The sequence below is a fragment of the Vibrio minamisatsumaniensis genome (genome assembly GCF_050337445.1).
GTDB classification, from domain to species: domain Bacteria; phylum Pseudomonadota; class Gammaproteobacteria; order Enterobacterales; family Vibrionaceae; genus Vibrio; species Vibrio artabrorum.
In genome coordinates this window covers 1-55,296 of sequence record NZ_JAKJSY010000001.1, presented here as the reverse complement: position 1 = coordinate 55,296, position 55,296 = coordinate 1, and the positions used below count along the sequence as shown (strand labels likewise).

The window sequence follows — 55,296 nt, the reverse complement described above, 5'->3', positions numbered from 1 at the left end:
ATGTATCTCATCGAGCATTTTTATACTTTTAGTGCTTCTTAGCTCGATGCATCACTCATCACTGTTTCCAATATGCATTTTGAACCAAACAACTTTTATACCCTAAATTAAATCTCAAATTGCTTTTTATTCATCCGCTTATAACCCCGCCGTATTAATCCAAAAACTCAAAGTTCACCGTCAATTAACTAGCTTGTATTGTTTCGTAATAATGAGCAGTAAGACAACCTCGCTTCCTCACCGATGAAACAGCATTTGATTGTTTTCCTTATCCATCACTGCCGATACCTTCAACAGCCTAGAATAAGATCCAAATTCATCATTCACTCTCCCCCTCACTTCATTCTTTTTAAGAACGACTCAGTAAAAAACACAATAGATTAAAAATAATGTAGATCCGCATCACTTTTAAAAAACATGATTACAATAATTATTGAAACATAGTTTCAATATTGATAATGTTACCGGCCTAAAGGGGGCACCCTATCTAAATTGATTGCCACACTCGGCATTAAAGGAAATAACTATGATTCTGAATGCATTTAATCTTGAAGGTAAAGTCGCAATTGTTACCGGTTGTAATACAGGTCTTGGTCAAGGTATGGCTTTAGGGTTAGCACAAGCGGGTTGTAAAGTAGTTGGAGTTAACTACACGGCACCAGAGGAAACCATTGAATTAATGAACGCGGGTGGCCATACATTCCTTAATATTCATGCTAACTTGCTCGAACAAGACGATATCCCAACGATCATTGAAAAAGCAGTCGCTGAATTTGGCAAAATTGACATTTTAGTCAATAACTCCGGTATCATTCGCCGTGAAGATGCTATCGAATTTTCAGAGCAGAATTGGGATGATGTCATGAACATCAACTCTAAAACGGTGTTCTTCATGTCTCAAGCCGTTGCGAAGCAGTTCATAGCTCAAGGCAATGGAGGCAAAATCATCAATATCGCTTCTATGCTTTCTTTCCAAGGCGGGATCCGTGTCCCTTCTTACACCGCTTCTAAAAGTGCAGTTATGGGTATCACCCGCGCAATGGCCAATGAGTGGGCGAAACACAACATCAATGTGAATGCGATTGCCCCAGGTTACATGGCAACCAATAATACCGCCGCACTGCGTGCCGATGAAGACCGAAATGCCGCGATCCTCGAACGTATTCCCGCTGATCGATGGGGCAAACCAGAAGATATAGCTGGCCCTTGTGTATTCTTAGCCTCTGATGCAGCAAGCTACATTAATGGTTACACAGTTGCTGTCGACGGTGGTTGGTTAGCACGCTAATTAAAGTAAGGATTAATAATGTTTCTATACAACAATGATATTCAACTAGAAGACCTAGGTGATGGTGTTTCACGTAAAATTATGGCTTATAGCGATAACATCATGTCAGTAGAAGTCTACTTTGAAAAAGGCGCAATCGGTGCGCTTCATAGTCATCCGCATGAGCAAGTGACTTATGTTTTATCCGGTGAGTTTGAGTTCACTATTGGTGATGAAACCAAAATAGTAAAAACCGGTGACGCATTGTATAAAAAGCCAAATATTGTTCACGGGTGTCGCTGTCTAGAAAAAGGCGTATTGCTCGATAACTTTACCCCAATGCGTAAAGACTTTATCGAATAATCACTCATTCGGCTGTCCAATTTGAATATAATTTAGACAGTCAACATTAAAGATTTACCCAATTTCTATCGTAAATTATCGATAAAAACGATCAGCCCCAAACGTATGCCTAACGCGAGATTCAAGTGAGTATTTTACGAAGCTTAAAACCTTTGGTTGTATTATTGTGGGTTATGGTGCTGGCCAAGAAACAAATGATGTCACTAAGACCATGCCGATCATCTGATCGGCTTTTTTGTCTATTCCTTTACGAAAGAAATAAAAAAGAAACAGCGTTCCATTTTTACAAACCTTAATGGTACGATTAAAGATAATGGATTCATTACGTTTTTAGGAGAAATATATGCTAGTCAGTCGTGTTGCCGTTATCGGTGAGTGTATGGTGGAGCTACAAAAAGCCGGTGAACAATTATATAAACAAAGCTTTGGTGGTGACACACTAAACACCGCACTTTATCTCTCTCGCCTTACCCATACAAATATTGTCACCTCTTATGTGACAGGTTTAGGTAAAGACCCATTTAGCCAGGCTATGTTGGAGGCGTGGAACAAAGAAGCGATCAACACTTCTCATGTACATATCTCCGATAAAAAATTGCCTGGACTTTACTCCATTTCCACCAGCGACGATGGTGAGCGTAGCTTCCAATATTGGCGTAGTGATGCCGCTGCTCGTTACTGGTTACTTGAGCAGTCAGAAGCCGCAGTGATCGATACTCTTAGCCAATACGACCTGATTTATTTAAGTGGCGTAAGCTTGGCAATTTTACCTGAAGAAGCACTCACAAAACTGGTGACCGTTCTAACGACCTGCAAAGCGCAAGGTTGTCAAATTGCCTTTGATAATAACTACCGCCCTGCTCTATGGAAGACTCCACAACAAGCTCAACAGGCCTACCAAGCGATGTTGAAACTGACAGACATTGCCTTCTTAACTTACGATGACGAAGAAATGTTATACGGTGATAAGAATGAAGAGCAAGCGATTGCTCGCACCCAAGCTTTCGGCGTAAATGAAATTATTATTAAGCGCGGTGGGGAAGCGTGCTTTGTGATCACACAAGATGAGCGAATAGAAGTTGCTCCACAAAAAGTCGACAACATTGTAGATACGACCGCAGCAGGTGATTCATTCAGTGCCGGTTACTTAGCCAAACGACTTTCTGGTGGCAGCTTACTTGAGTCAGCTCAAATGGGGCATAAACTAGCGGGTACCGTCATTTGTTTCCGTGGAGCAATTATACCAGCACAAGAAATGCCCGAATTAAACTAACCCAAAATAAATCCGCGAGAAATGCACTTTTTTGCCCCAAATTAAGCAAAAAAGTGACAAGCAGACAAAGCTACAGTCGCAAGACCAAGACATAATTGATGATATTAAGGACAAACTATGACAACCGTTAAACAACGTTTAAGTGAAATAAAAGTCGTTCCAGTGATTGCCATTAAAGATGCGAATAAAGCAACAAAACTTGCGCAAGTTCTGGTTGAAAACGGCCTTCCGTGTGCTGAAGTGACTTTCCGAACTCCAGCCGCAGCGCAAGCGATCAAAAATATGCGTGAAGCTTACCCAGACATGCTGATCGGCTCAGGGACGGTTCTAACCACGAAACAAGTCGATGAATCGATTGAAGCGGGTGTTGATTTTGTTGTCAGCCCAGGTCTTAACCCAACAACCGTGAAATATTGCCAACAACGCGGTGTACAAATCGTCCCTGGGGTAAACAACCCAAGCCTAGTTGAGCAAGCCATGGAACTTGGCCTAGAGACCTTAAAATTCTTTCCCGCTGAACCTTCAGGTGGGGTGAACATGCTCAAAGCATTAACTGCGGTTTATCCAGTAAGCTTTATGCCGACTGGCGGTGTTAACCCTAACAATGTCAATGATTACCTAGCGATTCCATCGGTATTTGCTTGTGGTGGTACGTGGATGATCCCAACCGATCTCATTGATGATGAAAAATGGGATGAGCTTGCTACGTTAATCGCGGATGTTGCGGGTATAATTAAATAGCTTTCACTGAGTGACATCAGACACAAGTTAAAGAAGTCACCTTAATCAAAATGAGGTGACCTCTTTAATACCTTCATTCCGCAACTCAACAATCTAACGCCTCATCGTACTTGACACAAGTCTCGCACCTGAACGATAAAAATGATTTCAAACTGAAGTTATTCACCGCCTAACAACTGAACACTCACCATACCGATCAAATCCTGATTCAGGCTCCTCCAACGTCATGGATCGCAAAACGAAAACTCTCACGAACGATTGCCCCAACAGACCAATCCAAAGTACTTCCCCCCATCGAGAGGGCAGAAAGCTTGACGAACAACATTGCTCTATTTACTTCATGAAAACCTTATTTCAGCGGCTCAATAAAGACGATTTACATCACACTTCTAACTCAAACTACAAAATTGAACTGCCGTTTTGATTTTAATCACATTAAAAAGCACTAATAATTTCTAGTATGTAATCAAAATTAAAACAACGTTTCAGGATGAGTTCTATGAATTATGATTACCTCGTAATAGCGGGTTACTTTGCCTTAATGGTAGTAATCAGTTTACTATTTAAAAAGATGGCCAGTAACAGTACCAGTGACTACTTCCGTGGGGGCGGTAAAATGCTTTGGTGGATGGTTGGTGCCACCGCATTTATGACTCAGTTCTCCGCGTGGACCTTTACAGGGGCTGCCGGTAAAGCCTTTAGTGATGGCTTCGCCGTCGCGGGCGTTTTCATTGGTAATATTTTAGCCTACATAGTGGCTTACCTATATTTCTCTCGTCGCTTCCGTCAAATGCGAGTAGACACCCCGACAGAAGCTGTTCGCCGCCGCTTTGACCCTACGAATGAGCAATTTTTTACTTGGATCATCATTCCTCTAAGCATCATCAATGGTGGGGTATGGCTAAATGGTCTTAGTGTGTTCGCTTCTGCGGTATTCAATGCCGACATCATGACAACGATTTGGATTACAGGTTTAGCCGTATTACTTATTTCACTCTTGAGTGGAGCATGGGGCGTGGTTGCGTCAGACTTTATCCAAACTTTAGTTATTGCCGTGATTTCTGTGGCTTGTGCCGTTGTCGCATTAGTGATGGTGGGAGGACCCGGTAAGATTGTTTCGGAGTTTCCATCAGGATTCTTTATTGGTCCCGACATGAACTACCCATTATTAATTGTATGTTCTTTCTTGTTTTTTATTGTAAAACAATTTCAAAGCATCAATAACATGCAAGATTCTTATCGTTTCCTTAATGCTAAAGATTCAAAAAATGCCAGCAAAGCGGCACTTCTTGCCGGATTCATGATGTTAGTCGGTACAATCATTTGGTTTATCCCACCTTGGGCATCAGCCATTATGTATCCAGATGCGGCAACACAATACCCAGACCTAGGGAATAAGGCCCGTGATGCGGTTTACTTGGTTTTTGCTCGCGAAGCTATGCCACTTGGTACGGTTGGGTTATTGATGGCGGGGCTTTTTGCTGCCACTATGTCTTCAATGGACTCGGCGTTAAACCGTAACTCAGGCATTTTTGTACGTAGTTTTTATTCAAATATTATCCGCAGAGGTAAAGCAAGCGACCGTGAACAGCTACGTGCAGGTCAAATTACTTGTGTTGTAAATGGCCTATTAGTCATCTTCACTGCTCAATTCTTTACCTCTCTGAAAGAACTGAGCTTGTTTGATCTTATGATGCAAGTGTCAACGCTACTACAAGGTCCTATATTGGTTCCTTTATGCTTTGGTATCTTCATTCGTAAAACGCCTAAATGGGCTCCTTGGGCAACGGTTGTATTTGGTGCGTTCATTTCATACTTAATTATTAATGTATTCACCCCTCAGGTCGTTGGTGCATGGTTTGGGCTAGAGAACCTAACAGGGCGTGAAGTTTCCGAATTCCGTACAACAATCACCATTGCTGCACACTTAATCTTCACGACAGGCTTCTTCTGTCTAACAACGTTGTTCTACAAAGAAGATCAATATAAAGAAACTCAAGATAAATTCTTTGAAGATATGGAAACAGAATGTATTGAGGAAGAAGGTCAAGATATTATAGACCGCTTACAGCGTAACAAGCTCGGTACACTCGTTATGGTTATGTCGGCGGGCTTACTGGCGATGGTTCTCATCCCTAACCCAATGTGGGGACGTGTCTTATTCTTCTGTTGTGCACTGGCAATCTTCCTAATTGGTTTCGCTCTGAAGAAGAGTGCCGGCTTAGATAATGACATTAAAACCGTCGTTTCCGCCTCTCGATAAACAATAACCTATTATTCAATGGCTACTAATCACTTGCTGAGTAGCCATCATTCCCATCGATCTAAAGCAAATCAATGGGTATGGCCATTATGAATAAAAAGTAATGCCACTATTGAGACTTGATATTTCGTTCAATATGTTGGCCGATGATACCCCTCTCTATACTTGCAATCGAATGACGGTGAGTCGCAACACAGCAAGCACAGATAAACCGGCATGACGTTTATATATGCCAAGGAGAATATGATGTCCAAAGGTCAAGTTATTGATCTGCAATTTGAAACATTTGTAGACACCGACACTAAAAATAAAGTTACACGTTTAACCCCAACTAATGTTATTTGTCACCGTAATTACTTCTATCAAAAATGCTTTACCAGCGATGGCAATAAGCTGCTTTTCGCGGGGGATTTTGATGTTGTTGAAGGTGAAGCAAACCGTAACTACTACTTACTTGATTTGACAACACAAAAAGCGACACAATTGACTGAAGGCAAAGGCGACAATACCTTTGGCGGCTTTCTCTCAACCGATGATAACTCTTTGATCTACGTAAAAAACGAGCTTAACTTAATGAAGGTTGACCTTGATACTCTGGAAGAAAAAGTAATCTATACCGTTGATGAAGAATGGAAAGGCTATGGCACTTGGGTGGCGAATTCTGACTGCACCAAACTCGTTGGTATCGAAATCAAGAAAAGCTGCTGGAAACCTCTCACGTCTTGGGAGAAATTCGCTGAGTTCTACCATACAAACCCTACGTGCCGCTTAATTAAAGTGAATATAGAAACAGGGGCGCTTGATGTGGTTCACCAAGACAATACATGGCTTGGTCACCCTATTTATCGTCCATTTGACGACAAAACCATAGGCTTCTGTCATGAAGGTCCACATGATTTAGTCGACGCTCGTATGTGGCTCGTTAATGAAGATGGTTCTAACGTTCGTAAAATCAAAGAGCATAGCGAAGGCGAGTCTTGTACGCATGAGTTCTGGCTCCCAGATGGCAGCGCAATGGCTTATGTGTCCTACTTCAAGGGCCAAACTGAACGAGTGATCTACAAAGCGAATCCTGAAACTTTAGAAAATGAAGAAATCATGGTGATGCCACAATGCTCTCACTTGATGAGTAACCACGACGGTTCGCTGATGGTTGGTGACGGCAGTGATGCTCCTGTCGATGTCGCAGACAGTCAAGGTTATGACATTGAAAATGATCCATTCCTATACATTTTAAATACCCAGAAAAAGTGCTACACGCGTCTTGCTAAACACAGCACTTCATGGGCAGTATTAGACGGTGACCGCCAAATTACGCACCCTCACCCATCATTTACCCCTGATGATACTGGTGTATTATTTACGAGCGACTTTGAAGGTGCTCCTGCTATATACATTGCCGAAATCCCGAAAAAGTTACAGTCTTAATCCTGTCAAACACAAACTCATCGTTCAAAATCCCGGTTAACACATAGTTAAACGGGATTTTCACTTATCCGACTCTGAAATCTGCCAGTGTCATCTCTTTTCACCCTGCCGCAGCCATATTTCAGACAAAAAAGCCACTTTAAAGTCTCTCCATGTCATTGTAAGGTATAGTGCGTTTAGCCACCTAAGTAGACAAAGTGATCGACTTACTTCAAAGTAATAAGATGGAATAAAATGAATAACTCAAGACTCATAGATTGTAGCGAGGACATTGATATTACGTACCTATCTAACTATTTTGTGCGACCGCTTTTAACCTTACTTCTTTTAAGTAGTTTTGTTTTTTCCATTGCGGCGTCTGCCGAAGATATATCCAGCAATGTAACTCAAGGTGGGAGTCGCCTAGATAGCGGTGGTTACTTTGAGCTTGGAGCTAGTGTTATTGCCCTCAATCAAGTAGATATTCGTGATATCGAACACAGTGATATTCAGCCACTGTTTATGCTCAATGGCATTTATCAATATAAAGGGCTGTTCGTCGAGTTGGTTCATCTATCTCAAGATGGGACCAATCTAGGATATAACTTTTGGAACTCAGAACACTGGTCCCTTGATTTCTTGGCCGCAAATGTCGAGATGACATGGCAACGACCTGATGGCCTAGACGTTAGCTCATTGAACGAAGCGCAAAGAAATGAGTATCTGATGTCTAATGAGTCTCTCTATATCGGTGCTGGTATGCGAGCTACCCGCTATTGGGATGAAAACTACGTATTTCAGTTTCGTGCCGTGAGTGATTATTACAATAACCAAGGCTTTCAAAGCACAATAAGGTTAGGTAAGTCTTGGCAGTTGAGAAACCTGAACCTATATACGCTAGGTGGAGTGACCTACCTGTCTAAACAATTAACTCGTAATGTCTATGGTGTCAGCAACGAAGAAGCAACTGGGCAATTTTACCAATACACACCTGAAAGTGCGTTTAACTACAGTCTAGAGGTGGGTGCAGCCTACCCTATCAGCGAAAACTTCGTATTCCGCTCTATCTACCGCATCACAGCGCTATCAGATGAGATTACGGAGAGCCCCTTTAGTTTGGGGAATTATAGCTCGCTATTTAACGTCTCTGTAAGCTATGTATTTTAGGGGGAGGCATGAATAAACTCTTTTTGTGTTGTCTCTTTCTCTTGTTGATGAATGCCCAGCCAGCGTCAGCGGCTGAACAAACCGTCAATTTCACAGCAACTCCGGAGCAATGCGTTGCCCTTCACAAAGGGCAGACCTGCTATCAAAACATTCAGTTTAAATGGCAAACCCCCAATAAGGGAAAATACTGCTTATTACAGGCAACCGATAGTCAAAGGGTTATTTGTTGGGAAGGCAATTTTTTGCAACACTATGAATACAGCTTTGAACGCACAAACACCACGGCTTATCGATTAATTGAGCAATCGACAGATAGGATATTGGCCGAGGTTAAAGTGGTGGTGATTTGGGTGTATAAAGCACCTAAGCAATCTCAATCAGGATGGAGATTATTTTGAGCGACAAAAAACACATATTGGTTGTTGAAGATGACACATCGCTGGCCGAGTGGATCGGAGATTATCTACTCGATCACGACTACAGCGTGACGGTGGCAAGTCAGGGGGATTTTGCGCTACAGATGATCGCTGAAGAAAGCCCAGATCTTGTCTTGCTGGACGTCATGCTCCCCGTAAAAGATGGGTTTGATGTCTGCAAAGAGGCGCGAGTGTTCTATTCCGGTCCCATATTGTTTATGACAGCTTGCGTGGAAGATGGGGATGAAATCAAAGGCCTCGAAGTGGGTGCGGATGACTACCTCACTAAGCCAGTACGCCCCAAAGTCATGCTCGCTCGCATTAAAGCACTACTGCGCCGCTCTACTGATGAAAAGCAGAGCCAATTACTGCAGTTTGATTCTTTAACACTAAATGCCACAGCAAAATCAGTCTCGGTTGGCAGCTACAATCTCGATCTCAACGCCAATGAATTTGATGCTTTTTGGTTGTTAGCCTCTAAAGTGGGAACGGTAATTCCCCGTACAGACCTGACTACTGAGTTGCGAGGTATAGAATATGATGGCTTTGATCGTTCGATTGATAACCGTATCTCACGCCTAAGGAAAAAGCTCCACGATGCCCCTCAGCAAGCCTACAAGATCAAAACTATTCGTGGTCAAGGCTATCTATTTTGCCGTGATGATAACTCGTAGATTATTATCTTAATATGAGAAAACTCATTGCTTCGCTAGTTGTAGTAGTCCTTGCTTCCATCGTCATCTTAGGCTGGTCAATTACTGAGTATGCGTCCCAACACGAAGTTCCGTCGGCATCAACAGTCGCGAGAGAGCGAATAGTGGCGCTGAAGATAGCTGGGACAAGCTTGTCTCGCACCCTTGATGATCCTAAGTTAGATAGCCAACCGCTTATCAAAGGCTGGAATCGGAGCAATGATGAGCAATTATCACTGATTAATGAGGCGAGTTTTCCTTTACCACCTTCATTAAAATTGCAGTTTGAATCGCAAGGATTCTTAGTCCTTGAATCAGATGAAGGTGTCTCACTTCACTATCGCTTACCTAATATCGGCAAGGTACTTAATATTAAGACTCACTTATTGCCCTTAGAAGATCAGTCACTGGCACTTAATCGAATCTATACCACACTTTTTTATGTTGGGATCGTGATTATTTTGTTGCTCTGGGTGTCTCCATTGATTCGGCAGTTACTGAATCTAAGTAAGGTGACCAAATCCTTCGGCATGGGTGATCTTCAACAACGCATACAGGTGAATCGGTCATCATATATTGCTGAGATAGAAACCGAATTTAATCGAATGGCCGACCGTATATCACAACTTGTTGATGACAATAAGTTACTAAGTCGCGCAGTTTCTCATGATCTAAAAACCCCTATAGCTCGACTCAGATTTGGCATTGAGGCTCTCGAAGAAACCGATAGCGAAACGCTAAAGCTCAAGTACTTTACCCGCATCAATCGTGATTTAGATGCTATGGAAGAGTTGGTATCTACTCTATTAAGCTATGCAAGACTTGATCAAGCTAATATTGAGCCTAACCTTGAGGTTATCGAACTAAATAGCTGGTTAGAAGATAAATTGTCTACCTATTCCTCGGCCACCCACCAGCTCGAATTCAAACCCAACTCTCAGCCTATAATCGTGCAGAGTGACCCCAAGTACCTGTCAATGCAATTAGGGAATTTACTCAGTAATGCTGAACGTTTTGGGGTCTCGCAAATAGCCGTACAGCTAGAGCTAAAGGATGGGATTGCTGAGCTTAGTGTATCTGATGATGGCAAGGGCATTGATGAGGAAGAAGCAAAGCAAGTGATCAAGCCCTTTGTGAGAGGGCTTCAAAGCCGAGATAACGCAGGACATGGTATGGGGCTTGCTATCGTGATGCGAATCGGTGCTTGGATGGGGTCGAAGCTCTCAATCCATCGTTCAAAAAATCTTGGTGGCGCCTGCATGAGATTAAGCTTGCCTACCCTAGATAAAGAAAAGCACCCGACCGTTAACAAGTAGGGTGCTTCAAATCAATCAATACTCTTGAGATTATTTATCAACGTCTAAGTGCGCTAGAATGTATTCCGTATCGTAGATACGACCCTGAGGATTGCTAGGTTTAACTTTTAAGCCCGTCACTTCAACAACGCTAGAGCCTTCTTTAGTCATACTAGACGTACCTAACACGAATCCATCATTAACATCCGCTACACCAATTTGACCGACAGAATCGCGATTGGTGAGCTCAGTAGTGTAAGTAAAGTAAGGAAGTCCTGCGTCATGGCACAGCTGCGCTGCTTTAAACATCACATATTCACGAACCTTAGCTCTATCTGTATAGTTGTTGCCGACAAAGCTGATCTGCCAACTTTCAGGAGCAATCTGCGTAGTCGTAAAGCCTTTACCAAACGTCCAAAAGCTCTTTTGCGTGTTATAAGGCGTAGCACAAGCGCTCAATAGTATTGCAACAGCCGCCACGATTGATAACTTTTTAAATAATTTCATTATATTGTTCCTTAATTTAGAAGGTGTAGTTCACGCCGAAAGTGGTTGCCCATTGGTTCTTGTTATCAATGAGTGGTGATTCTGCAAGAGCAGAGTCTAGGTACGAGTAGCCCGTCGCTTGAGTAATATCGAGATGCTCCGTGATAGGGAAAATCATGGTGTAACCTACTCTGTATGCAAAGGCACCGTTAGCCTTGTATTCTGAACGTCCCACTGTCGCCTCAGAAGAAGACACACCCGCATAGTAATTCACGTAATCTTCACTGTAGTAATGGACTCCTGCGTATGGAACAAAATCCATGAAGTCAAATGCCATTGGATGATAGTAAGTCAGGTCGGTTTGGAAGCTTTTATAAACACCGGTAACGTCGTGTTGGAACTTACCAGAAAGGGTGCCTTGTCCTAGGTGGAAATCAGCATTCAAACCAATATCACCACTGATGTCACGATCGTCCATGCCTTTTAAGATTTTCGCATCGTCAGCTTCAAAGCCTGGGTTAGCAACCATGAATACACTCATATTGAGCACATCATCATTGCTGCCTACAAAACGGTAGTTGATACCACTCCCCAAATCGGCATTCAAATCTTCACCATGATAACCACCATTGAGATAAACAGCAGTCTGGTGCTTTTGGCCTTTATAGAATTGGCTTGCCGTAACGATACCGCCTCCAACAAACGCCTTACCTTCATGGGTGTAGATGTTGCCGCTACGGATATAAGTGTTTCCTGCGTCAGCCAAAGCTGCATGTGAAAATAAAATGGTAGAGATAATTAAAGTGATTTTTTTCATGATCAAAGCCCTTTTCGCTCGATTAACCAGACAGTGATGACACTATATGGCAAAGCAATCAGAAACTTTGTAACCAAATGTATCCCGACTGAGTTACAAAAACTCAGGTAGGCAGAAAGGGAGTCGGGAGGGAACACGACACAACAAAAAGGAATCATATCGACTCAATTTACCAAGACTAAAAACAAACAAATCGAGCAGTGTCTACCTCAAAAGAACTGTATTTTTCTCGGCTATCGCTACTTTCTCGCCACTTGCCAAATTTCAGGTAAAAAAAGAGCCACTCTAAAGTGGCTCAATTCTTAAAATTTCAAAAAATCGTTTTAAACGTTACTCTTTGCCGAATACGTTGTTCTCTTGCTCTTGTACACGGATGAAAGTCGTACGTTTCGTTAGCTCTTTAAGCTTTGCTGCGCCTACGTAGGTACACGTTGAACGTACACCACCAAGGATGTCAGAAATTGTATTATGAACTGAACCACGGAACGGAAGTAAAACCGTTTTACCTTCCGCTGCACGGTACTTAGCAACACCACCTGAGTGTTTCTCCATAGCTGACTGCGAAGACATGCCATAGAACTTCATGTATTGCTTACCCTCTTTCTCTACAACTTCACCGCCTGACTCTTCGTGACCGGCTAACATACCACCCAGCATGACGAAGTCAGCACCGCCACCGAAGGCTTTAGATACATCACCCGCACATGAACAACCACCGTCACCGATGATCATGCCACCCAGGCCGTGTGCCGCATCGCCACATTCGATGATGGCTGAAAGTTGAGGGTAACCTACGCCGGTTTTAACACGAGTCGTACACACAGAACCAGGGCCGATACCGACTTTCACAATGTCTGCACCAGCAAGAATCAGCTCCTCACACATGTCACCCGTTACAACATTACCAGCAGAGATAACCTTGTCTGGGAATTCAGCACGTACACGTTGTACGTATTCGACCAAATGCTCTGAGTAACCGTTCGCGATGTCGATACAGATGAATACAAACTCTTCGCTAAGCGCCATGATCTTCTTAACTTTCTCGAATTCAGCGTCTGACGTACCTGTTGATACAAATACATTGTTCAGTGTTTTCTTGTCTGCCGTTTTCGCGAACTCAGCCCACTGCTCTACTGTGTAGTGCTTGTGTACTGCCGTCATAACACCGTGATCTGCTAGAGCTGATGCCATTTCAAAGCTTGCTACCGAATCCATGTTCGCTGCAATGACTGGCGTACCAGACCATTGACGACCGCTATGCTTGAATGTAAAATCGCGGGTTAATTCAACTTGAGAACGGCTTTTCAGGGTAGAACGCTTCGGACGGAAGAGTACATCTTTGAAACCTAACTTAAGTTCTTGTTCGATACGCATGGTGTTTTCCTTGATTCATAAAATTATGTGTCTCTCGCGAAATGCGTAGCAAAACCGTTGGCAGACGATTTTACTTTTCTTCGGACACAAAAAAACCGGAGCGTTGGCAGACGCTCCGGTTTTCAGCATTATAGGTCGTGATTTAGTAACAGCAAGTCTGATATTTCACTTTTTTTTGTGCTATCCTCTCAAAGATTCCATACCCACTAAAAAATGTACCGCCTTTCTATCCACTAAAACCCCACCAATCAAATACTTAGACAAAAAATCACACAAACACGACCCGCTTATCACGCAAACGTTTTCTTTTATTTTTGACAAAACTTACTTCTTATCTAGCAAATATGTGAAGAAAGCCCACCAAATTTACATAAAAATCACCCTTCTATTTTTGCAAAAAGATCGCTTTTTCCTTAAATAAATTCCATTTTTCTCGGTCACCGACCCAAAATGGGCAAATTCATGGCATTCTTATCGAGTCAATGATGATTTGAGGTAAGTGACTGACTTGCGTCAGAAGTTGGGAAATAAAAGATTTTAAAGATAACCGAGGGGAAACAACGAAACTTTGAACAAGCCATCCGAAGGCCAAAACACAAAAAGTGACTAAGGTGGTTAGCCTTAGCCATTACGTTACGATCATCTAACAATGATTGAAATAACCCTTTAAATTCGATTCCCGCTCTTTTGAGACATCAAGGCTTCCTCTGTCGCATCTTGAATAGATAAGAACAATGACGTCACTTGACCCGTTGGTGAACGCATTGGATTGAGCGTCACATTTTGATACATAAAATCCGCTTGCTGGGTTACTGGTCTAACATTACGACACTTAAAGAGATAAGGCCTCTGTTGCCATGTAATAAAGCTTCGACAACCTAAATCGTAAACGGGCTTAGTTTTCAATCTAAACCACTCTTTGGGAATCTCAGGAAATAACTCAAAAATGGATTGACCAATCGCATCATGTGACTGCTTACCGCTATGGTGAGTCATGAAACCATTCCACACTTGAACTTGAAAGTCACGATTGATGACGACCAACCCCATATCGACGTTTTGAACCATATCCACCATCCAGTGAAATTGCTCAAACTCGGCAGGAAGATGCAGCATATTAAAACTCCTCCATTAAATAGGCCAATTTGTTGTCTAAAAGAGGTAGAGATTCATCAACAAACATAAACAGAAGATCACAACGGATTGAAGTGCTATCAATGTTATAGCTGACTTCGAAAGTCATCGTCTTTTTAAACGAACCACTGGTATTTTCAATCACTGAGTCAATCGAGAGATGTTGCCCTAACAGCACAGGAGAGCTCTGGAAAAAACGGACTTCTGATTGCTCCCCTAACCCATTCAAGAATGAACCAACCAGGATATTCGATACATCCATCAACAGCTCGAGTTCTTCAAGCTGCTCACTTTCTGTTGATACCTTCATGAGCTTTTTCAGGTCACTCACACTGGAGTCACTCAACAAGACTAACGCTTCACCGGCTATCCCTTCGCCACTAAAACCTTGGCAAACACCGGAGACTTGATCGTTGTTCGCCAGGTCGCGAAGTGCCATGTGCAGCTCACTCACCTCAAAGATGTTCACATTCGGTAACGGCAAATGTACAAACACGTCAAAGTGGCGTGCTAAAGCGTCGGCGGCACGGCCTATTGCGACATTAGCCACTTCCATATAGATATCGCGTCTGCGTAGTATTGGAAGCTCTAAAGGGGAAGGGATAACTAATTGAGGTTGTTTTGGCGGCTCGGCATGCTCACGTAAAATCGCTTTTAGCGCTTCTTTATCGATCGGCTTTTGCAAAAACGCTTTGGCGCCAAGGCTCATAACTTTCTGTTGCGCTTTGGGCTGAATATCACCAGAAACAACCACAACAGGTGTCGTGTCTCCCAAGCGTTGCATCTCTTCCAATGTGCCATAACCATCTAATTCTGGCATCGTAAGGTCGAGGAACATCAGTTTAAACTGATTATTAGCGAGCTCTTCAAGTGCATTAAGCCCATGAACAGCAAAAGTTATATCTGCATTTAGAGAACTAGGCAGTGATCTAGCCATCTGCTTTCTTGCTAACGCAGAATCATCACATATAAGAACTGGGAACGACATAAATGCACCACTGACAAATTAAAGCTAATTCGCAGAAGTGTAACAGATCATTACGGCATCAGGTACGGAATGGATGGATTTATATTTAGATTGTTGGTGACATGAATAATATAAGTGAGCGGCCAATACCTTACATTATTCTTTATTTAAAAGGGTCTTCCCCTAAAATAGTTGTCACTCAAATCCTATACAAGCCTTAGTCAGCGAGTTTGTAAAGACTCAATTGAGTTATGTGTACCTTCATTTACGTATTGAATACATGAAAGGTTAGAGCTGATATGCTGGCCATAGGATCAGCAGTGCAAAACGCACAATGACGGCAAATACCAATAAAGCGATACCCAGACGATACCATTTGTATTCTGCGATATTCATAGGGATGCGCTTGTAAAACATCGTAATCACCCCCTTCCAATCACTGCTGCGTCTTCCGTACTGCATCATGCTTGTTAAAACAAACAATGCCCCCAGTACGAGCATTCCTTTTTCAACCCAAAACAATCCCACTTCCATTCGTTATTTCCTCGATAAAATGGTGAGCAACGCCCATCATTCTAGTCGCCTTTGCACTCGGTTTCTGTAAGACCAAGGTCTAATTCATTCTGGCCCCATTTGCTTCACATCTTTGTTCAATCATGGGTATGCATGGCTCTTCAGTGCTGAAGACGGATTATTTTTTTGAATAACGCACATCAATTGGATGAGTAACAAAATACCCGTCACCCCTAAACCAACGCCAATACCGCCCCAAATCCCTGCCAATTGAAATGGTGGCATCAAGTACCACGCGGCAGGTAGGCCAAACACCCAGTAGCCGATTGCGGTCATTACTGTTGGCATTGACACAATCTTCATTCCCCTCAGAAGGTTAATAGCCAGTAACTGCCAAGCATCAACGACAAAGCAAAGCGCGACAACCCAAATAACCGACGCCAACAGTGAAGTCATCGCGCCCGTACCATCATCCAGTTTGAAGAGAGAGGCGATCATTTCTGGCCATAAAATGAAAACAGCCGACAATACAACGCTTAACCCCGTGACTAATATGAAGCTTTGAATCGATGTTTTTTTAATGCCTTGATAGTTGCCTGCGCCAAAATCTCGTCCGACCAAAATCGCCGCGGCTTGTGAGAAACCAAAATTAAAGTTCCAAGTAAAGCTTAAGCATTGCAGTAGGATTTGGTGCAAGGCTAATGAGGCAATACTGATCGTTCCTGCCATCAAGGTGCCACCATATATCAAGCCATGTTCAAGTATAGCCGCCAACCCAATAGGCAACCCCATCAATAACAAAGGGGTCACGAGTTTAATCGAATACTCTTCTCTATTTAACCAAGGGGCGAACTGCTTGAATTCGTCACGCTTGAATACCCAAACTGTGTATCCAACCATCACGATAAATGCCGCGATAGCCGTACCTAACCCTAAACCGGTTAACCCCATGTCTAATTGGAACGTTAAGAAATAGCTCACTGGCACATTCAAAATCACGGTGATAATAGACATCACTAGAATAGAACGCACATTACCAAACGCACTGGTTAAGCCACGCAGTACCAACAAAATAAGTGAAGGCAGCATCACCCATTTCAAGGCATGCACATATTCCATGGCTAAAGTGATCACTTGTGGCGGCTGTTTTGCCGCTTCTAATACCAACGGAGCAAACCAGAAGCTGGCCATTAAGATCACACTGAGCACAAATGCCAACATAGTTGCACCTTTCACAGCCAATCGAATTTGAGTATTACCAAATTCTGGACGAGCCACGCGTTGACCATAAGCGATCGCGATCAAGTTCGCGACGCAGCCAACCGTGCTACTCGCAATAATGAAAATAAAAAAGTAGATAGAAGCACCTAGCCCACCGGCCGCAAGGGCTGACACACTGATGCGCGACATCATCCAAACATCCGTCAGGACTAACGCCATCGAGATCAGCTGTGAAATGATCAAAGGGAATGCGAGAGTGAGTATTTTTTTCATGGGCGCCTCTGTTAATTTCGCCCAAAATACAATCGATGAGGCTAGCGTTCAATTGATAAATTTGCGATCCTAACATTCCTTAAACTCATACGAACGAATTATGACCCCATATCCTAGCTTGCCATCGTCCCATAATGGCTTAAAAGCCTTTGAAGCTGCAGCAAGGCTGATGAGCTTTACTCTGGCTGCCGAAGAGCTGCATGTGACACAAAGTGCGATCAGCCGACAGATCAAGCAGCTTGAAGATGAGTTAAACGCATCGCTGGTTGTTCGTAAGCATCGAGCGATTGAATTAACGGTACAAGGTCATGATTTGTATGTGGCTTTGCGAGAAAGCTACGGCAATATCGAAGCTATTATCGGCTCTTGGAGTGAGCCCAAGCAGAAACGTATCGTGATCAAAGCGACTCTGAGTTTCGCGACGCGAGTATTGATCTCTAAAGTAAGGGAATTAAACGAGCGTTATCAAGATCATGAGATCGTCATTGTTCCTGTGATTGAGGAAGAGGAATCCATCAATAGTAGTGAATATGATCTATTGATCTTCCACACGCGCTTCAAGAAACGATATGACAAAGCACCTGATATCACCTTCTTGCGCGAAGAGTTTATGGCACCAGTTTGCTCGACAAGCTTAACCACCAAGGACACAGATTTAGATTCGATCTTAACCTTACCAAGACTCCATCCAACCTTAGATCACCACGACTGGAAAATGTGGTTGGCCGATGTTGAATTTCCACCAAAGAACCCCGTCCGAAATACCAGCTTCTTGTCTCTAGATATGGCACTGAGTGCTTGCTTGTCGGGTGAAGGAGTGACGGTCACGGATCTATTATTAGTTCAACAAGACCTTCAACGTGGCTTCTTATACTGCCCTAAGTACGTAAAGATCCAACACAGTGCTTGGACCTATTTCATGCACCAACGTACCCACACACCAATTATCAATGACCTTATCGAATGGCTTAGGAAAGAGACAGAAAAAGAGATTGAGTTGCTGAAATCACTCTCACAACAGAACCATTGGTTTGGTGTTATTACCGCTCAACAGTAACGGTAAACCTTAAGCTCAGACATAAATCATGATTTTCTTCACTTTTGGATTCACACTGATACGAGCTGAGCTTGTACGCAATACATCCGCAGCAATGGCATACCCGTCTTTGAAATTATTGCCGCTAACTTGCCATATTACGTCACTCACTCGTGGTGTTACGTAATTTGGGATCATCACTCAGATACTCAACAAACTCGATTTCAAAGCCAGCGGGATCCACAAAGTAGACGTTTTTTCGATAAGGTTCTTCGGCGCCAGGTTTGGCAATGGGGAAGCCTGCATCAACAAGCCGCTTAGTCACGTTTTCAATATTATTGGTCACATAAGCGAAATGCGCGAGGCCAACAGAGTGCCCGGCCAAATCTCTATTATCACCCTCACCATGATCACTCAGTGCGATATACTGGTAATCGTCACCAAAATGCAACCAGTGACGTGGTTTACCTGACCACTCTCCTTTTCCCTCATCACGGACATACCAATGAGGAAATGCCGCTTTATAGAAAACCAACATTTCAGGAATGTCTTTTACCACTAAATTTACATGTTCAAGTTGGATCATTCTTCTCTCCCTAAAGTATTCTCGTAAACAATGTTGCGTATCCGACTTTCTCAAATTAAGTTGAAATAAAGCAATAATTTATATTGATTTGGAGAACATTTTTCTCGCCCAAATGGGTCTACTTTAACGGCATACAAGCTTAAGTTTAGACGACGAGCCCCAATGTGACTTCCTGGATAACTCACTTATTAAGAGGCAACCTTTAAGCAAAGATCCAACAACACTAAATATCAATAGAACCAACTTGATCATGCTTTAACGATAAGCCTTGTTGAAAAAAGTCTAATAAATATCGAGGTCATTTAAGGTGGGTAAACGGATTTTTAGTCAAACTCAAAGACAAAAAAACGAGCCACTTGGACTCGCTTTTCGGCTATGTATTTATCGTTTAGTCACACTATGCTGTGGTTAAAGGCCAAGTATTATGGCTTCGGCTGATTCAACTCAGCATCAAGAGCCACTCGCCCTCTCAAACTAAAACACTTGTGCCATTTGATTGGCATCATCGGAATAACGATGAGACTGATCCCAATCAACGTCAGAATATCTGGAATTTCGTCAAACCATATCACGCCAAATAACGTCACAAACACCAACCCTGAATACTCTGCGAGCGCAATTTGGTTGGCCGGTGCTTTTTTATATGCCACGACCACGAGTGCATGATACCCAAGAACAAACAGGTTGATTGCCATGATCCACCCAACATGACGCCATTCAATCACTGACCATGTTGGAAGGGCAAATATCAACGCAAGTGGTAAAGTCATAATGCTTGTCCAAAACAGAGTCGAGATAATGTGTTGCTCTGCGTTTAGTCGTTTAATCAAAATATTTCCGACGCCCATCGCGAGTGCACTGCCCAAGCCAGCGATGGCTGCCCAATGAAATTGCTCCGGACGTAACACAATTAATACCCCCACGAAACCAATCAGTGTCGCTATCACTTTTGAGGATGTCGGTCTTTCCTTCAACAACACGATCGATAATGGAAGCATGAGTATTGGCCCAACATAGAACATCGCATTGGCCGTCGCTAACGTCAGATGTGTGATAGCAATCATCGCGCAACCGCTTCCCACTAAGATAAATTGGGCTCGTAAAAAGTTAATGCGACAACCACCTTGCATGCGTGTTTCTTTGGGGAGTTTCAACCAAAAAGGGAGCAGTAATATCACGCTCATTAGTTGACGGATAAACACATACTGGAATGTCGGAACTTCACCATTCAATACTTTTAATGAGACATCGGAAAAAGACGCAAGTAGATTTGCGAAGACCAAAAGAAAAATGGCGTGGTTAGTGGCTTTATTCATGCGGGAACAGAACTATACATTTGTCATACAATTATGGCCGCACATCATACATGAGAATAAAAAATAAGTAACAACAAAGTGGCCAGATACCGATTGTTTTCGAACAATTTCACTTCAAACAACGGTTCAGCTATCTCGGGAATTAATTCTGATTAACGCCTTGTCACCCCCAACCCTTTAAGCATGGAAGCCTCTAGTTCAAATCAGTGATCGCAATACAGGGACACGTCTTATTGAATCGGAATACAAACAAAAGCCCCTGATATCTTTCGACTTACGATTGATTTCAGGGGCTTATTTGCTTCAAATCGTCAACGATTCAATCTAATAACTATCAATATTTATAACCATCAATATTTGATGGCTGTCTTACCAATTGATGCACTACTTTCTATACGTTGATGCGCTTCTTTCAATGTTTCAGCACTAAAACCATGCAACGTTGAAGTCAGTGTCGATTGAATACGACCCGAATCGATCAAATTAGCGGCTTGGAAAAGAATATGTTGCTGCTTCTGGATATCTTCAGTATTAAACAATGAACGCGTGAACATCAGTTCCCAAATAAAGCCTACCGATTTACCTTGTAATGCAGATAAATTGATACCGTCGTCGAACTCAACAATTGAGCTAATCATACCTTGTGGTGCGATCAACTCTACCATCGCGTCCCAATGCCCTTTGGTATCCGCGACATTGAAGATGTAATCAACATGCTGAATGCCTTGCTCTCGCACAGACTCAACCAAACGACGGTGATTGACAACATGGTCAGCTCCCATATCTTTCACCCATTGTTCAGTTTCGGGTCTTGAAGCGGTCGCAATCACTTTAAGATTGGTCAATTGTTTTGCTAATTGAATGGCAACCGAACCCACGCCACCAGCACCACCGATAATTAATATCGACTTTTTCTCTTCTGGGCGAATACGGAGACGGTCAAACAACGCTTCCCAAGCCGTAAGTGTTGCCAGTGGCATAACAGCCGCCGCTTCATCAGAAAGGCTCTTAGGCGCTTTAGCTGTGATACGATAGTCGACTGCTTGGTATTCTGCATTTGCACCCATACGTGTTACATCGCCCGCATAGTACACACGGTCACCCACTTCAAAGCCTTCAACATCGCTACCCTTACCGACCACTTCACCCACAGCGTCGTAACCCAGTACTTTTGGCTGTTCAAGCGTTTTGTCTTTGGCATTACGAATACGAATTTTTGCGTCCGCCGGGTTAATAGAAGTCGCACTTACTTTAACAAGTAGATCCTGCTCTTTAAGTTCTGGTAGATGGGTTTCAAACTCAAACAAACTCTCTTGTTCAGTAATAGCAAATGACTGAGTAAAGCCGATAGCTTTCATTTTTGATGGTAGTGACATGGTTTTTTCTCCATAAATTCGAAACGTGAATCTCAGAGATTTCTCACTCTAGATACACGCCCCAATATTTTAATCGTTAGCAATTAATAATTTGTGAATGATGCTGTCGCGTTCTGGTGACACAAAAGTGGGTCATATAGCCCATGACATCACGGTTAAAGTAAGCCTTTCTCGATCAACCAATTGCGCGTTACTTCATCTTGTGGCTTACCTTCACGGCAAACTTTGTAGTCTAGCTCAGCAATAATGTCGTTCGAGAATCGAAGTGAGTCCAGCGTCTGGAGTTGCTCTTCTGTGAACAATGTTTTCTTGTCCTCTCTTAAAAGAAGGACCGCTCTATCCACGATGCCAAGCAAACCCTTTGGATCCTTGATTTCCCTGATATCATAGCGATAGTGTAAAAACTGAGGTTTCCAAAGTGGCACTACAACCCACTCTTGCTTGGCGACTGCATCTTCAAAAGCACGAAAACAATCATCTTCAGTACCCGTGAAAAATTCATAACCGGCGTCACTCAGTCCATACTCTTTCATCATCTCGATAGAGAATCGTGTAATACCTGCACCGGGATTGATCCCCTGAATTTGAGCATTCATTTTCGCTACAACTTCAGGTTTTAAAAGATCGGCCACTTCAGAAATCGCTTCTTGGGGCACATAGTTAGGTACCCCCCACAGCGCATAAGGTTCATAATGAAGTCCAAGTTCTACCAACGGCTCAACTTCCTCAACGTCAGCTTTGTAAATACCATGACTTGATGGAAGCCAAGCAGAAGAAAGCATATCCACTTGACCTGATTTTAATTTTTCAAAGTTATCCTGATGAGGCGAGAAAATGCGCTCAACCTCGAACCCCATCGCTTCCAACATATTGGTTACCAATGATGCCGTCGTACGGTGGAACGACAAATCTGTTACACCGATTGTGATTTTCTTAGCCACGTTGTTATCCCGTTTTTGTCCACCTTGTTATCTTGGAACCGATAATACATCGCAATAAACGGAAGAAAAACAGCCTAATAATTGAATTATTTTCAAATTATTTTTGATAATGATAGATCTAGGTTGGCTTAAAAGGGGTAAAATAAGGTAACGCGCTCTGTGATTAAGCGGTATTTCACTACACGATTTAGAACATGATCAAACATAGGTAGATAATATGCTTCTTGAAGACTTACAGGTCATTTTAAAGGTTGCGGAGTTTCGCAGTATCACCGCAGCGGCCACTAACCTCGATATGCGATCAGCCACTGCGAGCGCCGCAGTAAAACGTGTTGAGGCCGCGTTAGGCTCTGAACTGTTTGTAAGAACCACTCGTCACCTAAGGCTCTCTCCAGCCGGCGAACGTTATCTACCTGAATGTGAAAAAGCATTAAAAGTGTTAGACCAAGCCAAACTCAATATACGAGAGGAGTTGGGTATTGTTGATGGTGAAATCCGCATTGCACTCTCATCGGATCTAGGACGAAACTTAATCACACCTTGGCTTGATGAATTCTTGCTTGACTACCCTAACGCATCACTCCGCACCAGTATCAGTGATAGCAATATCGATTTTTATCGAGACTCTGTTGATATGGCGCTGCGTTACGGCTCGCCCAATGAGGCCAACATGTATGGTTTCAAGATATGTGATGTGCCGAGAATACTGTGCGCTGCCCCTGAGTACCTGGCTGAATTCGGTACCCTAAACCACCCGAGTGACTTAGCACTGCACAATGGTCTGCTTTATCAACTCCAGGACATGCTGCAAGACGAGTGGGTGTTTAACGATGGTACTCAAGATCATAAAGTGAAACTAAAAGGAAATCGCGCTTCGAACGACGCTGACCTTGTCAGACGCTGGTGTATCGCAGGTAAAGGAGTGGCAATAAAATCTTGTTTAGACATGTCACGTCATCTGCTTTCTGGTGAAGTGGTTAAAGTTATGCCTGAATTTGAGCCAACACCTACCGAGCTGTGGTTAGTGTGTCCAAGTCGTCAATCCATCACGCCTACTGTTCGTTTATTGAGAGATCTGTTCCGAGAGAAAACCGCAGAGATCCTTTATCAACTGAGTGCTCAAAGCATAATAGATAACTAAAAACTTAGGCTGATGTTCCTTTTAATACACTCATTTTTCTTAAATGCTGGAATTTAGAATCCAAAAACAAAAAAGCGTTAGCGAAGATTAATCCGCTAACGCTTTAAAGAGATGGGACATCACACTGTGTTAATGAACCGGTCTATTTAACATGAATACTTAGTTTGACTCGACTTCAACATCACAATCTGCACAGCACTGAAGAGCAATTTCATGTTCGAAGACGATAGTCTCTTTACCTTCTTCCAGTAGCTCTGCAATTTCATCCGCGACTTCTTTCTCATCATCGGCTTCAATTTCGCTTGCTAACTCTTCTTCTGAATAGCCAAAGAAGTTCAGCAGTAAATACTCACGAGCTTCCTCTTTCGTACAGACTATGTTTGCAGAAAGATCAGGGGTAACCTCACCTTCAGCAAGCACTGCTGTTATTTGTGCGATAGCCTCGTCTTTCATCGCAGGCGTTAACCAACCAAGATCGGTACTGACTGTCGTTTTTTTACAGTCGAAACAAGGCAGTTGGTGAAAGTAATATTGAAAGCTAGTCATAGGTCATTTCTTCTTTAAATGTTGTATAGCAAGATTATGCGCGTTTTGTAGCAAAATACTATCTCAATCAACATCGCAGGCAAACATACACAAAAAAACGAGCAATAGTGACCCGCTTCACTCCCCCCCTCTACTTCGAGGTGTTTTTATTCAATGACACTAGCAACAATTTTACCCAGTGTTCGTTGTTGGCGCATTTCCAACAACTTCTCACCAATTTGTTCTAAAGGTATCACCTCTAACTCTGGTACTTTTAAGTCCCCTTGCTCCTGAATTAATCGAACAAAAAACGGTTGGATATGAATCTACGGCACAATTACTGATAACGTTAGGTGACAATAAGTGTGGACGATGTTGAACAAAAGCTGATATGTATTGAAGGGCAAACTACCTTTGAACGATTATAGGCACTCGCTGTATAATTGTATCTGTAGTGTTGGTCTACCACACCTCGAACTAGATTTACGACAGAACCTATTACTCCCGCACCCTGCAACCTATAAAAAGGCATTCCGTGTTTAAGAACAGCACCTACATTATGAAAAACATCAAGATGGCTTGGCCGATTGCGATCAATGCCTTGTTAATGCAGGGAATGCTGATGATTGATACTCTGCTTATTTCGCCATTGGGAGAAGGCTCTCTGGCGGCAATGGGGATTGCGAGTACGATCGTTGCATTGATGCTAGGGGTTCAAAATGCATTAGCGAATGGTTCGCAGAACGTATTATCTCGCGCCTTTGGCTCTGGTAAAGAGAGCTTGTTATCAAAATCCTTCCTCTCTGGCATGATCATCAATCTGTCGGTTGCCATGTTGTTCTTTGCCTTAGTAACGGTATTCAAATGGCCGCTGATCAAGCTGATCAGTCACAATACTCATTTGTACGCGGACATCGATGCGTATCTGTCTACGATCAAATATGCCTTACTACTGACCGGCATCTCTCAGGTGTCCATTGCCCTGTTCAATGCTATGGGCAAGACCAAACTGCCGTTACTCAGCTATTTGCTCACCATGCCAGTCAATGCTGTGGTTTCTTATTATCTGATCTACGGATTAGGGGATTTTGCGGGTATTGGGATCTCGGGCGCAGCCTTAGGTTCTGTGATTGCACTAGGGCTGAGAATGCTATTTTTATTGGTGTGCTTGCGATACCAAAAGCCCTCTAAACTTCCGTTTAAGCAGGCTAGCGACGGTGTTACACGTAATGTTAGGCTGCACTTTAAAGAAACCTTCCCGATTGCAGCCAACATGATGGTGTTGGCGATGGGTCTTGCTGCCTATAACCTCTTGTATACGCAGCTGCCCACAGAAGCGTATGCGGCCATCGTTATGATAACGCCTTGGCTTTCGGCGTTGTCGCAGTTTGTTTTGGCGTGGGCGGTATCTTCGGCAATTACGATTTCTCAGGCTATCGGTTCAAACAATCTAGAGACTTTGGACTCTGATGTGCGTTTGAGCATTAAGGTCACTATTGCGGTATCTGGGATTATTGCCTTTGCCTCTTTTATCCTGAGCTTGGTAATAGACAAAATCTACCCAGGTCATTCACCAATCACTTATCAAGCACTAGCGGTGATCGCCCCTTTGTACATCTTGATGCCTTTAATACAAGGCTATACAACAGTGCATGGTCAGGTACTTCGAGCGTTGGGTAAGACAACAGCTGTCTTCAATATCAACTTTATTACTCGTTGGCTTATTGCCTTACCGCTGTGTGCCTTTGTTGTGCTCGTTCTAAATGCATCAATCTTCTGGGTCTATGCGGTAGTTGTGTTTGAGCAGGCCTTGAAAATAGTGCCAATGCGTTATCAAGCGCGTAAGTTCTTGCGAGAGTTTGATAGTAAAAAAGCCAAAGAGCTCATGTATGACTGATTGCGTTAGTAAGCGTTAACGTTCTCTGCTCGTTACTGCTTCGACAACACTGTTTCCAACTTGGTAAGACCCCGGTTATCTAGACAATACACAGATAAGAAAAAGTAGGTCAAACCACCTGTAAGTGATTCATGATATTGAGCATCACGGGCATGGAAAGGGGCATTTCGAGTTTTATGACACACGTTTGGACAGAAGCTTTTTCTAATTTAGTAAATGATGCATTATCTCCGGTATGGAGGAGCCATCAGAAGAGCACGACCTTAGAAGCTAAGTTCATTGTCATTTATGAGAAGTGAAAAAGCCCACTCTAGCCTCGTTGACTCAAAGATCTACGAGACGAAGAAAGTATCGTTCGTGATGATTTAACCAACATATAAAACAAAAAAACGGTAAGCGCGTCATAAACCCCACATTCTAATCATCCTCAGTCCGCCATAAGATCAAATCTCCAACTACAAGGAGATTTGAAATGGCAAAACGGCGCACCAACAAAGAATGGCAAACCTTGTTCGAGCAATACCAATCCAGTCATCTATCACAACGGGTCTTCTGTGAGCGTAATGGGTTAAGTCTTTCTACTTTTTATGCCAAGCGCCAGCAGTTACAAACTACGGAGTCAGCCAATATCAGTGGCTTTGTTAAAGCAGAAGTTATCGAAAAAACGACTCGCTACCAGATGGCTCAAACACCCGTCGCCAATATGACCTTATCGATAAATAACGTTGAACTCAGCGTACCACAAGGCACTCCCGTCCGTTACTTAGCCGAACTAATCGGGGCACTGTCATGAAACGTATGCTCAGTGCTCCCGAAATCTATCTCTATCGTGAAAGCGTCGATTTCAGAAAGTCCATCAACGGACTGGCGGCGATTATCGAGTCCGAAACCGATTTGCCGCTCGGCACGGGTGCGCTATTCCTGTTTACCAATAAACAACGCGACAAAGTCAAAGTGTTGTACTGGGATAAAACGGGCTTTGCCCTGTGGTACAAACGGCTCGAAAAARCCAAATTCAAATGGCCCACTCAAGAGAAAAAGCAGGTCTACATCCTGACTCAATTTGACTTAGATAGACTGTTATCTGGCTTCACGATAATCGGCCATAAACCGATAAAAATAGACAACTTTACAATGAGTTGAACCCGATAAAAGTGAGTTATACCAAGCCTTGACGTGGTGTTTTTAGTATAATCAATGCCATGAAAAAGACGCCCGATATTAACCCAGAAAGCCAAGACATCGCCGAGCTTCAAGCTATGGTGAAAGCGTTGATGTCGGAGAAAAAAGAGTGGCAACAAGAGCGCCAATCCTTAATTGAGCAGTTTAAACTGGCCCTTGACCGTCAATTCGCCAAACGCTCGGAAGCGTTAAAGCCGTATAACGAAGCACAGGGTGACCTCTTTAATGAGGCGGAATGTGAAGCGGCGAAATCGGAAGATGRGGTTATCACCACCACAACGACGACAATCAAACGTCGTGGTAAACGTCAACCGCTTCCTAAAGACTTGCCACGTGAAACACTCGTACTTGACCTAGATGAGCACGACAAGCAGTGCTCATGCTGCCAACACATTTTGCATAAAATCGGCGAAGACCGCAGTGAAAAGCTTGAGTTTACGCCCGCCGTCCTAAAAGTGTTGGAATATGTTCGCCCGAAATACGCCTGTCGTCAGTGTGAACAAGAGGCTGAAAAAAGCCACATTCACCAACAACCCGCACCGATAAGTATCATCCCCAAAAGCTTCGCTACCGAAAGTCTGCTTGCCAACATTATTTTAGGCAAATATCAGTATGCGCTTCCGCTGTATCGTCAGGAAAGCTTGTTTTCCCAGTCAGGTATCGAGCTATCGAGAACCACCATGGCAAGGTGGGTTATCCAAGTRAGTGAAAAGTTCAAACCGCTTTATCAGGCACTGAAGACTCACTTACTCGAACAAGTGGTGGTTCAGGCCGATGAAACGCCGCTCAATGTGCTTAAGGAAGATAAGCAATGTTATATGTGGTTGTACGGCTCGGGAGCCGACTCCCCTGAAGCTAAACTCCCTGACATGAAAAATATCGTCTTGTTCGACTATCAAAACAGTCGCGCGAGAGTGTGCCCCGTGAACTTCTTGGGTGATTACTCAGGCTATCTGCAAAGTGATGGTTACGCGGCTTATGATGGATTAACCAACGTCACCAATGTCGGTTGCTTCGCTCATGCACGTCGTAAGTTCATGGAAGCGAAGAAGCTTCAGGGCAAAGGTAAAACAGGTAAAGCGGATGTGGCGTTAGCCAAAATCCAAAAGTTGTACGCACTTGAATCTCGATTAAAACTGGCTTCGGTCGAAGAGCGTTGGGCAGAAAGACAAGCGCAGGCTAAACCGATGTTGGATGACATCTATGACTGGTTAACCACGCAGAAAGTCATCGAATCGAGTCCTCTTGGTAAAGCCATCAAGTACACCTTGGGTCAGTGGCCTAAGCTGATACGCTATGTTGAAGATGGGCATTTATCTATCGACAACAACCGAGCAGAGCGCGCAATCAAATCGCTGGTCATTGGCAGAAAAAATTGGTTATTCTCGACGAATCCGCTTGGTGCTGATGCGAGTGCTTTGCTGTATAGCATCATCGAGACGGCGAAAGCGAACGGACTGATACTCTACGATTACATGGTCAAATGTATGAAAGAACTGGTAAAGCCAGAGCCTGATATTAACTCTCTTCTGCCTTGGAACGTCTCACACTGAAATTAAAACGCCCCGTGGGATTATGGGGCGCATACTGACCGCCTTGCAATTATCAAGGGTTAAAAATGGGACCCTAATCATCGTGATGATGTTTCGTTGCATTAGTACAGTTAGGGCAAAGTTGATTTAAAAGAACTCAGGCTGTGTTTTACTCTAAAAAGAAAAGGGGCACTTTCGTGTTTGAAAGTACCGACTTTAACTTGTGCACACTGTAACTGTCCTGATCAAAGACGAGCTAGAAGCTCAGCTTTAGCTCGACGAAGTGAGATTAATAAAAATATCTTGAAACCTTAAATACTGTTAGGTACTTAAGTGTGACCATTCTACCTTTGAGCCTAATAGAGGAAGAGAAAATAACTTTGAATCAATAGTGTTAAAGATAGAATTTGAGTTTCTGAGCCCTCCACAAAATGTCGGCTCTGTGGCTATAGTCAAGCCTTGCATTCGTTCAAAGCACCAACACATAAGATCGGATCTTGGGTCGATAACATTTTCGATATCATGCTGGGACATCACTGTCAAATTCTCTCCACCCCCACACGGATCTGAGCATTCGGTAAAGTAGTCTAGGTCAATATCTAAATATATAGCGTCTTCAGCACTATTGTTAAGTGCCGCTATCAAATCTTTTTTGTGTTCAAAGCAACATATCGTATGTTCATTACCATACGCATCCAAAAACACTGAGGTAGGTTCATGAATTTCCTGCTTACACAAAACATAAACGTTACCAATTAAGTTTAAATATGCAGCAGCAAGAATGTGCCCGTCATTTAAGCTGTTGAGCCCATCCCAACTAAAGCGTGCAACACTAAAAAAGCTATTTAGGTCAACACCAATTAACTCATTTTTCTCACTTTCACAAGGAGCACACAGGTCTTGATGCCAGTCAATTGATATCAAAGCAGGTGGGGTTCCAAAGGCTTTAATTTTATGCCATTTAAACCAGTAGTAAAATGCAAATCGATGTTCCTTCATTAGTGCTACTTCCATAGCCCTATCATTGCCATCAGGAGTGGCTACAATACTGTAGTCAGTACCTGGTGGGCATATATACTGATTATCTTCGTTCATATATAACCCTATGCCTAACACCTTGTTATGTTAGAATCTTTAGCTCCGCTCGACTTAAGTCGCGTAATCGAACTATCGTACTTTCCATTTCACTGGCTAAGCGTGAGAAATGCTCATCCCACCCCTCATAGTCATGGGTTTGTTGTAATTCTCGGCGTAAATTGTCTATTTCATTGCCTACATCAGAACTTATGTAAATGGCTTTAAGCTCTACTACTTTTAAAAGTTCAAGCATCGCATGGTCATACTTACCCTTAAGCTCTCGAGCAACGCCTTGACCCTCTGGTTCTTTAGCCCAGTCCTCGTACTCTTTTTTGTCTTTTTCCCACATCTCCTTGAAGTGTGCTTCATGCTCTTTATCATAGTTTTGGAAATATGGGTGGTATTTGTTTATAAACTCCCATTCTTCAAAGGCAATCACTTGATGATCAACATATCGCTTAACATTAAACAACAGCTCAAATATTGCTTCATATGCTTCCTGTTTTTTGACCCATATTTGTTGACTTACCCACGTTTTTTCGTCTAATTCAGCTTTGATGCTTTCAACTACAACTGTATTTTTACCTAGTTGCTCTTGAAGAGTATTAAAGTCTTCTTTTGTAGCGAAATTTTTACCTTTTTCTTTGATATATGAAGCAAAGAAACCACTGAGCCCAGTAACAACTGCTAGGATTAAATATACATACCAATCTAAAGTTTGTTTGAACTGCATATTACTTAAAACATCAATAAATTCTTGTAGCTCCATAATACCCCTAGAAACGTAATGCGGCTAAAAGCCGCTTTTTATCTTTACATGATGCCGTCTTTCATTTATCACTTCAATTTCTAATCAATAGGTTAGTAGCTATATTGTGAGATTAAACTACTCAGGGAAGTTTAATTTCTGGATGTTCTGAATTCGGATAACTTTTAGTAGACCAAACTTACATTAACAGCTTATGAATGAGTAAAAGCTCTAAGCCATTTTGGGGCACAACCAACATAGAGCAACCTGTCTGGATTGTGTGATCCATATAATGTGTGATACTCAATAGGTTTTTCTGAGGTGGTCGTTCAAATCCCTCGGTTTAGGTAACGATTTCCTATAAAACCTCAAATCAGTACAGATAAAGTATGCATAAGTAACACTTTTTTGTGTTATCTCTTTGTAGGCTTTATCTGACAACGTTTGTAATACTTTTAGTAAAAAAGCAGGTGACGCTAGGAGAGTAGAAATAGCGGCGGCCGGTAACCATAATTTACTCTTTCTCGGCCCACCCGGAACTGGCAAGACGATGTTAGCTTCACGATTGCGTGATTTATTGCCTGAGATGAGCAACGAAGAGGCAATGGAAACGGCCTCCGTTGCTTCGTTAACACAACAAGAGATCAATCAATACAACTGGAAACAAAGACCTTTTCGAGCTCCTCATCATTCGAGTTCGATGGCGGCATTAGTGGGGGGAGGGTCAATCCCTCGCCCTGGAGAGATCTCTTTGGCACACAATGGTCTGCTGTTTCTTGATGAGATGCCCGAGTTTGAACGTAAGGTGCTTGATTCACTGCGAGAACCTTTGGAATCTGGTGAGATCATTATTTCACGTGCGGCAGGTAAGACGCGTTTTCCAGCTCGCTTTCAGTTAATAGGGGCACTGAACCCGAGCCCTACGGGATACTACGAAGGGAATCAGGCGCGAGCTAATCCACAGATCATTTTACGTTACCTCAATCGGTTGTCAGGCCCATTGCTTGACCGTTTTGATATGTCTTTGGAGATCCCCTTATTACCCAAAGGGATGCTAGCTGAGGGCGGTGATCGTGGAGAAACCACCCATGAGGTTCAACAGAGGGTAAAGCAGGCTCGTGAGTTGATGTTGTCTCGAAACCATAAGTCGAATGCATTGCTTGGTAGTCGAGAAATTGAAAAGTATTGTCCATTAAAACGCGAAGATGCTGAGTTCCTAGAAACGGCACTGCATCGACTGGGATTGTCGATTCGTGCTTATCATCGAATTATTAAAGTTGCTCGGACGATTGCTGACCTTGATGGCAATCAACAGATTGAAAAAAAACACTTATCGGAAGCGCTTGGCTACCGAGCGATGGATAGATTATTGAAGCAACTTACGGCTCAGGCTGTGTAGTGGAAAGAAGCCTGCATTATGCAGGCTTTTACTGTTGTGAGCGAGATGCTGCTCGTGATCAGAACTTGTAGTTCAGGCCGACTGAAACGAGGTATTGTGATTCATCGTAGAAGGTTATATTTGATTCGCTGGTGCCGTAACCGGCAAGAGAGACAAACGACCAGTTTTCCCAGTTCATGAATTGGTCATACTCATAGGCGGCGAATAGGTTGATGTTGTCGTCGTTGCGTTTCTTATCATAAATTGGGTTGCGGGCATCGTAATATCGTTGGTTGTATCCTGCCGTCAATGCGTACTGATGACGACCCATGCCACCAAACAAGCTTACCTCACCACCTAATTGGTCGTAAGACTCAGCTTTACCGTCGGCAGCTCTTGTTTGGTAGATGATCGATGGGATAAGCATCATGGTACGACTTAGTGGCAGGCGGTATTGACCTTTCAAATAGAGAGTATTTGCATCTCGTTTGAGCTCTTGCTCTTGAATATTATCCTTGTCGACATCTTTGGTCGCATAGGCCATGTCTAACGAGAAAGCGGAGCCCGCAATACTACTGAGCTTCAAACGAAAGGCATTACCCGTTTCATCGGTTTTCGTGCGAGGTGATGCCGTATTGTATGGATCGGCCCAAGTTTCTCCTGACATGATGGTTGGCAGAACGGAAGCGTCGATGATCATGCCTGACTCTCGTTGATATTTATAGCCAACCTCTAGCACGACAGTACCGGTTGCCACGTCGTCACGAGCAGTCCCTGTATAGACCTGATGGTTTAGTTTCTCACCGAAGGTGTAAGCCACTGTGCCTAAAGGTGCGACAATAAATGTTCTCTCTGAAGAGGCTTTTTGTGTATTGGATAAGAGGGTGCTATCAGCGTTGGGATTAAAATTTGAGGTGGAAGAGGTTACCCCAGTATTGATAGATATTTCACCACTAAAACCTTGTTCGTCCGCAAGTTTAGCAAAGGCTGGTGAAGCCGCCGTGCTGATTGCGAGCAGTGTAATTTTTATTTTCATTTTAGGGCTCCTTGCCCACCGATTCTTAGAATGGCGATTAATGAGAGTGAAGCGATCTGTTCCCTTGTTGGTTTTTCTTTATTCTGATTTTTGAATCAATAAAAAGGAAGCCGAAGCTTCCTTAATTAAGAGATTATTTTTTCAATAGGAAGTTAACCAACTCAAAATATTCATCTAGACTGTTGATACTTTGTGCATTAACCAAGTAATGGTTATTGACAACAACAGATGGAACGCCTGAAAGACCGCTATCTTTGAATGCTTTGTCGAAGCGACGAACCATTGAATCTACCGCAAAGCCATTATATGCAGCATCGAATTTTTTGGCATCGATACCTTCGTCTAGGAAAATTTGACGAAGCTCTTTCTCATCTCGTGGAGGTTTGTTCATATTGTGGATACGGTTAAACATCACCGGTATCATTTTGTCTTCAACTTTTAGTGCAATCATGGTCGCGTAAGCTTTGCTCATCGGTAATCCCATATTACCGCCCATGAATGAAACATGATTTTTTTGTAGCTTAGCGTCTTTAGGTAACTGCTGTTTTAACTGCTGGATGATAGGTTCAAAGCTATTACAGTGCGGGCAGTAAAAAGAGAAAAACTCCGTCACGACTGGGTGCTTTGACGCTTCCAGATCGAGGACTTTATAGTGTTCACCTTCGTTAAATTTCGCAGCATGCGCTGAAAGGCTTAACATGATCAATGAGAAAAATGCGAAGAGCTTTTTCATTTATTCAATCTCCATTATGTTTGAATTTTTATCTAGTTGTATGTTGCGGTTATTGTTACCACTGAGGCATTAACGAAAGTGGTGGTTCTTGCAGGGTAGCAATTTGCTCTTTACAAGCAAGTACTTGTTGCTCCCAATACTTAGGATCATTAAACCAAGGGAAGGCCAAAGGAAAAGCAGGATCGTGCCATCTTTTCGCTAGCCATGCCATGTAGTGCACCATACGTAGACCGCGTAGAGGTTCGATTAGTTTCAGTTGTGATGGATTAAAGTCACAAAACTCCTGATAACTCTCTAACAAGATATCCAGTTGCATCAGCTTGTCTTGGCGTTCACCGTTTAGCAGCATCCACAGATCTTGTATTGCAGGGCCGTTACGCGAATCATCAAGATCGACGAACATTGGTCCATCGCGCCACAAGATATTACCTGGGTGGCAGTCACCATGCAGTCGAATGTTTTCAGTGTTGGTTGGCCACTGGCTCTCGATCTCTTTGATTAGAAGGTCGATGTCATTAAAGAAGGCGTTTTCTAGATGTGTCGGGATGAATTGAGAGTTTTCTAATATCTGACGTGGTTGATACAAATACTCGTCAAGACAGATGGTTGGGCGATGTTGAAATGTTCTTCCAGCGCTCGCCTTATGAATTCGGCCGAGGAAACGTCCTACGCCTTCTAGCTGATCCAGATTATCGACTTCATACTGTCGACCGCCAACGCTTTCAAACAGCGTAAACAGATAGCCTTGATATTCATGCAGGGTTGCACCGTTCACGCGCATTGGCGGCGCAATGGGCATCTCCTGTTCTATCAGTTCTAATGCGAAGTCGTGTTCTTCTTGGATTTGCGCTTTGTTCCAACGCTGTGGGCGATAAAATTTAACGACGTAGCGTTTACGGTCTTCATCGGTGAATTGATACACCCGGTTTTCGTAGCTGTTAAGAGCGAGAAGCCCGGATTCAGCGCGCACCCCAATACTCTCCAGTGCGTACCACATGAAGTCAGGGGTCAGTTTATCAAAGTTAAAGGCTTGCATCGTCATAGAATAAAAAAGGCTCATTGCTGAGCCTTTTTCCATTTGTTGGGGTGTTATACCAAACACTAAGGTGATTGGTATCAGAGCTGCTTAATAAAGCGGCTTTCGACTTCCATCGTAAACTCTTCATTATCCGAGAGTATAAACTGAATTGTCGAAACGGGTGAGCTCAGTTTTTCTGGGTCGACCCCTAAACTGATCGGTAAGTTTAAAACCTCGCCAGGATCAACGGTGATGGTTTGCTTACCGTACCAGGTTGATTCTGGAAGCCCACTCACGTTAAGCTTATATTCTTGCTCTTGCTGGGTTTTGTTGATCACTTTTAGGGTGTAGGTGTTTTCAACGAGTCCTTGATTATTGACTCTGAACAGTTGATTTCTATCTCGCAGTACGCTCAGTCCTGCTGGATCAACACTCGCAATTTGAGCGAAGAACAAGCCGAGCATAATGATTAATATCGCTCCATAGCCAAGCAATTTAGGACGCATAACCTTCGTTGAGTGTCCTTCAAGCCTGTGCTCAGTCGTGTAGCTGATCAGGCCTTTGTCGTAGCCCATGCGTTCCATGGTGTTGTCACAGGCATCAATACAGGCGCCACAGCTAATGCACTCGTATTGCAGGCCGTCACGGATATCGATTCCGGTAGGGCACACTTGTACACACAGATTGCAGTCAATACAGTCACCAAGACCCAGTGTCTTGGGATCGGCTTTACGGGAGCGAGGCCCTCGGCTTTCACCTCGCTTGGTATCGTAACCGACGATAAAGGTGTCTTTATCAAACATGGCAGATTGAAAGCGAGCGTAAGGGCACATGTGTAGGCAAACGATTGAACGCATCCATCCCGCATTCGCATAAGTACATCCTGCAAAGAACAGTACCCAGAATACCGGCCAGAAAGGCAAGTTAAAGGTAAAGAAGCCAACCACTAACTCTTTGATTGGGATAAAGTAACCAACAAAGGTTAAGCCCGTCGCGATAGCTATCACCCACCATGCAATGTGTTTGAGGGTTTTTCTGAGGATTAAATGACTCGTCAGTTTGCCCGAGTCTTGTTTTCTTCGTTTGTTTGCTGCCCCTTCTAGTTTCTCTTCGAACCAGATGTACATGAAGGTCCATACGGTTTGTGGGCAAAGGTAACCACACCAAACTCGGCCTAAAAAGGTGGTGATAAAAAACAGGCCGAATGCGGCAATCATGAATACGATCGCGAGTAGGGTAAGATCTTGTGGGTAGAGCGTGGTGCCAAAGAAGTTGAACTGCTGGTTACCGATATCGAGTAAGATCGCTTGCCGTTCACCAAATGGAATCCATGGAATAAGCGAAAAAAGTAAAAGTAAGAACCAACCGCCATAGCGACGCAGTTGTTGGAATTTACCTTTGCTTTCTCGAACATAGATTCGGTTACTTGGGTTAAATCGATCTCCATTACCTTTATGTGTTTTAGGATTAAAGGTTTTAGGCGTCACATCTTTGATATCGATTTTATCCTGACTCATGAATTATCCTTTTTGTGGCTGTTTTCCCTGTTAAATCGGGCATGACGACATGGCTTGAACGTATGGTTAGGAGGGCCAACAGAAATAGATCTTGGTGCAGCGTTGTAGCACTCGTTCTTATTATTTTAGACGATTCTTATAACGGGTAATTATAACGATAAATTTGTTCTCATTTCTTTAACGCTATCAACCTTTAACAACAAAAGTCGCAACAGTTGTTATAAAAAAATAGCGAATAGAAACAAAAAAGCGACCAAGAGGTCGCTTTTTAGAGTTGAGCTATATTATGGGCAATCGAGCTTTAATGCGTTTTAGCGATTAAAGAAGGCCACGCGCTTTTAGAATCGCGGTTTTGAAATCATCTTCTTGGTCTTTTTTTAGACCTGGGATCATTTCATCTTTTTCGCTGTTGCGCATTTTTAGGTGGTAGATAAGAACATCGTCAGTCAGTTCTTCAAGCTTGCCTTGGTAGCCCGCTTCTTTTGACAGCTTAATGATGAACTCTAATAGGTTAAGCTCTTGATCTTTCTGCCATTCAGGCTCCATCAGTTCAAGCAGTTCTTCAATGCGGTGACACTTCATACTTTATTTCTCCACAAATTTTATAATGATTTGTGGCTAAGGTATCAAATCAGGTCGGGAATACCAATGTGTAAACACATTTCAATTCGGGAATTGTGCAAGAAAAAAGCGCAGTAAAAACTGCGCTTTTTGTTAAGCGGCTTTAATTACTTTGGTTGCAGTCGGTGCTAATAAAGCAGTCTTCTCAACTAAAGTCATTGTTGGAGCCAATTTCTTAGCCGTTGGAGCGGCAGCAAAGCCACTACGACGACGCATCGCACTGCGGTTGGTGTGCGAGAACCTGACTGTTGTTGGGCGCATTAAGTTACCTAACGGTCAGGCATATCCATTGCCAATCTAATGGCCTGATTTACTATGAGATCTACCCCAATGACTTGAAGCGTCACTCCTCTGGCTTTCGCCAATCCGAATAATAAATCAGGATAATGATATGCATGCATATCAAAACTTAGATTATCACTATCTAAGTTATCGATCGATGCCTGAGTGATAAATATACGATATTAGAGCTAAAATAGTGTGAGCAGTATATTTGAGTTTGAACCACTATCAGGCTTAAGATGATGCTTTAAAGGAGGTGCATATGTCGTTCTTAAAGAAAACGCTAGCAAGTTTTGGTATTGGATCTGCCAAGGTGGATTCTGTATTGCAACAGGAAGTGCTTTATCCAGGGCAAAAGGCGAGCATTATTGTGCATGTGTATGGTGGCGCTCAACCGCAGGAGATAGATAATATCGATCTCAATTTGTGTTGTCGTTACATCAAAGAAATTACGACGAATTCACAAAGGCAGGAGGGCGGTCAAACACGCCGAATGCACCAGACATACTCGTTAGCAAAATGGAGTCTGCCGTACGCCTTTGTGATTCAGCCTGGAGAAACCCGTAATTTTGAGTGCGAATTTGATGTGCCGTTGAACACTCCAATTACGATTGGTGATTCAAAGGTGTGGCTTGAAACCGGTTTAGATATTGCCATGTCAATTGATCCATCAGACAAGGATATTCTGACGGTTCGCCCTGATGCGTTGCTCGATGGCATTTTTAACGAACTCGAAGCTCAAGGTTTACGCATTCGCCAAGTTGAGTGTGAAGCGGTAGAAGGCTTTGAGTTGCCGTTTGTCCAAGAGTTCGAATTTGTGCCTACGACTGGCCCTTATCATGGCCGTTGGCGTGAGCTGGAAGTAGTGGCTCATCGAGATGATACCGAGCTGAAGTTGTGGTTTGAGATAGACCGCAATCGCGACGGTGCAAAAGGCATGTTGGCGAGCTTACTCGGAATGGGTCAGCTACAGCGTCAATTGAGTGTGCCATTGAATATCTCACCAGAAGAGGCAGGCAAGCGGGTACTTGAATACTTAGATAATGCCTCTTAGTCCTATCACCTTTAATCCAACTCTTTGGCTATTGAGTTGTAGCGAGCCTAGTCTCAGCACGCATCATTGATGTGATATAAATTTAAGCTTACACGTGTAAGCCTAATGTGTAATACTGGGTCAATTGAACATTTACTCTAGTAGGATACTCATGTCTGCGTCATCTGCCAGCGAATACAGCGACATCGAAGAACGCGCGAATGCGATAACCCATGGCTTGGGCGTCTTGCTCGGCGTGATTGGCTTGATTTTGTTGCTGGTTCGCGCCTTTGATTCCCAAGCTGACCTATTGACCGTTGCCAGTATGACGGTTTACGGCAGCAGTATTATCCTGCTCTTCCTTGCTTCGACACTGTACCATTCGATCACGACAGAAAAGACCAAGCGTTTACTCAAAACCCTTGACCACTGTGCCATTTATTTGCTGATTGCTGGCAGCTATACACCATTTCTATTGGTGAGTTTAAGAACACCACTTGCGATGGGTTTGATGGCGGTGATCTGGAGTATCGCGCTGGTGGGTATCATCATGAAGATTTTCTTCGTCTACCGATTTAAGCGTTTGTCATTAGTGACGTATTTAGCTATGGGTTGGTTGTCGTTGATCGTGGTGTACCAACTGGCGATGAACATCGAGACGGGCGGCTTAGTCTTGTTAGCACTCGGAGGTGTGATCTACTCTTTAGGTGTAATTTTCTATGTGGCAAAACGTATCCCATACAATCATGCCATTTGGCATTTGTTTGTATTAGCGGGTTGCGCTTGCCATTTCTTGGCAATCTACTTGTACGTAACTCCGGTTTAACGAGTCAGCACTTCAACGATTTCAGCTTTGATTTGGTACTCAGGGTGCTGTTCTATTGCTAGCTTGATCGAGGTACCTTCGGCATTCGTTTTAGGTCGAAGGTAGGTGTCAGCCATCCGCTTAATCGATCTCCAAACGGTTACCGTTTGCTCTGTTAATCGTTCGCCACTCGGTGAGTACACGTCTAATTGCAAAGAGACTAAGATAACCGCCTGAGAGCCTTGGTTGGTGATAGCCGTAGGGATGATCAATTCACCATCTTCATAGTGGCTAGCGCCTAGTACCACATCAACCCCTGATTGAGATAGCTGCAGGCTTGGCTTTTGGCTAAAAACAACCATTGTTGTACCGCGCACGTTAGTCGCAACCGGGACTGGCACAACAGGCACGGCTATAACAGGCTGAGTAATCTCTGATGTTGTTATATCTTCTTCCGCTGGCTGTGGCGCCACATATTGCCAAGTGAAATCATCGTTCAGTTGTATTTGTTTTCCATTTTGCAGAGTTACCATCTGGTTGGCGAACGCTGAACTGCTCAGCAGTGTGCTGACAATAAGTAAGTATGATTTCATCTCGGTATCCTTAAGTATTTGCGTAACTAACTTCGCCAAAAGGCTGGAAAAAAGAGAACGATCAACGTAAGTATTTCGAGTCGTCCCATCAGCATCCCCAAACTTAATAGCCACTTTGCAGCGTCTGGCAGTGGAGCAAAGTTACCTGTTGGACCAATGATGCTGCCCATGCCTGGACCCACATTAGCAACAGCTGTAATCGCACCAGATATACTGGTTAAAGGATCCAGCCCCATGGCACTCAGCGAGCCTGAAATTAAGATGATAGTGATGAAGAACATTAAACCAAAAGCCACTATAGATCGTACGATATCGTCGTTTACTGGCCGTTGATTGTAACGTTGAACAAATACTCCTGATGGGTGAATTAATTTCATTAACTGCTTGTGAAGCATAGTCATCGCAATTTGGAAACGGAATATTTTAATGCCGCCAGAGGTTGAACCTGAGCAGGCCCCTGCCATCATTAAAAACGCAAACAGTGTACTCGGTAGTGCCCCCCACGCGGTAAAATCTTCTAAGCCAAAGCCGGTTGTCGTTACGATTGACACGATGTTAAACATTGAGACACGCAAAGCATCCATGACGCTATAGCCATCTCTTGTCACTAACCATGTGGAGATCACGGCGCTGCTGGCCAAGAATAGGTAAGTGAAACCTCTTACTTGTGCGTCTTTGTAGAGTATCGAGAGTTTTCTACCGCGCAGGGCGCTAACAAACAGTAAGAACGGCAAGCCGCCAAGGAACATGAACACAGTCCCCACCCAGTGAGCGCTGTTTGAGAAGTGGTTCATTGAGCCATCTGAAGTTGAGTAACCACCCGTTGATAACGTGGTAAAGGCGTGATTGATCGCGTCAAAGGCACTCATGCCTGCCAATACGTAACTTACCCAGCATAGGCCAGTCAGAACGAGATAAACCGCCACGATATTTTTGGCGACCGTTTTTGCTCGAGGGCTGCTTTTATCTGACCAATCGGAGGATTCTGTTTGGAATAGGCGCATCCCGCCGACGTTAAGCATAGGCAGCACCGCTACCGCCATCACGATAAAGCCAATGCCACCTAACCACTGCAATATGGAACGCCATAATAGAATGCTTGGTGCCATGCTGTCTAAGCCACTGAGCACGGTGGAACCGGTCGTGGTGATACCAGACATGGTCTCAAAGTAGGCGTCAGTGAAGCTGATGTGGTTAATGAACACAAAAGGGAGTGCGGCAAAGGCACTGGCAATGGTCCAGACCAGAGAGGTGATCAAGAACATGTCTCGCACCCCTAATCGAAACTTAGCAGAGCGACCCAAATTCAAGCAGATGAACGCCACGAGGTGCGTGATCACTACCGATTGACCAAATTCGAGAAAACCATCGGTACCGGTAAAGAAGGCAACCAATGTTGGGATGTACATGAAAAGGGCGAGTTTTGATAATACCAACCCTATCACTAATAATATTGGACGAAAGTTGACCATAGCTTCAATAGACCATAGTTTTAGCAGACCACAGCGTTATGCTGGAGCGCAGTTCTCATTAGAAGATTACAAGAAGAAAGGGCTAGGTTGGAAAAGAGACTCAACATCAGGCACGTATTTCTTATCTACAAGGAACATCACTACATGGTCATCTTGTTCAATGACGGTTCTATCATGCGCAATCAGTACCTCTTCCCCGCGAACAATCGCACCAATGGTGGTACCTGGCGGTAGCTTGATGTCGCTAATTGCTCGGCCAACCACTTTGGATGTGGTTTCGTCACCATGAGCAATGGCTTCGATTGCTTCAGCCGCGCCGCGACGAAGGGATGATACGTTTACAATATCCGCTCGACGAACGTGAGTCAGCAGCGCAGAGATCGTCGCTTGTTGTGGAGAGATTGCAATATCAATGACCCCTCCTTGTACTAGGTCGACGTAAGCACCACGCTGAATCAGTACCATGACTTTCTTGGCACCCATTCGCTTCGCCAGCATTGCTGACATGATGTTGGTTTCATCTTCATTGGTTAGGGCAATGAACACGTCCACTTGATCGATGTTCTCTTCGGTGAGTAGCTCTTGGTCTGCTGCGTCGCCACAGAATACGATGGTGTTTTCTAATTCTTCAGACAGTTTCTCGGCACGTGTGTAACTGCGCTCGATAAGCTTGATGCTGTAGCTCTGCTCAAGGCGTTTTGCCAAGCTTGCACCAATGTTACCACCACCGACAATCATGATACGGCGGTACGGTTTCTCTAAGCGTTGCAGCTCACTCATGACTGAGCGGATGTGGTTACTTGCTGCGACGAAGAATACTTCATCGTCGGCTTCAATGATGGTTGTTCCTTGTGGGCGAATCGGGCGACCTTGGCGGAAGATCGCGGCAACACGAGTATCAATGTGCGGCATGTGCTCACGCAAAGCCGATAGGGCATTACCGACGAGTGGACCACCGTAGTAGGCTTTTACTGCAACTAGGCTCACTTTTTGTTCAGCAAAACTCACAACCTGCAGTGCACCTGGATATTGAATCAGGCGCTCTATGTAGCTGGTGACTAGCTCTTCCGGTGCGATTAGGTGATCGACTGGAATCGCGCCTGACTTGAAGAGCGCTTCTTTCTCTTCCAGGTATTGAGGAGAACGAATACGGGCAATACGGTTCGGTGTATTAAACAGAGAGAAGGCAACCTGACATGCGGCCATGTTGGTTTCGTCCATGTTGGTTACGGCTACCAACATGTCGGCATCTTGCGCGCCCGCTTCACGGAGTGTGTTTGGGTGGCTGGCATAGCCGTTGACAACCCTAAGGTCGTATTTGTCCTGAAGCTCACGCAATCGGTCGGCATTTCGGTCGACAATGGTGATGTCGTTGTTTTCACCCACTAGGTTTTCAGCAAGGGTACCGCCAACTTGGCCTGCACCTAGGATAATGATCTTCATAGCCTGTCTCTTTTCTTTACCGTGGTAATTCTAGTGATATCACTTGTTTTGATAATGCACTAGAAGCAACAGCGGCTAAGAAATACATTCTTAGCCGCTGTTAGTTGTTATGCCTGTTTTACTAGCACTGCGTAGTAGAAGCCATCCATATCTTCTTCACCAGGCAGTATTTGACGCCCCGGATTTTCGATATCAGACCCAACAAGCGTTGCGTTCTCAGTACGCCCAAGGAATGCTTTCACTTGCAGTACGTTTTCTTGCGGCGTGATAGAACATGTTGCATAAACCATGGTGCCACCTTCTTTTAGCTGGCGCCACATGGCATCCATGATTTCACTTTGTAGCTCTGCTAGTGCATCGATATCAGATGCACGGCGCAACCACTTAATATCAGGGTGACGACGAATAACACCGGTCGCTGAGCATGGCGCATCAAGTAAGATGCGGTCAAACTGACTGCCTGTCCACCACTCTTCAGGGTAGCGAGCATCGCCACAGATTACATCAGCACGTAATTGCAGGCGTTCAAGGTTATCGTAAACGCGGTCTAAGCGTTTAACGTCACTGTCAATCGCAACCACTTCAGTGTCTTGAGTATGTTCTAGAATGTGGGCCGTTTTACCGCCTGGCGCGGCACAACAGTCGAGGATTAGCTCACCCTCTTTTGGTGTGAGGTAGTCAACGGCAAGCTGAGCGGCAGCGTCTTGTACTGATACCCAGCCTTTGTCGAAGCCTGGAAGTAACGTCACATCACAAGGTGAAGCTAATTTTATGGCATCCGCCGCTTCAGGGTGCAGAGTGTATTCAATGTTTTCGTTTTTAAGCAGTTCAACATACTCGTCACGCGTGTGGTGTTGGCGGTTTACGCGCAGCCACATTGGTGCTTTGCTGTTGTTTGCTTCAACCAATTGCTCCCATTGATCTGGGTAGCTCTCTTGAAGCATTTTAAGAATCCAGCTTGGGTGGCCGTATTTGCCCGCATTGTGGCTAACCGCTTTTTCGTCGAGTTCTTCTTGGTCGCGCAGGTAGCTACGTAGTACAGCGTTGATCAAGCCACTCAGGCTCGGACCTCGCAGGGTTTTCGTGCCCTCAACGGTTTCAGCAACGGCAGCGTGCGAAGGGATACGCATAAAGCTCAGTTGATAAATGCCCACCAAAATTAGGTGGTGGAATACACGCTTTTTACCTTTTAGCGGGTTTTCCATCAATTCGTTAGCGATTGACTCTAAACGAGGCAGGTAACGAAGTGCGCCGTAGCAAATCTCTTGCAGTAGTGCATGGTCTCGCGGGCGGATCGTTTTTTGAGCCGCAGGGAGAGCGTGTGAAAGAGAGTGGCCTTTATCGACAACTTGGAATAGGACATTTGCAGCAGCAGCGCGAACATTCATGAGGGATACCGAATTTTTATTTGAATACATGAGGGCATCTCTGCCCTCGTAAAGGTTTTCTAAGCGGCGTTATAGCCGCTCTAAAGCGGTTAAGACAGTTGAGTTCCAACTTCAAACCAGCTTGCACGTGAGTTCAAGATATCTTGAACTGACATGGCTTTTTTACCTGGAACCTGTAGCTGTTCAAGAACAATTACGCCTTGTCCTGTTGCTACATAGATACCCGTTTTATCCGCTTGCAGAATGGTACCTGCAGGCTTATCAGAAGTTTGCTCTGCCACACGGCTTTGCCATACTTTAATGCTGTTCTCAGCGGCTTCAAAGTGGCTCATTGGCCATGGGTTGAAGGCACGAACGCAGCGCTCAATATGCGCAGCTTCATCATTCCAGTTGATACGCGCTTCTTCTTTGCTTAGCTTCTTCGCGTAGTTAGCAAGCTCATCGTCTTGCTTCTCTGCAATGGCTTTACCAGACGCGATATCTGCCAAACAATCCACAAGCGCATCAGGGCCAAGGCCTGCCAACTTTTCGTACATTGACGCGCTGGTATCTGTCGCTTCGATAGGCAGCGTTGCGATGCTGAGCATATCGCCAGTATCTAGGCCGATATCCATCTGCATGATCGTTACGCCGGTCTCCTTATCACCCGCCCAAATAGAGCGTTGAATCGGAGCTGCACCACGCCAGCGCGGTAGGATGGAGCCATGTACGTTGATACAACCCAAGCGAGGCGTATCTAATACAACCTGCGGAAGCAATAAGCCGTAAGCGACAACAACCATGATGTCTGCGTTCAATTTAGCTAGCTCTTGCTTAGCCTCATCTGACTTGAAGTTTTCTGGTTGGTAAACCGGAATATTGTTTTCAAGTGCGATGTTTTTTACTGGGCTCGCCGTCAGTTTTTTACCGCGGCCGGCAGGACGATCTGGCTGCGTGTAAACAGCAACAACGTCATGTTCCGAAGACAACAACGCCGCCAAGTGACGGGCGGCGAAATCCGGAGTACCTGCGAAGACAATTCTTAAAGACTGACTCAAGGTAGGCTTCCTTCTTAATTGAGTAATAGCAACGATTATTGCTCTTGTTTTTCGTTGAAACGTTTAATCTTCGCGAGCTTATCTTGAATACGCTTGCGTTTTAATGGTGATAGGTAATCAACAAACAACTTGCCTTCTAAGTGGTCAAGCTCGTGCTGAACGCATATCGCCAGTAGATCATCAGCGTCGAATGTGAATTCGTTACCTTCCCGGTCTAGTGCTTTAACTGTGACTTCTGCTGCACGAGGGACTAGAGCTCGTGCGCCAGGTACAGATAGGCAACCTTCTTCGATACCATCTTCGCCACGTTTTTCAGTAATTTCAGGATTGATCAGAACCATAGGTTCATCACGCGTTTCTGAAATATCAATAACAACGATGCGTTGGTGGAAATCGACTTGCGTCGCCGCAAGGCCGATACCTTCTTCGTCGTACATGGTTTCAATCATGTCATCAACGAACTTTTGAATCTCAGGGGTCACTTCTTTTACCGGTTTCGCCACGGTACGTAGACGATCATCAGGTAATGTTAATACTTGTAATACAGACATATACACTCGAAATATTGAACTGTGCCGAAACAGCTTAAACCTTGTTGGCTCAATTCTAGACATTTTAGAGGTCAAATGACAGCATCCTGAAGGTAATTATCCAATCAGATGTCATATATTCAGACCAAGGAACCGAGGTCATGCGTTATTTTTCTTCCACTTTTTCTCTTATTTGTGCCTCGCTTTCGTTTGCCGTTATGGCTGAAAATAGTGGGCAACCTTTAACCATTAAACAGGATGCGCCTCAAACTTATGTGGTGGTTAAGGGCGATACCTTATGGGATATTTCAGCCATGTATCTCGATAGCCCATGGTTGTGGCCTAGGTTATGGCAAGTCAATCCTGAGATAGAAAACCCACATCTGATTTATCCCGGAGATAAGTTGTCTTTGGTGTGGGTTAATGGTGAGCCAGTATTGAGCCTCATCCCCGTCATTAAGCTGAGTCCAAAGATTCGCGTGTCGAAGAAGAAAGCAGTACCTACCCTCAATGAGGGGTTGGTTTTGCCGTATTTACAATTTGATCGCTTGGTTGAACTGCAAGATATTCAATCGGCTCAACGCGTGTTAGGAACCAGTGATGGCAAACGCTTCTTATCGGGTGAAGACCGGTTGTTTATCTCGGGCAACCAACAACATCAAAAGTGGGGCATCTACCGCGCCGTCGAAACTTACCAACGACAGCAACCTCAAGCGAGTATGACCTCATTACGTTTGGTCGCCACGGCGAACCTAAAAGAAGTGGACACTGAGTTCAGTAGCTTACAGATAGAGACTCAACTGCAAGAGGTGCTGCTTAACGATCTTGTGCTGCCAGAGCTTGGTGTTGATCAGGTGAAGCTCTCAACCACCTTTTACCCTGCGCCTAGTGCTGCGGGGCAGTTTGCCAATATCTTGGGTTCATTAGATGGCAGCCAATACAGCGCAAAGAACCAGGTGGTCGTTATCAATAAAGGCTCACAGGACAACCTTCGCCAGGGTTCTATGTTCACCCTTAGCGAGAGCGGGGCGGTGGTGTTTGGTAAGCAAGGTGAATACAGCTATAAAGAATCAGCAGCGAGCGATAAGGTGCAATTGCCAAGTACCTCACTCGGAAGTTTGATGGTTATTCGCCCTTACGAGTATTTTAGCTTGGCGTTGATCACTCAAAGCTCTAAGCCGGTTAGCAATGACATTCTGGCGGTATCGCCTTTGGATCTTGCTTTGACGGAAGAGGTTAAGGACACCGAGTGAATGAGCAACCACTGATCGCTTGGCTCTCCCTGAGCTTTGTTCCGCAACTTGGGGGTAAGCGTCTTTCTCGTCTGTTGAGTGTTGATTCCCCATCGAATATTGTTGGCTACTCCAGCCAACAGCTGCAAGCGCTTGGTTTGTCAGCCAAGCAAATTTCCTATCTAAGGGAGCAAGCCCCAAGAGAAGTAGAGACGTGCCTAGAGTGGCAAGCAAGACAACCTAACCACCACATCATTACCCCGAATTGCTCACATTACCCCAAACTGCTGAACGAGATAGCCTCTGCACCAAGCGTGCTTTTCGTTAAGGGCCATATTGAAAAACTGATTGAGCCTCAAATCGCGATGGTCGGCAGTCGCAATGCCAGTATCGAAGGGCTGCAAACCGCGAAGTCTTTCGCCAAAGAGTTCGTGCAAAACGGTTTGATTGTCACCAGTGGCTTAGCGCTCGGTATTGATGGTTATGCTCATGATGGTGCTCTAGATAAAGGAGGGGAAACTTTTGCTGTATTGGGTTCTGGCTTGGATTCCATTTACCCCGCACGTCACCGAAATCTAGCGGATAGAATTTGTGAGAATGGCGCGCTGATCTCAGAGTTCCGTCCAAGCGCTAAACCTCGACCTGAACATTTCCCTCGCCGTAACCGTATTATCAGTGGGTTGTCTTTGGGGACTCTCGTCGTTGAGGCGGCTGAGAAAAGCGGTTCTCTGATTACCGCTCGCTATGCCATGGAGCAAGGCCGCGAAGTGTTTGCCCTTCCTGGTTCGATTCATAGCCCAACCAGTCGCGGAGGCAATAGCTTAATTAGAACTGGTGCTTGTTTGGTGCAGAGTGCTCAAGATGTGTTGGTTGAAATAAAGAGTCTGTTAGACTGGTCTATCGATCAGCAGCCCAGTTTGTTCGAATCGACGTCGAGTGAGAGCGAAAATGAACAATTGCCATTTCCACAGCTGTTCGCTAACGTAGGATTAGAGGTGACACCCGTTGATATTTTGGCACAGAGAACCCATATACCTGTGCATGAGGTCATGATGCAGCTTTTAGAGCTTGAGCTCTCTGGGCATGTTGTTGCAGTTTCCGGTGGCTATATTCGAAAGGTGAGAGGCTAAGCTAGGATGATGGACATACTGATGTACTTGTTTGAAACCTATATCCATAGCGATTCAGAATTGCAGGTGGATCAAGATGAGCTTGAAGATGAGCTTCTTCGAGCAGGGTTTCACCAAGATGATATTTATAAGGCCCTCTATTGGTTAGAGGATCTTGCGGCCCTGCAAGATACTGACAACCAAGCGGCAATTACTATGTGCTCCAGCACCTCGATGCGTGTTTACACAAGCAAAGAGATTTCACGTATTAATATGGAGTGTCGAGGTTTTTTACTCTTCCTTGAGCAGATCAACGTACTCACGACGGAGATTCGTGAGATGGTGATTGATCGTGTGATGGGGCTTGATACCAATGAGTTTGAATTGGATGATCTGAAATGGATTATCTTAATGGTGCTATTTAATGTGCCGGGTAATGAAAGTGCTTACACGCAAATGGAAGAGCTGTTGTACACCAAAGAGCAAGGTATCTTGCATTAATACAGGCTTGTCATGAGTAGTAAGATTGATAATCAGCTTTTTTCAGCACATGAACATGCGTTAGAGCATGAACCATGTCCACAGTGTGGTGGGGAGCTTCAGCTTCGCCATGGTAAGCACGGCCCATTTTTAGGCTGTAAGCAGTATCCGAGCTGTGATTACATCAAGCCTCTTCATCAAAATGATGGTCATGTGGTGAAAGAGCTGGGCGTGCCGTGTCCTAAATGCCAAAACGAATTGGTATTAAGGCAAGGTCGCTTTGGGATGTTCATTGGTTGCAGTGGTTACCCAACGTGTAATCACATCGAATCTTTGGATCAACCGAAAGAACAACCTGAAGAGCAGCCACTGGTTGCCTGCCCTGAGTGTGGTCGAGGCCACTTGGTTGAGCGTAAATCTCGCTATGGTAAAACCTTCTATGCGTGTGATAACTACCCTAAGTGTAAGTTCGCTGTCAATCAGCCACCTGTTATAGGTCGTTGTGAACAGTGCCAGTTCCCGCTGTTGCTGGAGAAGAAAATGGCCAGTGGCACTAAGACCCAATGTGCTGATCGCAAGTGTCATCACATTCAATCTCAGTAGTAATACTAATCACAGTAAGTGAATGACCAGAAATAAAAAAACGGCGCTCAATGAGCGCCGTTTCTATATCCAATAAATGTTCTATATTTATCAAGCACCGTAGACTTACTTCATCTGCTCAGCAAACTCATGCACAGCTGGGTAGGCTTGCTTATCAAGAATGTCTGCCAGTGAGCATAACGCTCTTTGCAGCTCTGCGTTGTAGTCAGCGCTCACGTTAATGTGACCCATCTTACGACCTGCGCGCTTCTCTTTGCCATACCAATGAACATGACAGCCGCCTTGAGCCAGAATCGCTTCAGGAAGAGTATCCTCATCAAGAATGTTGATCATTGCGGTTGGGCGAATCAGTTTGGTGCTGCCGAGTGGCATCCCACATACAGCACGCAGGTGGTTTTCAAACTGACAAGTTTCAGCGCCTTGCTGTGTCCAGTGGCCAGAGTTATGAACACGTGGAGCGATCTCATTAACCAGCAGTGAACCCTGAACATCAAAGAACTCTAGTGCGAGTACGCCAACGTAATTCAAACGTTCTGCAACGGCGGTGAACATGGTTTTCGCTTGCGCTTGCAGTTCAATGTCGTCAATCGCTGTTGATAAGCTTAATACGCCATCGGTGTGAACATTCTCAGCCAGTGGATACACTTGAATCTCGCCATTGATACCACGAGCACCAACCAGTGATACTTCGCGGTCAAATGGGACAAACTCTTCAGCCACAATCGCTTGGTTGTCTGTTGCGGCAATGCACTCAGCCATTTCTGTCCAAGTTGACTCGACATTATCTAATGTCTTTAAGCGCCACTGGCCCTTGCCATCGTAGCCGCCCAGTGTGCTCTTCAATACCATTGGTAAGCCAACGTGAGCGATCGCGGCGTCAAAATCTTCGCGAGAATTAATCACGTAGTATTTAGCATTTTTCACGTTCGCTTCGTCTAACAGCGCTTTTTCAAGGCGACGGTCACCGCCAGCTTTGATGGCTTCTGTGGTCGGTAAGAACTTACCGCTGCGTTCACATACCTCAAGTACATCGTGAGGGATATGTTCGAACTCTGCAGTAATCACGTCCGCACGCTCAATCGCATTGTCTAAGCCGTTGCCTAGAACCGCTTGCGTTAATGGGTGAACAATATTTTTACTGCCAACATCAAAAGCAGAAATTTCAATATTCAGCGGCGCCCCAGCTAGGGACATCATGCGAGCAAGTTGGCCCGCGCCTAACACAAGAACATGCATGGAAATTAGTCCTCAGCAGGGTTTGGATTAGCCAGAACCGTTTCTGTTTGCTCAGAGCGGAATGCTTCTACTTTTGCCATCACTTCTTCATTGTATGTACCAATGATTTGAGCCGCTAGGATGCCCGCGTTAGCAGCTCCCGCTTCACCGATAGCTAGAGTACCTACCGCAATACCTTTTGGCATTTGCACGATAGAAAGCAGAGAATCCATGCCTTTTAGTGCTTTAGATTGAACGGGAACACCTAGAACCGGTACGCTGGTGAAAGCCGCAGCCATACCCGGAAGGTGAGCAGCACCGCCAGCACCAGCAATAATCACTTTAATACCGCGCTCTTTCGCACTGGTTGCGTAGTCTGCAAGCAACTGAGGTGTGCGGTGAGCAGAAACCACTTTTGTTTCGTACGCTACGCCAAACTGATCCAACATTTCTGCTGCTAGCTTCATTGTTGGCCAATCAGATTTAGATCCCATGATAATACCGACAGTCATCTCAAACTCCTTCAGGTACGATTTAATTAGTGATTAGATATTTTGTGCGCATTATACGGGTAAAATCGATCAAGGAAAACGTTTGCGTCAGTCTGGTTGGTTAATTGATACATTTTATAAACAAATAGCTTTAGTCACAGTGAATGATAATTTGTACACTTAGCGAGTTCGATTACTGAATTAATGAGGCAACCCTTGGATAACTTTCAACATACTTTGCAGGCATTACAACAAGGTGAAGTCATTGCTTACCCGACCGAAGGCGTATTTGGGGTCGGTTGTGATCCCGATAATCCACATGCCATCAAGAAATTACTCGACTTAAAACAGCGACCGATCGAGAAAGGGTTGATCCTAATTGCTGCAAGTTACGAGCAACTGTTACCTTACATTGATGAAAGCCAATTGACGGAAGCGCAGTTGGCTACAGTGAAAGCGACATGGCCAGGTCCGGTGACTTGGATCATGCCAACCAGTAGTAAAGTCACGGATTGGGTTAGCGGTCAATTTGATTCCATCGCGGTGCGAGTGACGGATCACCCTTTGGTTCAAAGGATGTGTAATGAGTTCGGTAAGCCGCTGACCTCGACCAGTGCTAACCTGACCGGAGAGCCGCCTTGCATGACGACGGAAGAAGTTCAGCAGCAACTGGGCCAATATTTGGTCGCTATTTTAGAAGGTCAGACGGGCGGTCGTGACAAGCCTAGCGAAATTAGAGATGCAAAAACGTCGAAAATATTAAGACAGGGTTAAACCTTGCGAAGGAAGTAAGATGTCAGCAATTGATAAAGAAGCCGTAAAGCAGTTTTTTCTGAGCCTACAAGATTCGATTTGCCAACAGCTTGAGCACGCTGATGGTACTGCACTGTTTGAAGAAGATGCATGGCAGCGTGAGTCGGGTGAACGCCTGGGTGGCGGTGGTCGAACTCGCGTGATGACCCGCGGGGCGGTCTTTGAGCAAGGTGGGGTTAACTTCTCGCATGTTGCGGGTAAGGCAATGCCTGCCTCAGCAACAGCTCACCGCCCTGAATTGGCTGGCCGTGAGTTTGAGGCGATGGGAGTCTCATTAGTTATCCACCCTAAAAACCCATACATCCCAACCTCACACGCCAACGTTCGATTCTTCATAGCGGAAAAAGAAGGAGAAGCCCCGATTTGGTGGTTTGGTGGTGGTTTTGACTTAACGCCATTTTATCCTTTCGATGAAGACTGCCAATCTTGGCATCAAACCGCTAAAGATCTTTGTGCGCCGTTTGGTGATGATGTTTATCAAGAACATAAAGAGTGGTGTGATAACTACTTCTACCTACCTCACCGAGACGAAACACGCGGTGTGGGTGGTCTGTTCTTTGATGATCTGAATGAGTGGGGCTTTGAGAAGAGTTTTGCTTATATGCAGGCGGTCGGTGAAGGTTTTGCAGCCGCATACTTACCAATTGTAGAACGACGTAAAGAGACGCCTTATGGTGAGCGCGAACGTGACTTCCAACTTTACCGTCGTGGTCGCTATGTGGAATTCAACCTAGTGTACGACCGTGGTACCTTATTTGGTCTGCAAAGTGGTGGGCGCACCGAGTCGATATTGATGTCGATGCCACCATTGGCTCGTTGGGAATACCGTTATGAACCACAAGCGGGCTCACCAGAAGCTCTGCTTTATAGTGACTACTTAAAGCCCAGAGTTTGGTAGTTCTTCCCTCCTTATAGGGATAGTGATAGGGTCATCTGTATCGATGACCCTTTTTATTATTTCTGTTAGGTAAGGATATGACACAGCAAGTAGACCGTTATGCCGTTTTCGGTAACCCTATTGGGCAAAGCAAATCGCCATTCATTCACACGTTATTTGCTCGCCAAACCAATCAACCACTTACCTATACAGCATTGCAACCCGATCATGGTCAATTTATCACTGCGGCTAAAACCTTTTTCAGCGAAGGTGGTCGAGGATGTAACGTTACAGCGCCTTTTAAAGAAGAGGCCTATCAGTTTGCCAGTCGTTTAACGGAGAGGGCTCAGCTAGCTGGTGCCGTAAACACCCTTAAGAAGTTAGATGATGGAGAGATCATTGGTGATAACACCGATGGTGAGGGTTTAGTTCAAGACTTGCTTCAACATCAAGTTACGCTAAAAGGAGCACGTGTTCTTCTGCTTGGCGCTGGTGGTGCTGCAAGAGGAGTGATTCAACCTCTTCTTGATCAAAAGCCGCAGCAGTTAGTGATTGCTAACCGAACCCGTTCCAAGGCCGAGTTATTGGCTGAGATGTTTGCTTCACATGGAAATATCAAAGGAATGGGATTAAGTGATGTTAATGAAGGCTTTGATGTCATCATTAACTCGACCTCGTCTGGTTTAACAGGTCAGCTTCCTGACGTGTCTAATGTTATTTTCAATTCTAATAGCGCTGTTTATGACATGGTTTATGGATCGGGAACCACGGTATTCAATCAATGGGCATTAGATAATGGTGTTTACGCTACTTATGACGGTTTGGGGATGTTAGTCGGACAAGCGGCAGAGAGCTTTATGCTTTGGCGTGGCCTTCGTCCGGGAACAAAACAGATTTTAAGAGAATTACGTAAAAACCTAGAGATGTAATGAGGTATTTATAAAAAATGAATCAATCAATTCTATTTCCTGATATCCAAGATTGGGATGAAGAGAGCCGAACAATTACTTTCCCAGCACAACAGTCGGGCGCATTGATTGAATGTGTCATGCCGATTGAAGAATTATCACGATTGGCAGGTAAAGAGATAGAAGAGGGCGATCAAGCTTTAGTTATCTTTTCAGAGTTACGTTTCGATATTGAAGAGTTAGCGGAAGAGTTAATAGAAGAAGAGGAGTATGACTCCTCTAATCGGATTCAGATCAAAGTACTTTAGACTGGAAGCACCGAATCTAGGTAGTCGTTTTTATTCTGCACATAGTTGTCAGCAGACTTCTGTAAAAAGGCACGCTCTTTATCATTTAATGGGCGTGCTTGTTTGACCGGGCTCCCTACATAGAGATAACCGCTTTCAAGTACCTTGTTAGGCGGCACCAAGCTACCAGCACCAATCATCACTTCTTGTTTGATAACCACGCCATCCAACACGATAGCTCCCATGCCAACGAGTACACGATCTTCAATCGTACAGCCATGCAGCATGACTTTATGTCCGATAGTGACATCATTACCTATTAATAAAGGATAACCCCCAGGGTTTTCTGCATTCTTATGGGTAACGTGCAAAACACTGCCATCTTGGATATTCGTTCTCTCTCCAATATGAATGTGGTTCACATCTCCTCGAGCTGCAACCAAAGGCCACACGCTAGAGTCGTCACCGATTTTGATATCACCAACCAGGACCGAACTTGTATCGATATAGACACCCTGTCCAATCTGAGGGGATATTCCTTTATAACTGCGTATTGAACTCATAAATCCTCCTTTATATAGGCACCTTAAGCCCTTAGTTAAGGGGATTACTAGTGAAAATGGAGCGTTTTGAACAAAAAACGCTCGAACAATCAAAAAAGTAAGAAAAACTTCAAAAAGGGCTTGCCAGTGTGATCGAAATCTCTATAATGCGACCTCGTTGAAACGGGAAGGCTTCGTAAGGAACCCAAACGATTCAACGGGTCAAATTAGCCAAGCTAAGCGCTTGAGAAAAGTTTTGAGAATAGTGGTTGACACTAAAACTTAAATCGCTAAAATGGCCGTCCGATTTGAGCGAAGCTCAAAAAGGAAAGCTCTTTAACAATTTAAACCTATCAATCTGTGTGGGCACTCGTTGATGAATATCAAAACGTTATTACTTAGGTAATGACAGTTACTTCGGTAACAAAATTGATTTCAATGAACTGAGTGACCAATCGAGATTAAGTTTACTTAGTCTTGGCACAGTCAATTCATTATCATTCTGTTGGAATGATAATAGCTTTAGAATTACTTTTTGTAGTTTTGAAGTCAGTATTCGTTGAGTCGACAAAATCTTAAATTGAAGAGTTTGATCATGGCTCAGATTGAACGCTGGCGGCAGGCCTAACACATGCAAGTCGAGCGGAAACGACACTAACAATCCTTCGGGTGCGTTAATGGGCGTCGAGCGGCGGACGGGTGAGTAATGCCTAGGAAATTGCCTTGATGTGGGGGATAACCATTGGAAACGATGGCTAATACCGCATAATGCCTACGGGCCAAAGAGGGGGACCTTCGGGCCTCTCGCGTCAAGATATGCCTAGGTG

Annotated in this window: 55 protein-coding genes, 1 rRNA gene and 1 pseudogene; 28 read left to right on the top strand and 29 right to left on the bottom strand. The window is 44.2% G+C overall.

Annotated elements, in window-relative coordinates; all coding sequences use genetic code 11:
- Positions 1 to 526: 526 nt before the first annotated feature.
- The 10 genes from kduD (at position 527) to L4B77_RS00240 (ending at position 10,905) form a co-directional block, all read left to right on the top strand.
- Positions 527 to 1,288: a 2-dehydro-3-deoxy-D-gluconate 5-dehydrogenase KduD gene (gene kduD, locus L4B77_RS00285; protein ID WP_429748085.1), complete on the top strand. Its 762-nt coding sequence runs from the start codon at positions 527 to 529 to the stop codon at positions 1,286 to 1,288.
- Positions 1,289 to 1,306: 18 nt separating this feature from the next.
- Positions 1,307 to 1,630 carry a cupin domain-containing protein gene (locus L4B77_RS00280; RefSeq protein WP_429748084.1) on the top strand — a complete coding sequence of 108 codons (324 nt, stop codon included), beginning with the start codon at positions 1,307 to 1,309 and terminating at the stop codon, positions 1,628 to 1,630.
- Between the two features lie 343 nt (positions 1,631 to 1,973).
- Positions 1,974 to 2,903, top strand: a complete 930-nt coding sequence (kdgK, locus tag L4B77_RS00275) for a 2-dehydro-3-deoxygluconokinase (protein ID WP_429748083.1) — start codon at positions 1,974 to 1,976, stop codon at positions 2,901 to 2,903.
- Between the two features lie 117 nt (positions 2,904 to 3,020).
- Complete coding sequence (locus L4B77_RS00270; RefSeq protein ID WP_261839769.1) at positions 3,021 to 3,644, top strand: bifunctional 4-hydroxy-2-oxoglutarate aldolase/2-dehydro-3-deoxy-phosphogluconate aldolase; 624 nt, start codon at positions 3,021 to 3,023, stop codon at positions 3,642 to 3,644.
- 499 nt (positions 3,645 to 4,143) lie between these two features.
- The gene (locus L4B77_RS00265; RefSeq protein WP_429748082.1) at positions 4,144 to 5,907 is read left to right on the top strand and encodes a sodium:solute symporter family protein; all 1,764 of its coding nucleotides are present in this window, start codon (positions 4,144 to 4,146) and stop codon (positions 5,905 to 5,907) included.
- Positions 5,908 to 6,153: 246 nt separating this feature from the next.
- Positions 6,154 to 7,335: an oligogalacturonate lyase family protein gene (locus L4B77_RS00260; RefSeq protein WP_429748081.1), complete on the top strand. Its 1,182-nt coding sequence runs from the start codon at positions 6,154 to 6,156 to the stop codon at positions 7,333 to 7,335.
- A 234-nt stretch (positions 7,336 to 7,569) separates the two neighbouring features.
- Entirely contained in the window at positions 7,570 to 8,481 is a 912-nt protein-coding gene (locus L4B77_RS00255) for a MipA/OmpV family protein (RefSeq protein ID WP_372092414.1), read from the top strand.
- An 8-nt stretch (positions 8,482 to 8,489) separates the two neighbouring features.
- Positions 8,490 to 8,879: a DUF3019 domain-containing protein gene (locus L4B77_RS00250; protein ID WP_429748080.1), complete on the top strand. Its 390-nt coding sequence runs from the start codon at positions 8,490 to 8,492 to the stop codon at positions 8,877 to 8,879.
- Positions 8,876 to 9,571: a response regulator gene (locus L4B77_RS00245; RefSeq protein WP_261839765.1), complete on the top strand. Its 696-nt coding sequence runs from the start codon at positions 8,876 to 8,878 to the stop codon at positions 9,569 to 9,571. Before L4B77_RS00250 ends, L4B77_RS00245 begins: the two co-directional genes overlap by 4 nt.
- Positions 9,572 to 9,714: 143 nt before the next feature.
- A complete protein-coding gene (locus tag L4B77_RS00240; protein ID WP_429748079.1) occupies positions 9,715 to 10,905 on the top strand; it encodes an ATP-binding protein in 1,191 nt (396 codons plus the stop codon).
- 30 nt (positions 10,906 to 10,935) lie between these two features.
- Here L4B77_RS00240 and L4B77_RS00235 read toward each other — a convergent pair whose 3' ends face one another.
- The 7 genes from L4B77_RS00235 to L4B77_RS00205 form a co-directional block, all read right to left on the bottom strand.
- Positions 10,936 to 11,391 (bottom strand): CC0125/CC1285 family lipoprotein, encoded by a 456-nt coding sequence (locus L4B77_RS00235; protein ID WP_372039605.1) that lies wholly within the window; start codon positions 11,389 to 11,391, stop codon positions 10,936 to 10,938.
- 16 nt (positions 11,392 to 11,407) lie between these two features.
- Entirely contained in the window at positions 11,408 to 12,187 is a 780-nt protein-coding gene (locus L4B77_RS00230; RefSeq protein WP_261839762.1) for a MipA/OmpV family protein, read from the bottom strand.
- Positions 12,188 to 12,517: 330 nt separating this feature from the next.
- Positions 12,518 to 13,561, bottom strand: a complete 1,044-nt coding sequence (locus tag L4B77_RS00225; protein WP_372092420.1) for a GMP reductase — start codon at positions 13,559 to 13,561, stop codon at positions 12,518 to 12,520.
- A gap of 666 nt (positions 13,562 to 14,227) precedes the next feature.
- Positions 14,228 to 14,677 (bottom strand): PAS domain-containing protein, encoded by a 450-nt coding sequence (locus L4B77_RS00220; protein ID WP_429748078.1) that lies wholly within the window; start codon positions 14,675 to 14,677, stop codon positions 14,228 to 14,230.
- 1 nt (position 14,678) lies between these two features.
- On the bottom strand, positions 14,679 to 15,683 hold the full coding sequence (locus L4B77_RS00215; RefSeq protein ID WP_429748077.1) for a response regulator: 1,005 nt from the start codon (positions 15,681 to 15,683) through the stop codon (positions 14,679 to 14,681).
- A gap of 267 nt (positions 15,684 to 15,950) precedes the next feature.
- A complete protein-coding gene (locus tag L4B77_RS00210) occupies positions 15,951 to 16,196 on the bottom strand; it encodes a hypothetical protein (protein ID WP_261839758.1) in 246 nt (81 codons plus the stop codon).
- 120 nt (positions 16,197 to 16,316) lie between these two features.
- The gene (locus tag L4B77_RS00205; RefSeq protein WP_429748076.1) at positions 16,317 to 17,669 is read right to left on the bottom strand and encodes an MATE family efflux transporter; all 1,353 of its coding nucleotides are present in this window, start codon (positions 17,667 to 17,669) and stop codon (positions 16,317 to 16,319) included.
- A 100-nt stretch (positions 17,670 to 17,769) separates the two neighbouring features.
- On the opposite strand from L4B77_RS00205, the gene L4B77_RS00200 reads away from it, so the two are divergent.
- On the top strand, positions 17,770 to 18,726 hold the full coding sequence (locus L4B77_RS00200) for a LysR family transcriptional regulator (protein WP_429748075.1): 957 nt from the start codon (positions 17,770 to 17,772) through the stop codon (positions 18,724 to 18,726).
- A gap of 142 nt (positions 18,727 to 18,868) precedes the next feature.
- Here L4B77_RS00200 and L4B77_RS00195 read toward each other — a convergent pair whose 3' ends face one another.
- The 4 genes from L4B77_RS00195 to L4B77_RS00180 all read right to left on the bottom strand — a co-directional run bounded on the left by L4B77_RS00195 (position 18,869) and on the right by L4B77_RS00180 (position 22,906).
- Positions 18,869 to 19,291, bottom strand: a complete 423-nt coding sequence (locus L4B77_RS00195; protein ID WP_372039607.1) for a VOC family protein — start codon at positions 19,289 to 19,291, stop codon at positions 18,869 to 18,871.
- 422 nt (positions 19,292 to 19,713) lie between these two features.
- Complete coding sequence (locus L4B77_RS00190) at positions 19,714 to 20,607, bottom strand: DMT family transporter (RefSeq protein ID WP_429748074.1); 894 nt, start codon at positions 20,605 to 20,607, stop codon at positions 19,714 to 19,716.
- Positions 20,608 to 20,957: 350 nt separating this feature from the next.
- A complete protein-coding gene (locus L4B77_RS00185) occupies positions 20,958 to 21,983 on the bottom strand; it encodes a zinc-binding alcohol dehydrogenase family protein (RefSeq protein WP_261839753.1) in 1,026 nt (341 codons plus the stop codon).
- 155 nt (positions 21,984 to 22,138) lie between these two features.
- Positions 22,139 to 22,906, bottom strand: coding sequence for a glycine betaine ABC transporter substrate-binding protein (locus L4B77_RS00180; RefSeq protein ID WP_429748087.1), 768 nt, complete (start codon positions 22,904 to 22,906; stop codon positions 22,139 to 22,141).
- 235 nt (positions 22,907 to 23,141) lie between these two features.
- On the opposite strand from L4B77_RS00180, the gene L4B77_RS00175 reads away from it, so the two are divergent.
- Positions 23,142 to 24,065, top strand: coding sequence for a LysR family transcriptional regulator (locus tag L4B77_RS00175; protein WP_429748073.1), 924 nt, complete (start codon positions 23,142 to 23,144; stop codon positions 24,063 to 24,065).
- Between the two features lie 159 nt (positions 24,066 to 24,224).
- Here L4B77_RS00175 and L4B77_RS00170 read toward each other — a convergent pair whose 3' ends face one another.
- Positions 24,225 to 24,611 carry a hypothetical protein gene (locus L4B77_RS00170; protein WP_261839751.1) on the bottom strand — a complete coding sequence of 129 codons (387 nt, stop codon included), beginning with the start codon at positions 24,609 to 24,611 and terminating at the stop codon, positions 24,225 to 24,227.
- 553 nt (positions 24,612 to 25,164) lie between these two features.
- Between L4B77_RS00170 and L4B77_RS00165 the strand changes: the two genes are divergently transcribed.
- The 4 genes from L4B77_RS00165 (at position 25,165) to L4B77_RS00150 (ending at position 29,222) form a co-directional block, all read left to right on the top strand.
- Positions 25,165 to 26,487, top strand: a complete 1,323-nt coding sequence (locus L4B77_RS00165; RefSeq protein ID WP_429748086.1) for an MATE family efflux transporter — start codon at positions 25,165 to 25,167, stop codon at positions 26,485 to 26,487.
- Positions 26,488 to 26,959: 472 nt separating this feature from the next.
- Positions 26,960 to 27,280 (top strand): IS66 family insertion sequence element accessory protein TnpA, encoded by a 321-nt coding sequence (gene tnpA, locus L4B77_RS00160; RefSeq protein ID WP_171981492.1) that lies wholly within the window; start codon positions 26,960 to 26,962, stop codon positions 27,278 to 27,280.
- Entirely contained in the window at positions 27,277 to 27,630 is a 354-nt protein-coding gene (tnpB, locus tag L4B77_RS00155) for an IS66 family insertion sequence element accessory protein TnpB (protein WP_429748072.1), read from the top strand. The genes tnpA and tnpB overlap by 4 nt, the downstream gene beginning before the upstream one ends.
- Before the next feature lie 59 nt (positions 27,631 to 27,689).
- On the top strand, positions 27,690 to 29,222 hold the full coding sequence (locus tag L4B77_RS00150) for an IS66-like element ISVa12 family transposase (protein ID WP_429748071.1): 1,533 nt from the start codon (positions 27,690 to 27,692) through the stop codon (positions 29,220 to 29,222).
- 300 nt (positions 29,223 to 29,522) lie between these two features.
- Here L4B77_RS00150 and L4B77_RS00145 read toward each other — a convergent pair whose 3' ends face one another.
- Both L4B77_RS00145 and L4B77_RS00140 read right to left on the bottom strand, forming a co-directional pair.
- Positions 29,523 to 30,296, bottom strand: a complete 774-nt coding sequence (locus L4B77_RS00145) for a hypothetical protein (RefSeq protein WP_429748070.1) — start codon at positions 30,294 to 30,296, stop codon at positions 29,523 to 29,525.
- A gap of 25 nt (positions 30,297 to 30,321) precedes the next feature.
- Positions 30,322 to 31,047 (bottom strand): hypothetical protein, encoded by a 726-nt coding sequence (locus tag L4B77_RS00140; RefSeq protein WP_429748069.1) that lies wholly within the window; start codon positions 31,045 to 31,047, stop codon positions 30,322 to 30,324.
- Positions 31,048 to 31,504: 457 nt separating this feature from the next.
- Here L4B77_RS00140 and L4B77_RS00135 point away from each other — a divergent pair.
- A pseudogene (locus tag L4B77_RS00135) lies at positions 31,505 to 32,425 on the top strand (YifB family Mg chelatase-like AAA ATPase); the annotation flags it as partial.
- 58 nt (positions 32,426 to 32,483) lie between these two features.
- Here the strand turns inward: L4B77_RS00135 and L4B77_RS00130 are convergent.
- From L4B77_RS00130 to L4B77_RS00105, 6 genes are all read right to left on the bottom strand, one after another.
- Positions 32,484 to 33,440 (bottom strand): DUF2860 domain-containing protein, encoded by a 957-nt coding sequence (locus L4B77_RS00130; protein ID WP_429748068.1) that lies wholly within the window; start codon positions 33,438 to 33,440, stop codon positions 32,484 to 32,486.
- 133 nt (positions 33,441 to 33,573) lie between these two features.
- Positions 33,574 to 34,173, bottom strand: coding sequence for a thiol:disulfide interchange protein DsbA/DsbL (locus L4B77_RS00125; RefSeq protein ID WP_261838455.1), 600 nt, complete (start codon positions 34,171 to 34,173; stop codon positions 33,574 to 33,576).
- 55 nt (positions 34,174 to 34,228) lie between these two features.
- Positions 34,229 to 35,215, bottom strand: coding sequence for a serine/threonine protein kinase (locus L4B77_RS00120; protein WP_261839744.1), 987 nt, complete (start codon positions 35,213 to 35,215; stop codon positions 34,229 to 34,231).
- A gap of 74 nt (positions 35,216 to 35,289) precedes the next feature.
- Positions 35,290 to 36,708: a cytochrome c oxidase accessory protein CcoG gene (gene ccoG, locus L4B77_RS00115; protein ID WP_429748067.1), complete on the bottom strand. Its 1,419-nt coding sequence runs from the start codon at positions 36,706 to 36,708 to the stop codon at positions 35,290 to 35,292.
- Between the two features lie 318 nt (positions 36,709 to 37,026).
- Entirely contained in the window at positions 37,027 to 37,290 is a 264-nt protein-coding gene (locus L4B77_RS00110) for a YihD family protein (protein WP_009848104.1), read from the bottom strand.
- 132 nt (positions 37,291 to 37,422) lie between these two features.
- A complete protein-coding gene (locus tag L4B77_RS00105) occupies positions 37,423 to 37,590 on the bottom strand; it encodes a hypothetical protein (RefSeq protein ID WP_261838453.1) in 168 nt (55 codons plus the stop codon).
- 283 nt (positions 37,591 to 37,873) lie between these two features.
- Between L4B77_RS00105 and L4B77_RS00100 the strand changes: the two genes are divergently transcribed.
- Positions 37,874 to 38,665 (top strand): sporulation protein, encoded by a 792-nt coding sequence (locus tag L4B77_RS00100; protein WP_429748066.1) that lies wholly within the window; start codon positions 37,874 to 37,876, stop codon positions 38,663 to 38,665.
- 151 nt (positions 38,666 to 38,816) lie between these two features.
- Positions 38,817 to 39,470: a PAQR family membrane homeostasis protein TrhA gene (gene trhA, locus L4B77_RS00095; RefSeq protein ID WP_429748065.1), complete on the top strand. Its 654-nt coding sequence runs from the start codon at positions 38,817 to 38,819 to the stop codon at positions 39,468 to 39,470.
- On the opposite strand, the gene L4B77_RS00090 is transcribed toward trhA, so the two are convergent.
- The 6 genes from L4B77_RS00090 to def form a co-directional block, all read right to left on the bottom strand.
- Positions 39,467 to 40,042: a DUF3157 family protein gene (locus tag L4B77_RS00090; RefSeq protein ID WP_429748064.1), complete on the bottom strand. Its 576-nt coding sequence runs from the start codon at positions 40,040 to 40,042 to the stop codon at positions 39,467 to 39,469. The two genes, trhA and L4B77_RS00090, sit on opposite strands and share 4 nt — an antisense overlap.
- 26 nt (positions 40,043 to 40,068) lie before the next feature.
- Complete coding sequence (locus tag L4B77_RS00085; RefSeq protein ID WP_429748063.1) at positions 40,069 to 41,514, bottom strand: TrkH family potassium uptake protein; 1,446 nt, start codon at positions 41,512 to 41,514, stop codon at positions 40,069 to 40,071.
- Positions 41,515 to 41,580: 66 nt separating this feature from the next.
- Complete coding sequence (trkA, locus tag L4B77_RS00080) at positions 41,581 to 42,957, bottom strand: Trk system potassium transporter TrkA (RefSeq protein ID WP_261838448.1); 1,377 nt, start codon at positions 42,955 to 42,957, stop codon at positions 41,581 to 41,583.
- Positions 42,958 to 43,064: 107 nt separating this feature from the next.
- Positions 43,065 to 44,345, bottom strand: a complete 1,281-nt coding sequence (gene rsmB / locus L4B77_RS00075) for a 16S rRNA (cytosine(967)-C(5))-methyltransferase RsmB (RefSeq protein ID WP_372068321.1) — start codon at positions 44,343 to 44,345, stop codon at positions 43,065 to 43,067.
- Positions 44,346 to 44,434: 89 nt separating this feature from the next.
- Positions 44,435 to 45,382, bottom strand: a complete 948-nt coding sequence (gene fmt, locus L4B77_RS00070) for a methionyl-tRNA formyltransferase (RefSeq protein ID WP_429748062.1) — start codon at positions 45,380 to 45,382, stop codon at positions 44,435 to 44,437.
- A 35-nt stretch (positions 45,383 to 45,417) separates the two neighbouring features.
- Positions 45,418 to 45,933: a peptide deformylase gene (gene def, locus L4B77_RS00065; protein WP_261838446.1), complete on the bottom strand. Its 516-nt coding sequence runs from the start codon at positions 45,931 to 45,933 to the stop codon at positions 45,418 to 45,420.
- A gap of 140 nt (positions 45,934 to 46,073) precedes the next feature.
- Between def and L4B77_RS00060 the strand changes: the two genes are divergently transcribed.
- Genes L4B77_RS00060 through L4B77_RS00045 form a run of 4 tightly spaced genes read left to right on the top strand, consistent with a single transcriptional unit; the run spans position 46,074 to position 49,336 of the window.
- A complete protein-coding gene (locus L4B77_RS00060) occupies positions 46,074 to 47,165 on the top strand; it encodes a LysM peptidoglycan-binding domain-containing protein (protein WP_429748061.1) in 1,092 nt (363 codons plus the stop codon).
- The gene (dprA, locus tag L4B77_RS00055) at positions 47,162 to 48,274 is read left to right on the top strand and encodes a DNA-processing protein DprA (protein ID WP_429748060.1); all 1,113 of its coding nucleotides are present in this window, start codon (positions 47,162 to 47,164) and stop codon (positions 48,272 to 48,274) included. Before L4B77_RS00060 ends, dprA begins: the two co-directional genes overlap by 4 nt.
- A gap of 6 nt (positions 48,275 to 48,280) precedes the next feature.
- Positions 48,281 to 48,754 carry a DUF494 family protein gene (locus tag L4B77_RS00050; RefSeq protein ID WP_372040499.1) on the top strand — a complete coding sequence of 158 codons (474 nt, stop codon included), beginning with the start codon at positions 48,281 to 48,283 and terminating at the stop codon, positions 48,752 to 48,754.
- Positions 48,755 to 48,766: 12 nt separating this feature from the next.
- Positions 48,767 to 49,336, top strand: coding sequence for a DNA topoisomerase family protein (locus L4B77_RS00045; RefSeq protein WP_429748059.1), 570 nt, complete (start codon positions 48,767 to 48,769; stop codon positions 49,334 to 49,336).
- 105 nt (positions 49,337 to 49,441) lie between these two features.
- Here the strand turns inward: L4B77_RS00045 and L4B77_RS00040 are convergent, their stop codons facing one another.
- Positions 49,442 to 50,572: a 5-(carboxyamino)imidazole ribonucleotide synthase gene (locus L4B77_RS00040; RefSeq protein WP_429748058.1), complete on the bottom strand. Its 1,131-nt coding sequence runs from the start codon at positions 50,570 to 50,572 to the stop codon at positions 49,442 to 49,444.
- A 5-nt stretch (positions 50,573 to 50,577) separates the two neighbouring features.
- Positions 50,578 to 51,063, bottom strand: coding sequence for a 5-(carboxyamino)imidazole ribonucleotide mutase (gene purE, locus L4B77_RS00035; RefSeq protein ID WP_428781733.1), 486 nt, complete (start codon positions 51,061 to 51,063; stop codon positions 50,578 to 50,580).
- A 195-nt stretch (positions 51,064 to 51,258) separates the two neighbouring features.
- Between purE and tsaC the strand changes: the two genes are divergently transcribed.
- The 4 genes from tsaC (at position 51,259) to L4B77_RS00015 (ending at position 53,948) form a co-directional block, all read left to right on the top strand.
- Positions 51,259 to 51,816, top strand: a complete 558-nt coding sequence (gene tsaC / locus L4B77_RS00030; RefSeq protein ID WP_261838439.1) for an L-threonylcarbamoyladenylate synthase type 1 TsaC — start codon at positions 51,259 to 51,261, stop codon at positions 51,814 to 51,816.
- 19 nt (positions 51,817 to 51,835) lie between these two features.
- Complete coding sequence (gene hemF, locus L4B77_RS00025; protein WP_429748057.1) at positions 51,836 to 52,753, top strand: oxygen-dependent coproporphyrinogen oxidase; 918 nt, start codon at positions 51,836 to 51,838, stop codon at positions 52,751 to 52,753.
- A gap of 77 nt (positions 52,754 to 52,830) precedes the next feature.
- Complete coding sequence (aroE, locus tag L4B77_RS00020; protein WP_429748056.1) at positions 52,831 to 53,661, top strand: shikimate dehydrogenase; 831 nt, start codon at positions 52,831 to 52,833, stop codon at positions 53,659 to 53,661.
- 17 nt (positions 53,662 to 53,678) lie between these two features.
- Positions 53,679 to 53,948, top strand: coding sequence for a DUF1488 family protein (locus L4B77_RS00015; protein ID WP_261838436.1), 270 nt, complete (start codon positions 53,679 to 53,681; stop codon positions 53,946 to 53,948).
- On the opposite strand, the gene L4B77_RS00010 is transcribed toward L4B77_RS00015, so the two are convergent.
- The gene (locus tag L4B77_RS00010) at positions 53,945 to 54,490 is read right to left on the bottom strand and encodes a gamma carbonic anhydrase family protein (protein WP_372068319.1); all 546 of its coding nucleotides are present in this window, start codon (positions 54,488 to 54,490) and stop codon (positions 53,945 to 53,947) included. The genes L4B77_RS00015 and L4B77_RS00010 overlap by 4 nt on opposite strands.
- A 556-nt stretch (positions 54,491 to 55,046) precedes the next feature.
- Between L4B77_RS00010 and L4B77_RS00005 the strand changes: the two genes are divergently transcribed.
- Positions 55,047 to 55,296: ribosomal RNA gene (locus tag L4B77_RS00005) — 16S ribosomal RNA — on the top strand; the annotation flags it as partial.

Excerpts from the sequence above, each read along its gene's own strand:
- L4B77_RS00225 (WP_372092420.1), bottom strand. The coding sequence starts at position 13,561 with ATGCGTATCGAACAAGAACTTAAGTTAGGTTTCAAAGATGTACTCTTC.
- L4B77_RS00140 (WP_429748069.1), bottom strand. The coding sequence starts at position 31,047 with ATGGAGCTACAAGAATTTATTGATGTTTTAAGTAATATGCAGTTCAAA.
- L4B77_RS00200 (WP_429748075.1), top strand. The coding sequence starts at position 17,770 with ATGACCCCATATCCTAGCTTGCCATCGTCCCATAATGGCTTAAAAGCC.
- L4B77_RS00045 (WP_429748059.1), top strand. The coding sequence starts at position 48,767 with ATGAGTAGTAAGATTGATAATCAGCTTTTTTCAGCACATGAACATGCG.
- L4B77_RS00100 (WP_429748066.1), top strand. The coding sequence starts at position 37,874 with ATGTCGTTCTTAAAGAAAACGCTAGCAAGTTTTGGTATTGGATCTGCC.
- L4B77_RS00105 (WP_261838453.1), bottom strand. The coding sequence starts at position 37,590 with ATGCGCCCAACAACAGTCAGGTTCTCGCACACCAACCGCAGTGCGATG.
- L4B77_RS00270 (WP_261839769.1), top strand. The coding sequence starts at position 3,021 with ATGACAACCGTTAAACAACGTTTAAGTGAAATAAAAGTCGTTCCAGTG.
- L4B77_RS00125 (WP_261838455.1), bottom strand. The coding sequence starts at position 34,173 with ATGAAAAAGCTCTTCGCATTTTTCTCATTGATCATGTTAAGCCTTTCA.
- L4B77_RS00175 (WP_429748073.1), top strand. The coding sequence starts at position 23,142 with ATGCTTCTTGAAGACTTACAGGTCATTTTAAAGGTTGCGGAGTTTCGC.
- L4B77_RS00220 (WP_429748078.1), bottom strand. The coding sequence starts at position 14,677 with ATGCTGCATCTTCCTGCCGAGTTTGAGCAATTTCACTGGATGGTGGAT.
- L4B77_RS00230 (WP_261839762.1), bottom strand. The coding sequence starts at position 12,187 with ATGAAAAAAATCACTTTAATTATCTCTACCATTTTATTTTCACATGCA.
- L4B77_RS00145 (WP_429748070.1), bottom strand. The coding sequence starts at position 30,296 with ATGAACGAAGATAATCAGTATATATGCCCACCAGGTACTGACTACAGT.
- L4B77_RS00060 (WP_429748061.1), top strand. The coding sequence starts at position 46,074 with ATGCGTTATTTTTCTTCCACTTTTTCTCTTATTTGTGCCTCGCTTTCG.
- L4B77_RS00085 (WP_429748063.1), bottom strand. The coding sequence starts at position 41,514 with ATGGTCAACTTTCGTCCAATATTATTAGTGATAGGGTTGGTATTATCA.
- rsmB (WP_372068321.1), bottom strand. The coding sequence starts at position 44,345 with ATGAATGTTCGCGCTGCTGCTGCAAATGTCCTATTCCAAGTTGTCGAT.
- L4B77_RS00050 (WP_372040499.1), top strand. The coding sequence starts at position 48,281 with ATGATGGACATACTGATGTACTTGTTTGAAACCTATATCCATAGCGAT.
- aroE (WP_429748056.1), top strand. The coding sequence starts at position 52,831 with ATGACACAGCAAGTAGACCGTTATGCCGTTTTCGGTAACCCTATTGGG.
- ccoG (WP_429748067.1), bottom strand. The coding sequence starts at position 36,708 with ATGAGTCAGGATAAAATCGATATCAAAGATGTGACGCCTAAAACCTTT.
- L4B77_RS00255 (WP_372092414.1), top strand. The coding sequence starts at position 7,570 with ATGAATAACTCAAGACTCATAGATTGTAGCGAGGACATTGATATTACG.
- L4B77_RS00120 (WP_261839744.1), bottom strand. The coding sequence starts at position 35,215 with ATGACGATGCAAGCCTTTAACTTTGATAAACTGACCCCTGACTTCATG.
- L4B77_RS00130 (WP_429748068.1), bottom strand. The coding sequence starts at position 33,440 with ATGAAAATAAAAATTACACTGCTCGCAATCAGCACGGCGGCTTCACCA.
- L4B77_RS00040 (WP_429748058.1), bottom strand. The coding sequence starts at position 50,572 with ATGCATGTTCTTGTGTTAGGCGCGGGCCAACTTGCTCGCATGATGTCC.
- L4B77_RS00250 (WP_429748080.1), top strand. The coding sequence starts at position 8,490 with ATGAATAAACTCTTTTTGTGTTGTCTCTTTCTCTTGTTGATGAATGCC.
- trkA (WP_261838448.1), bottom strand. The coding sequence starts at position 42,957 with ATGAAGATCATTATCCTAGGTGCAGGCCAAGTTGGCGGTACCCTTGCT.
- L4B77_RS00205 (WP_429748076.1), bottom strand. The coding sequence starts at position 17,669 with ATGAAAAAAATACTCACTCTCGCATTCCCTTTGATCATTTCACAGCTG.
- L4B77_RS00235 (WP_372039605.1), bottom strand. The coding sequence starts at position 11,391 with ATGAAATTATTTAAAAAGTTATCAATCGTGGCGGCTGTTGCAATACTA.
- L4B77_RS00015 (WP_261838436.1), top strand. The coding sequence starts at position 53,679 with ATGAATCAATCAATTCTATTTCCTGATATCCAAGATTGGGATGAAGAG.
- L4B77_RS00215 (WP_429748077.1), bottom strand. The coding sequence starts at position 15,683 with ATGTCGTTCCCAGTTCTTATATGTGATGATTCTGCGTTAGCAAGAAAG.
- L4B77_RS00165 (WP_429748086.1), top strand. The coding sequence starts at position 25,165 with ATGGCTTGGCCGATTGCGATCAATGCCTTGTTAATGCAGGGAATGCTG.
- kdgK (WP_429748083.1), top strand. The coding sequence starts at position 1,974 with ATGCTAGTCAGTCGTGTTGCCGTTATCGGTGAGTGTATGGTGGAGCTA.
- L4B77_RS00090 (WP_429748064.1), bottom strand. The coding sequence starts at position 40,042 with ATGAAATCATACTTACTTATTGTCAGCACACTGCTGAGCAGTTCAGCG.
- tnpA (WP_171981492.1), top strand. The coding sequence starts at position 26,960 with ATGGCAAAACGGCGCACCAACAAAGAATGGCAAACCTTGTTCGAGCAA.
- kduD (WP_429748085.1), top strand. The coding sequence starts at position 527 with ATGATTCTGAATGCATTTAATCTTGAAGGTAAAGTCGCAATTGTTACC.
- L4B77_RS00210 (WP_261839758.1), bottom strand. The coding sequence starts at position 16,196 with ATGGAAGTGGGATTGTTTTGGGTTGAAAAAGGAATGCTCGTACTGGGG.
- L4B77_RS00110 (WP_009848104.1), bottom strand. The coding sequence starts at position 37,290 with ATGAAGTGTCACCGCATTGAAGAACTGCTTGAACTGATGGAGCCTGAA.
- L4B77_RS00265 (WP_429748082.1), top strand. The coding sequence starts at position 4,144 with ATGAATTATGATTACCTCGTAATAGCGGGTTACTTTGCCTTAATGGTA.
- L4B77_RS00280 (WP_429748084.1), top strand. The coding sequence starts at position 1,307 with ATGTTTCTATACAACAATGATATTCAACTAGAAGACCTAGGTGATGGT.
- hemF (WP_429748057.1), top strand. The coding sequence starts at position 51,836 with ATGTCAGCAATTGATAAAGAAGCCGTAAAGCAGTTTTTTCTGAGCCTA.
- purE (WP_428781733.1), bottom strand. The coding sequence starts at position 51,063 with ATGACTGTCGGTATTATCATGGGATCTAAATCTGATTGGCCAACAATG.
- L4B77_RS00195 (WP_372039607.1), bottom strand. The coding sequence starts at position 19,291 with ATGATCCAACTTGAACATGTAAATTTAGTGGTAAAAGACATTCCTGAA.
- L4B77_RS00260 (WP_429748081.1), top strand. The coding sequence starts at position 6,154 with ATGTCCAAAGGTCAAGTTATTGATCTGCAATTTGAAACATTTGTAGAC.
- L4B77_RS00185 (WP_261839753.1), bottom strand. The coding sequence starts at position 21,983 with ATGTCACTACCATCAAAAATGAAAGCTATCGGCTTTACTCAGTCATTT.
- L4B77_RS00170 (WP_261839751.1), bottom strand. The coding sequence starts at position 24,611 with ATGACTAGCTTTCAATATTACTTTCACCAACTGCCTTGTTTCGACTGT.
- L4B77_RS00190 (WP_429748074.1), bottom strand. The coding sequence starts at position 20,607 with ATGAATAAAGCCACTAACCACGCCATTTTTCTTTTGGTCTTCGCAAAT.
- L4B77_RS00010 (WP_372068319.1), bottom strand. The coding sequence starts at position 54,490 with ATGAGTTCAATACGCAGTTATAAAGGAATATCCCCTCAGATTGGACAG.
- trhA (WP_429748065.1), top strand. The coding sequence starts at position 38,817 with ATGTCTGCGTCATCTGCCAGCGAATACAGCGACATCGAAGAACGCGCG.
- def (WP_261838446.1), bottom strand. The coding sequence starts at position 45,933 with ATGTCTGTATTACAAGTATTAACATTACCTGATGATCGTCTACGTACC.